This window comes from Flavobacterium rhamnosiphilum (genome assembly GCF_004349195.1).
Lineage (GTDB): Bacteria > Bacteroidota > Bacteroidia > Flavobacteriales > Flavobacteriaceae > Flavobacterium > Flavobacterium rhamnosiphilum.
The window spans coordinates 288356-330398 of the sequence record NZ_SMLG01000004.1 but is presented as its reverse complement, the minus strand read 5'-3'; the positions used below and the strand labels follow the sequence as shown (position 1 = coordinate 330398).

Below are 42043 nucleotides of genomic sequence, written 5' to 3'. Positions count from 1 at the left end.
TACTGATAGTCGTGGAACTTTCAAATACAACGAAGCATTATCCGATAGAAGAGCTAAATCTACCATAAAATGGTTAGTTAAAAACGGGGTTAACAAAAACAGATTAATCGGTAAAGGTTATGGTGAAAATCAACTCGTAAACAAATGCTCCGATGGAGTCGAATGTACCGAAGAAGAACATCAACTCAACAGACGTAGCGAGTTTCTCATTACTGAACTATAAATATATCTTCAATATAAAAAGTAGGTAACTTAAAAATAAACTAAACCTCGGAAATAAAACTTTCGAGGTTTTTTACTTTTAAATATAAAGTATTATGGCTGTCCGTTACTTGTACCTAGCTACATCTTATGAATAAAATTTAGCTGTTTTGTCATTTCGACGAAGGAGAAATCACATAACGAGAGCAACTAATGAGATTTCTCCTTCGTCGAAATGACAAACTGTACAGTTGTTTATTACAGTAATTACAAAAGCAAAATGGTATAACTTACACAATAAAAGAAGTCCAATGAAATAATTCTCATTGGACTTCTCTATAAACAATCGCTTAAGATTATTCAAAACATTTATAAACTACTGATACGTATAAATATAAAAAGGCTGTCTCTTGGGGAGAAGACAGCCTTCTAGTTTTAAAAACAAACTCAACTTATATTTTTGCGAAAATATTTGTGTAATACTTTTTACCAGTTGCAGGATTCTCTTTTATTGCAATTCCAAAATGAGTGTGATCACCTTCGATGTTTGCTTTGTGACTAGGACTTGCTAACCAAGCGTCCAAAACTGACTGAGGGGTATTGAAGTTGTAAGCAATATTTTCACTTACAGTTTTAGCACCTAAAATTTTAATGATATTTTCAGATCGAGCTACAAAATCATTATGATTAACTACATTATTTGCAATCATGTAATTGTCATGTTCTTCTGATTTGTAAGACATGTGATTAATTTTTTCCAAAGGGTTTAGTCCAACACTAATTCTGTGTTTATTTATTAAATCCATTGTTTCTAATTCGATAGAATTATAAGAATAGCTAACTACTTTTTGTGCAGCAGCTTCTGTAGCTTGAGTTTCAGAATCATCGGATGAACAGGAATTCATAGTGCAAATCACAGTAAGGAGCAATAATGCACGAAGTATTTGTATCTTCATAATATAGTAGTTTAAGTTTAAAGTAGATTGTGGGGCAAACTCCTTTAATAAATAAATAATATGTTCTTGTTTCTTATTCAAACATACATTTTTTATCGTTAAACTACCAAAAATAATCGACGAAATACACTATAAAAATAATTAAATATGTATTTTTCTTACAATAATGTAATAATTGATCAATTTCCCAAGTGAAATTTTCTTGACTAGAATATAAAAATAATATCAACTCAACAGATTTCGATAATTTACAGCAATTGCTTTTTAATTAATGTTTAAAGCTTAAAGAAACAGTCGTTTATGGCTGTTTCTCTAAGCTTTTCATTATATAGATAATTATTTTAAAAGTTTAATAACTATTCTAAAAATACAAGTAATTTACTTTAGGCAAAGTAGCATCGAAATTCTAAAAAAATCTAATTATATTCTTGCAAAGATATTTGTATAATATTTTTTCCCGGCTGAATCCACTCGTATTGAAATTCCAAAATGAGTAAAATCACCTTCAATATTTGCCTTATGGCCAGAACTAACCAACCAGCCATCAAAAACAGCCTGAGCTGTACTGTAATTAAAAGCGACATTCTCTCCTACATTTTTAGCTCTTAAAACATTCATAATATCTTGGGAACGTGCATCAAAACCAGCATGATTTAATACATTATTGACAATCATATAGTTGTCATGCTCTTGCGCTTTATTAGATATATAGTCTGTTTTTAATAACGTTTTTAACCCAATACGAACTCTATAAGCATTTATCAAATTCAAAGTTTCTGTTTCGATAGCGTTATAGGAATATGTGCTAGCATTCGTTGTAGGCGGTACCACATTTGAAACTGGTGGTGTCGGTGTTGGAGAAGTAACTGTTGTCGGTTCTACAGGAACAGCTTCAGTAGAACAGGAATTCATTGTGAATAGCACAATAATGAACAATCGTGCTCTAAAAAAATTTAATTTCAAAATAATAGTAGTTTAAGTTTAAAATATGTCGTCTGCAAACTTACATGATATAATACCTAACTACAACACAAAAAACCGTTAAAACACACATTATTAACTATTTACAAAGCTATTTCTTACTTTACGGAGATAGTCGTTCAATTTTCCAAGAAAAATCATCTTGACTACTATATCGAATTCTGTCATGCAATCTATTGGGTCTTCCTTGCCAAAACTCTACCTCTAAGGGAGTTACCAAAAATCCTCCCCAATATTTCGGTCTTGGAATTACCATGCCATCAAAATCCTTTTCTAACTCTTTTAGATTTTCTTCTAAATATTCTCGAGAAGGTACCACTTCACTTTGGTTTGATACTATCGCTCCTAATTTACTTCCGTCAGGTCTGGATTCAAAATAATTATCTGAAATGGCTTCAGTAGTTTTATGGGCAATCCCTTTTATAATAACCTGACGTTCCATAGTGTGCCAAAAAAAAGAAAGACATATTTTAGGATTTTCGGCAATAGCCCTACCCTTTTCTGAATTATAATTGGTATAAAAAATAAATCCTTCCTCATTAAATTTTTTCAACAAAACAACTCTGGCCTTTGGGAATCCATCTAAGCCTATTGTAGATACCGTCATAGCATTAACTTCGCTGTCGCCACCAAAATCCTCTACTTCATGAAACCATCTGTTAAACAAGTTAATTGGATCTTCAGGAATATTTGATTCTAATAATTCACTCTTTTCGTAAGATTTTCTGTAATTACCTAAGTCTTTCATATTTTAATTTTTCGATTGCCAGATTTTTCGATTGCTAGATTTCCAACAATCTAAAAATCTAAGAATCAATTTTACATTCTAAATAAATTAATCCTCTATTTTTAAAACTCAAAGCTTTTTCCATCATCGGCCAAGAGCACTTCTGGAAAAACAGTTTCGGCTTCTTCTTTAAAAAGTTCAATATTTTCATATCGAGTTGAATAATGTCCTAAAATTAATTGCTTTGCATTAGATTTCAAAGCAATTGTAGCCGCTTCTTTTGCCGTGGAATGCAATGTTTTTTTAGCTAGATTTTCTTCTGATTGCAGGAAAGTTGATTCATGGTATAAAACATCTATATTTTCAATAATTGGAATCATAGATTCATTGTATGCAGTATCAGAGCAAAAAGCATAATTTTTTGCCGGAATGGGATCAAATGTTAATTTGTCATTTTCAATTACTCGTCCGTCTTCTAAAGTAATGTTTTTTCCGTTTTTTATTTTTTGATAATAACAGGTATCGATTTCATAATTTTGAACCGCATCCAAATTAAGTTTTCGCTCTCCTGTTTTTTCTTGGAATAAAAACCCATTCGTATAAACACGGTGTTTTAAAGGAATGGTTTTTACCAAAACCTTTTCATCTTCAAAAATCACTTCACTATCGTTGGATTCTAATTCATGAAAAAACAAACCATAATTGGTCCAAGAATTAGACAATCTCAATTGTAACTTGATGATTTCTTGGATTCCCTTTGGACCATAAATATGTAAATCAGTTGTTCTGTTCAGTAAAGTAAAAGTAGATACTAAGCCTATTAATCCAAAAAAATGATCCCCATGTAAATGAGAAATGAAGATATGATTTATCTTAGAAAATCGGATTTTATTTTTTCGCAATTGCACTTGGGTTCCTTCTGCGCAATCAATCAGGAAAATTCTGTTTTTTATTTCTAAAATCTGGGAAGTAGGATTCGTAAAAGTTCGGGGTGTAGCTGCATAGCAACCAAGGATTGTTAGTTTCAAGTTTAATGTATTCGGTTATTTGTTTAACTGTTTAATCGGTTATTGCATTTTTTGGTTAAATAAATTAAACGGTTAAACAAATAACCGAATACACTAATTTAAAAACCTAAATCTCTTTCAATTTCTTCCATTTCAATAATATCGTGGGCTTCTAATAAAGAAGGGACAACAATTAATTTGTCAGGAACTGCATTATAATCAAAATCCGATGTAACTATAACAAATGATTTTTTAGCTTTTTTATGTAGTTTGGATAAAGGCATAAATAGTTTTATGTTACCCGCAGATAAATCTTTGTACAACAAAAGATCAATAATTAAATTATGTTTTTCAAATGTTTTATATTGATGCGTAACCTTCATTAAAAAAGAGGTAAAATCACCTTGCGTGTCTCTAATACTTATTGTATGTCCTTTTTGATCTACTTTCATTTTTCTAATTTCTGAGTCTACTCAAAGCAGACAAGTTTATAAATAACTAATTTACAAAGTTTTATATTAAATTATTGAATTTTTGATGCCAAAAGATAAATAACAGCCATTCTAATCGCAACACCATTTTCGACTTGGTTTAAAATCACCGATTGATGTGAATCAGCCACCTCACTGGTAATTTCGACACCACGGTTGATCGGTCCCGGATGCATAATTATAATTTCTTTATTTAGGGAATCCAAAAGTGTTTTATCGACTCCATATTGTTGAGCGTATTCTCTTGTTGACGGGAAATAATTCACATCCATTCTCTCATTTTGCACGCGTAACATATTCGCCACATCACACCATTCAAGCGCTTTTCTTAAATCAGGCTCTACCGTTACACCAAGCGATTCAATATATCTGGGAATAAGTGTTTTAGGCCCGCAGACTTTCACCTCTGCTCCCTGCATTTGTAACGCATAAATATTCGATAAGGCAACTCTGGAATGCAAAACATCACCTACAATTACTACTTTCTTTCCAGCCACTTCGCCAAGTTTTTCTCTAATTGAATAACTGTCTAACAAGGCTTGAGTAGGATGCTCGTGGGCACCATCTCCTGCATTTACAATACTGGCTTTTACGTTTTTAGAAAGAAAATAAGCAGCGCCAGGATTAGCATGTCGCATCACCACCATATCCACTTTCATCGAAAGTATATTATTAACGGTATCTATAAGTGTTTCTCCTTTTTTGACTGAAGATTGTGCCGCCGAAAAGCTAATTACATCAGCCGATAAACGTTTCTGTGCTAATTCAAAAGAGAGTTTTGTTCTTGTACTATTTTCGAAAAAAATATTGGCAATAGTAATATCTCGTAAGGAAGGTACCTTCTTAATTGGTCTATTGATAACTTCTTTAAAATGATCGGCTGTTTCAAAAATTAGGTCAATATCATTCTTGTTGATGTATTTTATTCCTAATAAATGATTTACGCTTAATTCTTTCATTTTTTTTACGATTATTAGTTTTTAATGTTAGACTTTGAAACAAATTATGATCTAACTTGTAATTAAATATACTCCATCTTCACCTTCATTTTCTTTCCAACTCACCTTAACTTTTTCGTTATTTATAGCATCTACCTGTCTTCCGCGATAATCGGGTTGTATTGGTAAATTACGGCTAAAACGTCTGTCTATCAAAACCAATAGTTCTATTTCTGACGGTCTTCCGAAAGATTGAATTGCTGTTAACGCAGATCTTATGCTTCGTCCCGTAAATAAAACATCATCAATGAAAATGACTTTTTTGTTTTCAACGATAAAATTAATCTTGGTTTTATTTGCTTCTAATGGCTTATCAGTTCTTCGGAAATCATCTCTAAAAAAGGTAATATCCAAATAGCCTAATTGAATTTCAGGTGTTTGGTATTCTTTTTCTAATATTTCTTTCAAACGTTCTGCTAAAAAAATGCCCCTTGGTTGAATACCAACTAAAATGGTGTCTGAAAAATCTAAGTGTTTTTCAATTAATTGACAGGCCAAACGATGTAATATGACAGTAACTTCTTTTGCAGTAAGTAATACTTTTTGGCTCATTGTAAAGTGTTATGTTTGGTTTTGCAAATATACGAATTCCGATTTATGATTTTATAATTATAAAGCGAGAAAATGATAATACTAATGCTCTATAATAAAATCCAAATATATATTATTTTTATTAAAATTAATTTTACAAAAAACAATAAAAATTATGTAATAAATAACTGTTTTGATTCTGTAATTTTACATTTTAATATACAATTTAAAAAAAGAAATCATGCAAAAAAAACTAACCAGAATAGTAATGCTTTTAGTAGTATTAGTATCATTTACAAGTTGTTCAATTATAGAAGGTATATTTAAAGCGGGAGTTGGTGTTGGTATTTTTATTGTGGTTGCAGTATTAGCCATCATCGCATTTATTGTGAGTAAAATTTTCAGCAGAAAGTAGATAAGAATAATTTTAATTATTTTAGTGAATATCCATTAAACAAAAAATCTCCCGTAATTACGGGAGATTTTTTTTAGTATTCAACAGTATTACTTTTAAACAGTATACATCTTAGCTCTTAATTCTTGCACTTTTTCATCATCAAGATAATCATCAAACGTCATGTAACGGTCAATCGCTCCATTTGGCGTCAATTCGATCACTCTATTACCAACCGTTTGGGCAAACTCATGATCATGAGTGGTAAAAATCACAGAGCCTTTATAGTTTTTTAATGAATTATTAAAAGCCGTAATCGACTCTTTAAAAAGCAGAGTCATAAATGAAATAATAAATTTATCTTAATTAATAATTCGGTATATTTGTAAGTATTACATTAACTTATAGTCTATTATGAAAAACCTCTACCTATTAATTCTACTTTTAAGTTTAAAAACAATTGCTCAAATCCCTACAATTGATAACACATTCAATACAAATGACAATGGTAATTACGAACAATATATAGGAAAAAATAGCGCATTACTCCCTGATGGAAAATTACTGTCCGTCTATAATAATTCTCCAAATGAAAAAATTATCAGATTAAACCAAGATGGAAGAATTGACAATACATTTAATTATACCGACAAAACCTTTGTTCAAAAAATTTATGTGAAATCAGATGGAAAATTTTTAGTAACTATATCCAACAACAATGATGTTGCAGGAAGTACTTCTATAAAAAGTTATAATGATAATGGAACTTTGAATGCCAATTTTACTATTCCAAAATTTGACAACATAAATACTAGCGGATCAGTTGATTATGTAATCATCAATGAACTTATTTATCAAAGTGACGGGAAAATTATTGTTGTGGGTGATTTTACCAAAGTTAATAACATAAGTTGTAATAACATTGTTAGATTAAATAGTAATGGCACTATAGACACTTCTTTTACCATAGGGATTATTTTTCCAAAAGATTATGGAGATTATTTAACTGCTATTGCTTTACAAAGTGACGGGAAATATTTAGTTGCCGGGAATTTCAGTATTTACAATTCAATCACTAAAACCTATACTTACAGATTAATACGCATCAATAATGATGGGACTTTAGATAATACATTTAGTATTTATTCTACAGGAGGTCTATCTAATACAATAGATGGTTTTGATTGGGACATTAGCAAAATTATTGTTCAACCTGATAACAAAATTATTGTTAGTCAAGGTAATTTTCGAGCTAACGGTTATATAGTTTCTAGAAATTTCACAAGGTTAAACTCAAATGGCACTAGAGATATTAGTTTCAAATCCACTGAAAATAATAACGATATTGGTATAAATGTTTTCTGTATGCAAAATGATGGAAAAATTATTTTTCCAGCATATGATAAAATGAAAAGATTAAACAGTGATGGAACTAAAGATAATACTTTTATAGATGTTAATACAAATTACACTAATTATCCTTCTAAAGTTTATATGCAAAATGATAAAATCATTATAAATAGCCACTACAAAAGCCCTAGTGGTTTAACAAGAAATGGGATAACACGTTTAAATAGTGACGGAAGTTTAGATTTGACTTTTAACCCGCAATCTGGAACAAATTTACTATCGACCTTTCCTGACAGATATTATTATAACGAAAGTAATACAAAAGTGCTATTAGATGGTAAATTACTACTTTTTGGTTGTTTTACAGCTTATAATGACTCTCCTTTTAATCATATTTGTAGATTAAACCAAGATGGACAATTCGATTCAAGTTTCCATCTAGATCCAGCTATTAGTTTTACTTTTAATACAAATTATCAAGCTGATTATGAATCAATAATTAAACAACAAAATGATGGTAAAATTCTATTCACAAATTCACCATCCATAACTGTTCTTGTAAATGGAGTAAATAAAAATTTAGTGCGAATTAATGAAAATGGTTCATTAGATGCTACTTTTAATTTTGCCTCTGGAAACAATCTAATCGATTATAAAATACAAAATGATGGAAAAATAATAGCTATTGGAACTGGTCCACTTTTTACTGAGAACACGAAATTTAAAGTAATTAGATTGAATCTAAATGGTTCAGTAGATTCTTCATTTACATCAATGTTATTTAGTGAAAATTTAATTTCTATAGAAATACAGAATGATAATAAAATTTTGGTAATTCATCCTACAATATGGAATTACACAACGAATACTACCATTTCATTGCAAAGATTAAACCAAGACGGAACTTTAGACACTTCATTTATTCCGGCTAAAGAATATATAAATTATTCAAAATTACAACCAGACGGTAAAATAATCATTTCGTATTACAACAATACCGTTACAAACAAATCAACTTATCTTGCAAGGTTAAACACTGACGGCACTAAAGACGTCTCATTTACCGAAAATTACGGTTATGGCAACTCTAGTTATTCTAGCAATGAATCATTCTCTAAAATTTTTATTACATCCCAAGGAAAAATAATAATATCACCAATTAAGAATTACCTAAATGATGTTACTATAAATAAAAAATACGTTATTTTAAGTAATAGTGGCATTGTAGAAAATTATTTTGGTGATAATGACGGGCTTTATAATTCAATTAGCCAGCAAAATTGTGATTATTTGATAGTATCCGGTTATTTCGATAAAATTGATGGTGTCAAAAAAAACAATATGGTTAGATATAGTTTATCAAATAGTGTAACACCTCTTGCGCCTACTGGTAATTTAAGTCAAACATTTACATCTGGACAAACTATATCAAATCTTGTGGTAAATGGACAAAACATACAATGGTACAATACACCAAACCTATGTGCTTCCAATAATACAACCAATAAAATAAAAAATGTAAACGTTGTATTACCAACTAATACTTTACTTGTTGATGGAGCAACCTATTTTGCCACACAAACAATAAATGGTATTGAAAGTAATTATAGGCTTCCAATAACTGTTACAAAAACTCTTGGTACAAACGATTATGCTTTTGAAAACTTAAACATTTTCCCAATTCCTATTCAAGATTTTTTAACAATATCAAATAATTCAGCGATAGATAGTGTTGAAATTTATAATTTATTAGGACAAATTTTATTCAATGAAAAATATAATTCAAATGCCGTTAAAATTGATTTTTCAAGTTTTAATTCAGGAGTTTATTTAGCAAAAGTATATTCTGATAATAATATAAAATCTATAAAAGTTGTAAAAAAATAAGAATAAACAATTCCTTTTTTGCATAAAAATAAAAAAACCGTTTCGAAATCGAAACGGTTTAACTTTTTTTAAGAATACATCTTAACCCGCAATTCTTGTACTTTTTCATCATCAAGATAATCGTCAAACGTCATGTAACGGTCAATCGCACCATTTGGTGTCAATTCAATCACTCTATTACCAACCGTTTGGGCAAATTCATGATCATGAGTGGTAAAAATAACAGAACCTTTGTAGTTTTTTAATGAATTATTAAAAGCCGTAATCGACTCTAAATCTAAGTGATTTGTTGGTTCATCAAGCATTAAAACATTCGCTCTTTCCATCATCATTCGAGACAACATACAACGCACTTTTTCTCCACCGGACAAAACGTTACAGGTTTTCAAGGCTTCTTCTCCAGAAAAAATCATTTTCCCAAGGAAGCTACGAATGTTTACTTCGTCACGTTCTTCTTCGGTTTTTACCCATTGACGCAACCAATCTACTAGCGAATAATCATTTTCGAAAAACGAATGGTTATCTCCAGGCAAATAGGCTTGGTTGGTCGTAACTCCCCAATCGTAAGTACCTGAATCGGCTTTTTGGTTTCCGTTTAGAATTTCGTAGAAAGCAGTAGTTGCACGAGAATCTTTAGAAAAAAGCACAATTTTATCGCCTTTGGCCATATTCAAATCTACCCCTTTAAAAAGTAAATCTCCATCTACAGAAGCGCTTAAATCCTGTACATTCAAAATCTGATCTCCAGCTTCACGCTCTTGATCAAAAATAATCGCAGGATAACGACGACTTGATGGTTTTATCTCCGAAATATTCAACTTGCTAATCATTTTTTTACGGGAAGTAGCTTGTTTTGATTTGGCTACATTCGCACTAAAACGACGAATAAATTCTTCTAATTCTTGTTTCTTTTCTTCCGCTTTCTTATTTTGTTGTGCACGTTGTTTCGCCGCTAATTGACTTGATTCATACCAAAAAGTATAATTCCCTGAATAGTGGTTTATTTTACTGAAATCAATATCTGAAATATGGGTACAAACTGAATCCAAGAAGTGTCTATCGTGAGAAACTACAATTACTGTATTTTCATAATTTGCCAAGAAATTTTCTAACCAAGCGATGGTTTCAAAATCCAGATCATTGGTAGGCTCATCCATAATAAGTAAATCAGGATTTCCAAACAACGCTTGCGCCAAAAGGACACGAACTTTTATTTTACCCTCCAAATCACCCATCAACGTATAATGATTGTCTTCTGTAATCCCAAGATTGGACAACATTGATGCAGCATCAGAATCAGCATTCCAACCATTCATTTCTTCAAATTGCACTTGCAACTCGCCTATTCTGTCTGCATTTGAATCATTGTAATCTAAGTACAAAGCATCCATTTCTTTTTTGATCACATACAAGGTTTTATTCCCCATCATCACGGTCTCAAGAACGGTACTCTCATCAAACATATTGTGGTTTTGGTTCAAAACCGACATACGTTTTCCTGGTTCCAAATGAATATGTCCTGATGTAGGATCCATTTCACCTGCAATTATTTTAAGAAAAGTAGATTTTCCAGCGCCATTGGCTCCGATAACTCCATAGATATTACCGTGTGTGAAGGTAGTATTTACTTCGTCAAACAAAATTCGTTTGCCAAACTGAACTGATAAATTATTAACTGTTAACATGAATGCCTCTTTATTAAAATTTTGTGCAAAAGTACAAAAAAATGTTGATTTTTTTGTACTCAAAAAATTAAGAATTAGTTTATCTTCACATTCAAATCAATTATTTCATCATAATGCGAAAAAAGTAACCCATTAATCTTAATTTTTAATTAATGAAAAAAAAATTTAGTTTTCTATTTATCCTTTTATATAGTTTTTGTTTTTCACAAACTGAAAAATTATTTTATTATATTGAAAAAGATAGTCTTTTAGGGGTAAAAAATCAAAATGGGAAGATTATTGTTCCTGCCGATGTAACTTGGAGTACTATTGCATACAATGACACAGCTGAAATAAAGTCAAACATATTTTTATTAAGTTTAAAAAACAAAGGCGATTTGTATTTTGATAGAAAGGGACATTTTTTATTTGAAACTGCTTTGGCAGCATTGGGATATAGTGATTTTCATGAAGGGTATATTCTTTATGAAGAAGGTCGAAAATCTGGATTAGCCAACAGGTTAGGAAATAAAATAATTCCGGCTCAATATGATTATATTTCACCTATGAATTTTGGATTCGCAGAATATTGCAATGGATGCTATCGGGACACCTCCGAAGATGAAGAGCATGCACCTTTAGTTGGAGGTGTTTGGGGTTTTGTAGACAGGAATGGTGAGGAAATAAAAACAACCTCAAAACGAAATCATCCTAAAGACATAGAAACAAAAGAACATACGTTTATACCTTATCAATTCAGATACAATAAAAAAGAACAAAAAATTTTAGCTTTTTTTGAAAAAAGGAAAAATCAAATTATCAAGATTAACGGTTTGAATTGTTCTGATCAAACATTATTTTTTGAAATTGTCGAAAAACCATCAGAATTCAACCCTTTTTATAAAATAAAAACTTATGAATTATGCGATAAATTTCCAAATGGAGCCGATGAAACCTATTCTGATTTTAAAAATTTCAAAGTTTCAGATGATGGGAAAAATTACTATGTAATCTACACTGATTTAGTCAATCATGAAAAATATTCTGAATATATTGAAAGAAAAATCCTTGTAGATGACTGGATAAAATCTAACCAAAAATAAAAAAACCTGGCACAAAATGCCAGGTTTATAATATTATTTTCTTTAAAAGAAACTAATATTTATTCAAAATAAAATAAATCAAAATATAAATAACCAAACTCAATTTTAACAAACTTATTCTATTTTTGAACTTTCATTATTTGATTAATTTTTTCAAACTGGTATAAACTGCCAATTCCACATCGGCGTGCGCTTTAGAATTACATTGTTCCAATAAATCACTCATTACTGATGAATTTAAAGATTGTTTTTTTACTATACCTACTAAAAGTTGTTGTGATATAGCACTTAAGCTTTTTGAAAGTGGTAAAAGCGGCTGAATCAATGGTGCATTGGCACTCAAATCAATCAATTTCGCATTCATATCCACCCATTTTTTTAGAAAATCAGTAACTAAAACTTGATTCTCTAAACTTTTGTTTTTTAAATAGCTATTTACAGCTGCATCAAATGCTAAAGCATCACTTGCATCAGGAGTGCATGCATCAGCAAACAAGGTAAATGGTGAATACATTTGATATTCAGTTCCTCCTTTGTTACGAGAATATTTTTTAAGCGGCTCACAAACATTCGAAAAATCTTCAAGTGCCTGATATTTCTGATTATTACTGATATTTCGCAACAAAACATCTTTATTTTTAATATGTGTAAGTCCTAAATCTTCTAATCTAAAAGAGACTGTTTTAAGCCTTTTGCGCAAACTATTAATGTCAGTAACTTTTTCGTCAGACCATAATCTTTCTGCTATGGCAGCAGTTCTAGGCCAAATTCTGGAATCTAAAGTTGTTGATGTAGCAAGTTCCGACCACATTGTGGCTTCGCCTCCCAAAATTCTCGCTTTTTCTTGCTCAGTCAGTACCACATCTTTAGGCATTGGATCAACAGTATAGTGATCTTCAACACCATACACTAAATCAACATAATACCCATTAGACAAAACCGTTTTATATCCTCCTTTTACCGCGTCTACAAGAGATTTCCCAGCAGGAACTCCTTCATTTACTCCTTTCCAAGAATGAATTATAGCGTCTTTAGACATATTTTTTGTCATTATTTCTTCCCAACCCATTAATTCTTTATGATGCTTTTTTAGCATCGGGATCAATTGCATGGTAAAATAAGTTTGTAATTCATGATTATTTGCCAACTTTTTTCTCTTCATGAATTCTTGAATTTTAGGATTAGAATCCCAATCTTTTCCTTCGTTTTCATCCCCTCCAATATGAAAATAGCTCCCCGAAAATAAAGGACAAACCTCATCAAATATTTCACTCAATAATTGATACGTTTTAGGGTTTGAAGGATCTAATGTTGGCGAAAAAATTCCGGCATTTCTTTCTAAAGAATAAGATGTTATCCCAGATACTTGCGTTTTGCTTTCAATAGAGTCTGAATTTAAATTCACTACTTTACTGCCTATTTCCGGATAAGCCATGAGTATTGCCGTTCCATGACCCGGAACATCAATTTCAGGCACTACTAAAATACCTCGTTCATCAGCATATTTTACAATATTTTTTATTTCTTCTTGGGTATAATAATTCCCATCTGAAGCCATTTCTGTTAATTTTGGATGCTTTTTAAGTTCAATTCTCCAACCTTGATCGTCTACTAAATGCCAGTGAAAAACATTCATTTTTACTGCAGCCATCGCGTCAAGATTTCTTTTGATAACATCTATTGGCTGAAAATGCCTTGCAACATCAATCATTATTCCTCTCCAAGTAAATCTTGGGAAATCCGTAATCATGGCTGTTGGAAAATAATAAGAAGTGCTATTATTTTGTAACATTTGTAATAGCGTTTCTAAGGCATGAAGTGCTCCAAGATCTGTTGTAGCATTAATTATTATTTTATTAGACTGAATCTCTAATTGATAACTTTCATCTTCATACAATCCTATTTTTCCGTTTTTAACGCAATTTATTTGTAATTCTGCCGTAGGAACTTCATTAATTTTTGTCACAAAACCCTGTTGCAAAAACAATCCTGTTCTACCATCTAATCTTCGTAAAAAATTTGTCGCACCTACAAGAATTCTTGAATTGGGATTGCCCGTAATATTTACTTTGAAATTTTTGTTTAGCACAAAAGTACCTTGAGTCAAGTTTATACTTTGAGGCCAAGGCATAAGATCTAATTGTTCTTTTTTTATTTGAGCGTTCGCAATGATGCCAGTGAATAACAGGATTAAAATGTATTTCATATTTTTTTTGGGTAATTACAAAGTAGAGAAAAGTATTTGAACACGGTTAGGAACAAATTTTATATGCAGATTTTTCTTTTAATAATTATTAAAAGAAAAATCTGCATACTATTTTATTTAGTAGTCGAAACGCTTGAAAGCTTCGATAGCTTCGTACTCCGCAAGACCTAAATTATCATACAATTTTGCTGTATTCTTATTACGGTCTTCGGCTCTTACCCAGAATTCTCTGGAGTCGTTTCCTTGAAACATCACTCTGTCTTTTTGGGATTGGTGGTATAAAATAGCGTGTCTTTTTAGTAAAACCTCATCTGGACTTAACGGCACAGCCATATCAATTTCGTGAATATCCCACTCATGCCAAGCACCTCTATACAACCACAACCAACAATCATTCATGTAAGGCTCCGGTTTCAATTCTTTCATGGCAGCGAAAATGGCGTTAAGACAAACTTCGTGCGTACCGTGAGGATCAGCAAGATCTCCAGCGGCAAAAACTTGATGGGGCTTAATTTTTGCAATTATATCTTTTACGATGGCTATATCATCAGCGCCTAATGGATTTTTCTTTATTTGTCCTGTTTCATAAAAAGGCATGTCTAAAAAATGGGTGTTTTCATCTTTTAATCCAATATATCTTGTTGCAGCATAGGATTCGCGTCGTCTGATAAGCCCTTTTAATTTTCTAACTTCAACAGAATCAATTTGGTTTTCTGTTTTGTTATTTAGAAAATTGATAACCGCTTTAAAATTAATTTTAGTAGCATCGGCGCCTACAAAATCGTTGCAAACTTCGGCAAATTTTAATGCTTCATCATCTGTAACAGCTATATTCCCTGAAGTTTGATACACTACATGAACATCATGTCCTTGTTTTATCAATTTTGAAAAAGTTCCTCCCATAGAAATTACATCATCATCTGGATGAGGGCTAAAAAGGATCACTCTTTTCTTGGATGGATTAGCGCGTTCCGGTCTATAAGTATCGTCAGTATTAGGCTTTCCACCCGGCCATCCCGTAATGGTATGCTGCAATACATTGAACATATTAATATTTAAATCATAAGCGGAACCTTCTAAAGCCAAAAGATCTGACATTCCGTTATTATTGTAATCCCTGTCCGTTAGTTTTAAAATAGACTGATTTGTTTTTTGGCATAGCCAAACAATCGCTTTACTTTTTAATTCTTGATTCCAAATACACTCTCCAACCAGCCAAGGCGTTTCGAATCGTGTCAATTCAGAAGCTGCCGATTGATCTAAAACAAAAGTGGTATTCGTGTGATTTTGTAAAAAAGTAGCAGGGACTTCAGAGCTGATATCTCCCTGAATCGTTCTTTTTATAATGTCTGCTTTATTTTGGCCCCAAGCCATCAAAACAATTCTTTTAGACCGCAGAATTGTAGACACACCCATGGTAATCGCTCTTTTTGGTACATTATCGATCCCATTAAAATCAGACGAAGCATCGACTCTGGTGATATGGTCCAAAGTAATAATACGCGTTCCTGAATTGATGTGAGAACCTGGCTCATTAAACCCAACGTGACCGGTGCGTCCTATCCCTAATAATTGAAAATCAAGACCGCCAGAATTCCTAATATTCATTTCATAATCAACACAATACTGATTCAAATCTTCGATAGCTACCGTTCCATCAGGAATGTTTACATTTTCAGGTTTTATATCAATATGATTGAACAGATGCTGATGCATGAAATAATGGTAACTCTGATTGTTCTCTTTTGTCATTGGATAATATTCATCCAAATTAAAAGTGATTACATTACTAAAACTAAGTCCTTCCTCTTTATGCATACGTACTAATTCTTCGTACACTTTTATAGGGGAAGAACCAGTAGCCAAACCAAGAACACATGGTTTATTTTTTTCTTGCTTAGATTTGATTAATTGCGCTATTTCTTGAGCAACAATTTTTGAAGCTTCTACCGAATTTTTGAAAATTTCGTTATGAATTTTTTCAAATCTAGTGTCCTCAAATTTACCCACACTTTTATAGCTAATGTCTGGTTTAATTTCTAAAGCATTTTTCATTTTTATTTTTTTTATTCGATTTACTTATTCTAATTGGCAATTGTCTGAATCTCTCTTGCCTTTGACTCTATTTTACTTAATCTCGATATAAAACTACCTAAAACGTTTTTTCTGAAAAAATAAAATATACCAACAGTCAAAAAATTTAAACAAACGACATGATTTATTCAATAATGCGTTTTAGAAAAATAGAACTTGTTTTTATAATCTCAATTGTAAATTCTTTAAATAGAGACGTATCCTTTAAAAAAGAATTTTGATATAAAAAATGGCGTAAATAATAGGAATTACTTACACCATTTTTATTTTCAATCTACAGTTGTCTTTTTAGAAGTTAGATCCGGTAGTATCCCACCAAAGTCTAGTTCCTCCGTTGTCAGGACCGCCTAGTTTTGCTAAACCTGTATCAACACCACCTTTATTGTTGGTTCTTTCAGATTGAACAAAATTGATTCTTCTCACACCCAATTCTGTAGAAATTTTCCCTCCACTATTATTAACAAGTACAGGTAAAAGTTTTGGGTAACCTGTTCTTCTATAATCAGACCAAGCTTCTTGTCCTTCTGGGAAACCTGAAATCCATTTTTGAGTAATGATTTTTTGTAATTTTATTTCATTTGTAGCAGCAGCATCCCAAGCAATAGTAACATTATTTACCGGAGCTCCATTATTTTCCGGAAAACTAGGATCAACATAAGCTATTGGTAATTTAACATTGTCCGCAATATAAGCTGCAGCACCAGAAGTACCTCTTTGATCAAATGAAGATTGAATACCTTGCTCATATAATGATTTTGCATCACCGCCCATATTCCATCCTCTTAATGCTCCTTCAGCTCTTAAAAAATAAGCCTCAGCAGTTGTCATTAAAACAATATTTTTGGATCTTACAACAGCACCAATTCCAGAAAAATCTTGATGATCTCCTTTTCCTCCAATATTAATACCAGTACGGACTCCTTTGTATTGTCCAGGGAATTGAACTGATTTATCAAAGTAGGTAGCTATTCTAGGGTCGTTATAACCTTTTAATATAGACTCCATATCGGCAGACATACGAATATCTAACCATCCATCACTAATTGTAGCAATAGAATTTGTAGAAACTGGTGAAACAATTTGAAATAAATCACTGTTTTCAGTCATAACTCCAAATTTATGAGCAACAGCTTTTTCAGCTTCTATTTTTGCCAAAGCAGGTTTAACCTTAACAATACGCATTGCTAATCTTAATCTTAGCGTATTAGCAAACTTAACCCAGGCTTTAAAATCTCCCTTGTATCCTGTTAAGTCTGTAGCACCAAACGATGATTTTCCGTCATCTCCTGCATCAACTCTTTTTGTTAACTCTGTAACTGCAAAATCAAGTTCTTTTAGCATTTGATCATAAACTTCCTCTTGAGAGTCATAGGCTATTGTCGATGAACCAGTACCAAATTGTGAGTAGATAATTGGACCAAAAGTATCCGTCAATCTGTGCATTCCTTCTACTTTCAAAATTAAAGACAGCGCATAAAACTGATCGTACTTTCCTTTTGATTTGTTTGCAATATCCCAACAATTAAACATAACATTTGGATAAGCAATATCCCATATAGCAACATTCCATCCATCTGTTAAATCATAAGTAGTATTGTTTAAACCTCCTCTAAATCCAGTTGGAGTAGCCATATAACCAGACCAAATATCACTATTAAGATTTTGTTGTAATTGATATTGATCTTCTCTCTGACTACCTAAAACTTGAATGTTATTAAAAATAGGTGCAAAACCTCCTTTAATATGATTAAAATCCTGTTCTAATTCTTTAGGAGTAAAACCATTTGGATTCGTATTAATTTCCTGAAAATTATCTGTACAACTTACCGCAACAAGAAATGACATACAGATAGCTGTTCTTTTTATATTATTTAGTTTCATTTTTTAAATTTTAGAAAGTTACATTTAAATTAAGACCGATACTTCTAGTAGATGGCAAACCATACATATCTACACCTTGCAATCCTTCTCCTGTACTTAATCCGATATTTGGATCAAAAGGAGCGTCTTTATGAATAAAGAATAAGTTTCTGGCAATTAATGAAATACTTGCTGTTTGAAAAATTGGAAGTTTTTTAGGGTTAAAAGTATATCCTATAGCAACCTCTCTTACACTTACGTTTGTAGCATCATAAACATATTCTCCTGTAATTCCATCTCTAGCACCAACTGATTTATAATATTGCTTTGCATCCATTGTTGTTACTGCTGTACCATCAGGCTTAACAGCGTTTATAGCAACTCCACCAGCATTTCTAGCATCTCCAGTAACTTTTGACACTCCAAAATAGTCATTTTGAGCCTCAGTTACACTCATTACATTACCTCCAAAACGACCATCAATTAAAACATTTGCGAAGAAAGATCCAAATTTGAATGAGTTAGCAAATCCTAACATAAAATCTGGATTTGAGTTACCAACTTCTACAAAATCTTTTGATTTTTGAATATTACCATTAGAATCTAATAAAATTCTTCCTTGATCGTCTTTTACAATAGTTTTACCTTCAATAACCCCAAATGGTTTTCCTTCTATTAACGCATATTGATAGCTATTAACTCCAGGATTTGTCAAATTCACTCTTCCTCCTAACTCTTTAGGAATTTCTTTAACTTTATTCTTGTTTTGCGAAAAATTAATTGATGAATCCCAAGAGAATTTATCTCCTCTAAAAACACCCGCGGTCAATACAACCTCAAAACCTTTATTCTCAATACTTCCAGCATTAATTCCATAAAATGTAACACCTTCTTTATTCCCAACAGGTGCAACTACTTGTAAGTATTGATCTTTTGTTTCTGAATTATAATACGATACTTCAATCCCTAATCTGTTGTTAAACATTCTCCACTCTGTACCAAATTCATATTCTGATTTTAATTCTGGTTTTAAAGTAGTTCCCTCTTTTGGTCCAGCTAGAGCTTGATAATTTGGCGCATTTTGTCTATAATATTTTACTGGAGTAGTTACAAAAGAAGAAATATCATTACCTACTTGAGCATAAGTAGCACGAACCTTTCCAAAGTTTATAAATTCAGGTAATGTAGTCATTTCACTAATAATAGCAGTTAAACCAACAGATGGATAAAAGTACCCTGAGCTTTCTGTATTAACAAGTGTTGATGACCAATCTTTTCTAGCAGCAACATCTAAAAACAACATTTCTTTATAACCAAACGTTGTAGCAGCAAAAACAGATTGAATTTCTTTTCTAGAACCAATTGTTTGATAATTACCTGCATTATCATTAAAATTTTGAAGTGTAAACCAGTTAGTAATTTCTAATCCACCGCCTATTCCTGAATCCAAAATTGTTTTTTGATTCGTTAGCGTATTCGTAATGCTTGTACCAATATTAGCATTAAAAGTAAAGTCTTCACTAATGTTAGTATTGATTGTAGCAATCAAATCGCCATAACGTTGTGTACTTAGGTCACTTTCATTAATATATCTGCCATTTGCATTAGAAAGAGTTCCTTGTGTTGTTGCAAATATTTTTTTATCAAAAGTACTTTCAATTCTATTATAACTATATCTTGAAGCAATTGTTAACCAGCTATTAGCTTTGTAAGATGCAGATAATGAACCATTAAAAAAATTATTCTTGTCTTCAGATTTATTTCGATTAATTGCCCAATATGGATTTTGCATAATATCTCTATTTGTCATCCAATTTTGAGCCATTAAATTTCTAATTGGATTAAAAACTTCAAAATTATTTTTATAATAATTAAAGTCATTTCCTCTTGGCATCAAATAAACACCTGTTAAAGGATTAAAGTAAAGACCATTAACTGGTTTATTAGCAATACTTTGCGAAGTGTAAGATGCATTGGCGCCAATAGTTAACTTGTTATCAAAAAACTTAGCTGTTTGACGAATACCAAAGTTATTTTTCTTTATGCTGTTTCCAGGCATAATTCCTGAGCCCGATGTATTAGCATAAGAAAGAGATGTAGAAGAATTCTCAGAACCTGTAGAATAACCTAGAGAAGTAATTTGTGTAGTTCCTGTATTAAAGAAATTCTTTACATGATCTTTTGTTTTTCCAGCTGCTCCCCAAGTTTCATCTTCTCCTGCCTTAGCAATATAATCCGTTTGGAATTTTGGCAAATAAGCCGCTGTTTCAAAAGTAGTTACTGAAGAAGCAGTAATATTTGCTTTTCCCTCTTTCGCTTTTTTAGACGAAAGTAAAATTACTCCATTAGCCCCTTGAGAACCATACAATACAGAAGCTGCAGCACCTTTAAGAACCGTCATTCCTTCGTAATCATCAGGATTAATTAAAGATACAACATCTCCACCGTCACGGTTACCTCCACCTAAACTTCCAAATAACTCATTAGGTTGACCAGCACTGGAGTTCAACATCGGAATACCATCAATAACATACAGCGGTTGGTTATTGGTCACAGAAGAGTTCCCACGAATAACAACTTTAGTAGAACCACCTGTACCTCCAGAACTTTTAGTTACAGCAACACCCGCAATTTTACCTGCAATGGTATTGATAATGTTAGCATCTTTAACACGGGTTAATTCTTCTCCTTTTAATTCTTGTGCAGAATACGTAAGTGATTTTCTGGTTTTCTTGATACCAAGAGAGGTAACTACTACTTCGGTAAGAGCAGTAGAGGAAGCTTCTTTCAACTGTACTTTGATACTGTTATCATCACCAACCAGTACATTTTGAGTTTCATATCCCATATAAGAGATTATCAAAGTTTTTCCTTTTTGTGCTTCAATAGAAAAATTACCGTCAAAATCGGTGATGGTTCCTTTTGATTCTCCTTTTACGGCAATAGACGCTCCAGGCATTGGTGCCCCGACAGCATCGGTTACTGAGCCTTTGACAGTTTTCACCTGGGCAAGGGTAACTTGCGTAGTGAAAACAATCATAAAGATTAAGATAATTTGTTTCATGTTTATTTATTTTTGTTAGTTATGATGTAAACTTATTTGTTAAGATATTCTTAAAAAAAAAAATTATACAAACAGCTAAAAATTTTAAACAATCAACATAATTGTTTCAATGATGCGTTATTTTCGAAAAAAATAGTGCCATTTTATTCCAAATTTTAAACCAACGACATGATTTCTTCAACAATATGTATTTTTAAAGTCGTTTATATGTTAAATTCATATTATTCCGGATTTTTTTGCAAAAAAAACTCATTTATATTTTCAAATTGTTTAAAGTTGCAGAATAAAGGCACCTGATTTATGGTTTATTAAAGGTGATTTAATTCTTTTAAAAAAGTGAATCCAATCAAAAAAATAAAATTCGACATCAAACTTCAACATCATATTTGGTTTTGGGGGGTGTTTTTTTTAGTGAATTTTCTACGCTGGGGAGCTTATTTTAATGATTATATGTATTCTTTAAAATCAAATTTGCTTGAATTTTCACTGCATATCCCATTGGTATACTTCAATACATTTGTCCTGATACCTCGTTACATCATGGCTTCAAAATATTACAAATATACCCTAGCCTTATTATTGTGTTTGGCTATCGTTTATTTTTTAAGAACCGAATTAACATACTATTTTATTACCCAAAATGTCTTTCCTGAAGCCAACAGAGAATACAGCCCCTTTGAAATCAATCATATTGTAGCAGTAGTCATCGGCGAAATTTATGTTTTAGCCATTGCGTCCTCAGCCTTTTTCACTTTGACTTGGTTAAAAGAAAGAGAGCGAAATTTAGTTATGCGAAATAATCAATCTAAAATGAAATTAAAATATCTGAAAAATCAAATTCAGCCTCATTTTTTCTTCAATACGTTAAACAATCTTTATGCTTTATCCTTAGAATCTTCTGATAGAGTTCCTGATGTAATCATAAAACTTTCAAAATTGATGGAGTATGTATTGTATGATGTCAAAGGAACCAAATTTGTCCCATTGATGAAGGAAATAGAATATATCCAAAATTATATAGAAATAGAAAAACTTCGTTTTGAAAACGTGGAAGTAGCTATTAATTTGGAATCAAACATTGAGGATATCAAAGTTCCTCCTTTACTGCTTATTTCGCTAATAGAAAATGCGTTTAAACACGGAGGGATAAACAATAAAAAACTGAAAATTAAAATCAATTGTAAAGTTATTGATGACGCCATATTACAATTCGAAATATTAAATAATTTTGTACTTTCACCAACTATAAAAAGTAAAAAAGGAATTGGTTTAACAAATACTAAAAAGAGATTGAAATTAATTTTTCAAAGCAATTTTAAACTGGAACAAAAAGTAAAGTTCAATTATTATATCATCCGTTTGCAAATACCTATTGAAAATGAAGATTAAATGTGTTTTGATTGATGATGAACCGTTAGCTACAAAAGTCCTGTTAAATTATTTCACTAATTTTTCGGACTTTGAAATTATTGGGACATTTTACAACCCTATAGAAGCACTGGAATTTATAAATAACAACACTATTGATGTTGTATTTTTAGATATACATATGCCTGTAATGACTGGATTTGAATTGATTAAATTAATTGAATATAAAACTAAAATCGTCATTACCACCGCTTTTAGGGAGTTTGCAGCCGAAAGTTATGAATTGGACGTTTTAGACTATCTGGTAAAACCCATACCGTTACCCCGATTTATTAAATGCATTCATAAAATTGAAGCCGAGTTCAATTTAAAAAACAACATCAAAGTTGAAAGCCATCGAATTGAACCCTACATTTTTATCAAAGTAGATAAAAAAATGATTAAAATCACGCTCGATGAAATCCTGTTTATTGAAGGAATGAAAGAATACATAAAAGTTGTAACTACTGACAAAACCTATATTACACATAAATCATTAACCTCATTATCCGAAGAATTGCCTTTGGATCGATTTATGAGAATTCATAAATCCTACACTATAGCGATTGACAAAGTAAAATCTATAGAGGGAAATCGAATTCAAATACTTTCCTATACCTTACCCATTGGGCGAAATTACAGTAAAGAGGTAAAAAGTAAAATTTTAGAATAACTTGTATCTTCAATTTTTGAAACCAAATAAAACACATTGTTGAACAAATAGTGTTGTTTGTTTAAATTTAACAATATTTGTTATAAATTATTTTTTTCTAAAATACGTAACAAATATATTTACGGTCTTGCAGCAAAAAAAGAAATAATTAAATTAAAAAAAAACCAAAAAAAATTATGAGTTCAGAAAATTTGCAAACCAAATGGGGACAATTTATTCCTTTAGCCACCGTATTCTTCTTTTGGGGATTTGTTGCAGCAAGCAACGACATTTTAATCCCCGTTTTCAAAACCGCTTTTAACTTATCACAAGGAGAAAGTCAATTAGTATCTCTTGCTTTTTACATTGCTTACACTGTAGGTTCATTGATATATATGGGAATTTCCTATTTAATGAAAGAAGATTTAGTAAACAAAATAGGATATAAAAATGGTTTATCATTAGGATTGGCTATTTCTGCTTTGGGTACATTATTGTTTTATCCAGCAGCAAACACAGGTTCTTTTCCATTAATGTTATCTGGCTTATTTATAGTGGCTCTAGGGTTTTCTTTACAGCAAACTGTTGCCAATCCATTAGCTATTGCATTGGGACCTATTACAACTGGTTCTCAACGTTTGACTATGGCTGGTGGAATTAATAATCTTGGAACTACTATTGGTCCATTAATTGTGAGTTTTGCTATATTTGGTTCTAATACAGGTGGTACATCAGCAATGAGTATAGAAAGTGTCAAAATCCCTTATTTAGTATTAGGATTGGCTTTCTTACTTGTAGCCATATTATTAAAATTTTCTTCTTTACCAGACAAACCAGCATTGGTAGTTGAAGATGAGAATAACGAAAGTGGAATTTCAAGAAAATCAGCTTTACAATATCCACAATTAGTTATGGGAATGATTGCTATATTTTTATATGTAGGGGTTGAAGTTTCAACTGCCAGTAACCTTCCTGCTTATATGGAAAGTAAACTAGGATTTTTGACCCAAGATGTAGCTCCTTATATCTCCTTATATTGGGCTAGTTTAATGATTGGTCGTTGGACTGGAGCTGTTGAAGCCTTTACAAGCGACATGAGTTTACAAAAAATACTTCGTTTTATTGCACCTTATTTGGCATTTGGGGTTTTCTTAGCCGTTAATGCAATAGCAAAACACGATCTGACTCCTTTCTATATCTACGGATTAGTTATTTTAGTATTAATTGCAGCTGATATTGCCAGTAAAGGAAATCCGGCAAGAATGTTACTTATCTTTTCAGTCTTAGGAATTATTGCTCTTTTAATAGGAATGACTACAAACGGAATGGTAAGTGTGTATGCATTTACAAGTGTTGGTTTATTTTGTAGTACACTTTGGCCTTGTATCTTTACTTTAGCGGTTAGCGGATTAGGAAAAAATACCAGCCAAGGAAGTAGCTTCTTGATTATGATGATTATGGGTGGAGGAGTTATCAGTTGGTTACAAGGATTTGTTTCTGAAAGCATCGGAATCCAAAGCAGTTATATAATTGGTGTTCTTTGTTTTGCTTATTTGGCTTTTTACGCTTGGAAAGTAAGTGGAATTCTTAAAATACAAGGAATCAGTTTTGATAAAAAAATATCCGGAGGACATTAAGATTTTTAATTGCTGATTAATGATTTTAGATTAACGATTGTTATACTATCTAATACAAAGCATTCTTAAATTACTAAATACCGAAACAAAAAAACTCCCATTTTGCTAAGCATAATGGGAGTTTTTATTTATACCGAAATCTCAAATCAGAAATCGTTACCCGAGGCTGAAAGGCGAACAGGCGAAGCAATCTGCAATCTCAAATCTATTTATTTCCTTTCTCGAAATCAGCAACAAACTGTGCCAATCCAATATCAGTCAATGGGTGTTTCAACAAACCATAAATGGCAGATAATGGTCCAGTCATAACATCAGCACCAATTTTTGCACAGTTTACAATGTGCATCGTGTGACGAACTGAAGCTGCAAGAATTTGAGTTTCATAACCGTAGTTATCATAAATCAATCTGATTTCTTCAATCAAAGCCAAACCGTCAGTAGATACATCATCCAAACGGCCAATGAATGGAGAAACATAAGTAGCACCTGCTTTTGCAGCTAATAAAGCCTGACCAGCCGAGAATACTAAAGTCACATTCGTTTTAATTCCTTTATCAGAGAAATATTTAGCAGCCATAACACCTTCTTTAGTCATAGGCAATTTTACCACAATTTGCTCATGTAAATCAGCTAATTCTTCTCCTTCTTTAATCATTCCATCGTAATCCAAAGCATTCACTTCGGCACTTACATCACCATCAACAAGGTTACAAATATCAACATAATGTTTCAAAATGCTATTTTTACCCGTAATTCCCTCTTTTGCCATCAACGTTGGATTTGTAGTAACGCCATCCAAAACGCCTAATGCCTGTGCTTCCTTAATTTGAGCTAAATTAGCCGTGTCAATAAAAAACTTCATAATATATCTATTTAATTGTGTATTTTTATAAGGCAAAAGTAAGTATTTTGTAGTGAACAAAAAACCCCGATAACATTTTAATGCATCGGGGTTTACTTATTTAAATAAAAAAAGAAAAACACCTTTGCAAATTTCCTTTTAGATTTTTTTTATTTTAATGCTCTAGTAAAAATAATTTTATTGTTATTATCTAAATAAACTTTTCTGTGAATTATAGTGTCTGGATTTAATTTTACTACCTCAACTTTATAATAAATATCTTTGCCTTTAAGTTTAGATAATTTTTCTAAATCTTTGCTATAACGGTCTGAATATCTACTAACTCCCTCTAAATAAGATTTATTAAATTCCATTCTTCTTAAATATATCTTTAATTCAGTCGTTGACATATCATCTAATGAACTAATTCTATATTTTCCTAAATTATATTCTTTCTGAAATTCATCAAGCTCCTTATTGGCGATATCTAATTTCTCCTTGTCAAAATCAATAATTTCTTGGTATACCTCTCTGTCCGACATTTCGATACAATTATAGTTAATATCCTTTTTTTCTATTTCAAATAGATTACGTTCAATATCATTTTTAACAATTTTTAATTGCTCATTATTTTTGGAGCAAGAAAAAATAGTTATTGATACTACGATAACTAGAATAAACCTTTTCATATTTGACTTTTTTAATTAATTTAAATGTAAGATTTTTAATGCCATAAACAAATTATTAAATAATATTTACCAATCTTTTTTTGAATTTGTTACTTCATTTGAATTGATATAATCCAGTAATGATTTATTTAATTGGTTGAAATACTCAGGGATTGCTTTTTCTGCTATTTTATAACGTCCTCTAACATCTCCATTTTTTTTATACAATTCATTGTTAATGTCTTCTGTAATATGATAATTCCCCCAACCTCCACTACTATATTTGCTGGGTTCTGTATAATCTTGTATTTCAAGAACATCAAATTTATACTTGCCGTCTTTAACGCTTATTTCAAAGGTGTATTTATTTTCTGATACAAAGGTAGTTCCAAGTACAGAGAAAGTTGTTAGCCCTGAAGTTACACCGTTAATTTTTACATACTCATCTTTAATTTCAGAAGCAATAACGGATTCAGGATTTTTATATGTTGTCTTTATCCAATTTATTACCTTTTGGTATATTTCAGATTTAGTTTTATTAGGTATATCAGTAATAATGTAATCAGTTAATCCTAACTTATCAAACTTAAATTCTCTGTCTTGTGCGTTTGAAATAAACCCAATAGCCAATGCAACTATTAATAATAATTTTCTCATTTTATTTGTTTTAAATTTTCTCAAATATAACAAAATTGTAGGCATTTATGCGTACATATAAAAAATAAATCTTGTGACTTTTGGGATATGGATATTTCAGAAGAAATTTTTATTGCAAATCTTGGTGTTCACATAAGGCAATTGCGTGAAAAGAAAAATATGTCCCAACAAGATTTGGCAAATGATTGTGCTATTCCTAAATCACAAGTCGCTAGAATAGAAAGAGCCAAAGTAAATACAACTGTACGTACCCTAATAAAAATTGCTAATGCTTTAGAAATAGAACCTAAAGAATTGTTGAATTTTTCTATAAAACAGTAACTTTTTCTTTACTGATTTTACAATAAATTATTTTTATAAGTACGCATCTTTTATTGGCTTTTAAAGATTTAAAACAATAGTATGCAAAGGATTTAAGTTTAAAATTACAACTTATAATGATTCATAAGCATTTTTTCATATACTTTATCCGGTAAAATTCTCTTCAAGACAATCGAGAACTTTTGCATAAAAACACCCACTTTATAATGAATTTTAGGTTCAGAAGTTTGGATAATTTTATACACCGCTTCTGCCATTTCATTAGGATTACTGCCACTATCGACATGCTCATCCATTGTTTTCAATGTATTTCCATACGGACTTTCGTAAGCAGAACCATTTATGACTGGAGCATGAAAACGTCCCGAAGCAATATTAGTCGCAAAATCACCCGGAGCTACATTTGTAATATGAACGCCAAAGGATTTCACTTCCATGCGCAACGCTTCAGTTATGATTTCAAGAGCACCTTTAGAAGCTGAATAAATACTTCGGTATGGCAAACCCATATACCCCGCAATAGACGTAATATTGATAATCAATCCCGATTGTTGTGTACGCATTTGTGGCAACACCGCTTTCATCACTTCAATTGGACCGAAGAAATTAGTCTCAAAATTATTTTTGATTTCATGCATTGGAATTTCTTCCAGCGGTCCTGTAATTCCAACACCGGCATTATTGATTACAACATCCAATCTTCCTGAAATAGCAATTACTTTGGCTACAGCCGTATGAATTGAATCCGTATCCCGGACATCTAAAGCGACCAATGGAAAAACCGAATTTAAAACTCGTTCCGGATTTCTGCTTGTTCCATAAACAACAAACCCTTTTTGATGTAAAAACTCACCAATAGATTTTCCTATTCCCGAGGAACCTCCTGTAATTAGAACTACTTTATTCATGATTATAGTTATGGATTATGGGTTATGAGTTAATGGATTATGGACTCCAACTCCTAACCTCTTACTTAGAATTGTCCAAAAATAAAAAAATCCTCCCGAAGGAAGACTACTTTTGTAAGAAATAAAAAAAATGGCAAGCGACCTACATCGCACCGCTCAACCACGTACCCTTGCTATGTTCCCATCCTGGGGGAGTCTGCAGGAGCTGGTCGTGTAGGACTTGCCAGTGCAAATATACAAACTTTTTATATTTTTGCAAGTGCTTTGCACCTAATAAAATAACGTTGTATATTGGGGTATTCAAATTTTACACTATGAAAAATTATAACATACTATCTATCATTTTATTAGGAACCTTACTGGTTAATTGTGGAGATACAAAAAAAGGTGAAAATTCTTTATTTACCTTTGATAATTCTAAATTCAAGGAGCAATACCAGCCTCAAGAAGCGCTTTCTTTGGAGATTTTGAACTCCAATTCAAAAACTATAGACAGTATTATTTACTATGTAAATGATAAAAAAATTGGTTCAAAAAAGGGAGTTGACAAATTAACTTTTGAATTAAAGGATCAAAAATTAGGCTACCAAAACCTAAAGGCTTTAGTTTATTATGAGGGACAAAACTCAGAAGCTACCACAAGAGTGGAATTAGTTTCTAATATTCAGCCAAAATTATTAAAATATACCATCGTAAATACCTATCCACACGATATTCAAGCGTACACTCAAGGATTAGAATTTTATCGTGACACGCTTTATGAAGGAACCGGAAACGGTTCAGGTCCATCAGGAAAGAGAGGAATCTCCAGCTTAAGAAAAACAAATTATAAAACGGGGGAAGTCTATAAGAAAGTAGAACTGGCAGATAAATATTTTGGGGAAGGAATTACGATTCTAAATAATAAGGTCTATCAATTGACTTGGAAAAATAATGAAGGATACGTTTATAATGCAGATACTTTCAAAAAAGAAAAGACTTTTACCTATTTTAAACAAATCGAAGGTTGGGGATTGACCAATGACGGAAAATATCTGTACCAATCGGACGGTACAGAAAAAATTTGGATTATTGACCCAACAAACCTCAAAGAAGTAGATTACTTAAATGTATATTCTTTTGAATCAAAAATAAAAGCAGTCAATGAACTGGAATGGATTGACGGAAAAATTTATGGAAATGTCTATCAAAAAGATGCCATTGCAATCATAAACCCTAAAAATGGCGCTGTTGAAGCAATAATAAATCTTGTAGATTTGACTAAAAAGATTACTAAATTAGAAGATACAGACGTTTTAAACGGAATCGCCTACAATCCAAAAACAAAAACCATTTTTATAACCGGTAAAAACTGGGATAAAATGTTTGAAATCAAAGTTTCAGAATAATTTTTATACAAATGACAACGCTAATTATAAATATCAAAGAATTACTTCAGGTTCGGGAAACTTCGATTGCTAAAGTTTCCGGTGCTGAAATGGCGATTCTTCCAACGATCAAAAATGCCTTTTTAGTAATTAAGGACAATTTAATTGCTGATTTTGGTTCTATGGAGAATTTACCTCCAATACATGCCGACAAAACGATTGATGCAACCGGAAAAATGGTTTTACCTTCTTGGTGTGACAGTCATACGCATATTGTTTATGCCGGCAATCGCGAGCAGGAATTTGTAGATCGAATCAATGGCATGACCTATGAAGAAATTGCCAATCGTGGCGGTGGAATCTTAAATTCAGCTAAAAAATTGAATGAAACGACCGAAGAGGAAATCTACAACCAATCCAAAGCTCGGCTGGAAGAAGTCATGCGTTTAGGAACCGGAGCCGTTGAAATCAAATCGGGATATGGATTGACATTCGATGGAGAACTAAAAATGCTACGCGTGATTCAACGATTAGCTCAAAACTATCCAATAACTATAAAAGCAACCTTTCTTGGAGCTCATGCTTTTCCATTGGAATATGCAACAAATCACAAAGGTTATATAGATTTAATCATTAACGAAATGCTCCCTGAAATTGCAAAACATAAACTGGCAGACTTCATCGATGCATTTTGTGAAACCGGTTATTTTACTGTTGATGAAACCCAACAAATCATGGAAGCTGGAATTAAATTTGGCTTAAAGCCAAAAATCCATGTCAATCAGTTCAACTCCATTGGAGGAATTCAAGCTGGAGTAAAATACAATGCCCTTTCTGTAGACCATTTAGAAGTTATGAAACCGGAAGATATTGAAGCTTTAAAAAACACCGAAACAATGCCTGTCGCTTTGCCTTCGTGTTCCTATTTTTTAAGTATTCCGTATACACCAGCACGAGAAATGATAGCGGCCGGACTTCCTCTCGCTCTCGCAACTGATTACAATCCTGGTTCTACTCCATCGGGAAACATGAATTTTGTAGTGGCAACCGCTTGCATCAAAATGAAAATGACTCCCGAAGAAGCCATAAATGCCGCCACAATAAACGGAGCCTACGCAATGGGAATTTCAGAAACCCACGGAAGCATAACTGTTGGCAAAAAAGCAAATCTAATACTAACAAAACCTATTCCATCCTACTATCAATTACCATATGCTTTTGGCAGTAATCTAATTGACACTGTATTGATCGAAGGTGAAATTTTTGCATAAAAAAAGAGGAACATTACGTTCCTCTTTTTTATTTTGTACTATTGCTTGCTCTTATCTTAAAACAAAACTTGTTTTAGAAACCAATATATCTCTATCAAAAATATTGATAAAATACGTTCCTTTAGCAAAATCTTTTCCTTTTAAATCCTCAGAAACTTGAATTGTTTTGTTTTCATATTTAACATTCGTTAAAAAACTGTATGTTAAAGTATTTTCTCCAAAAGTCTCCGTTTTTTTATCGCCTAAAACATTGTTTTTACTGTCAATTACTTGAACATAATATGTTTTATCACCAGATTTAGCAATTTGATTTTCAGCAATTGTAAAATTAACTCTAAGAACGTCAGCTCTGCTCGCTTTATCAGTTTCGATTTGTTTACCAGAACTTCTTAATTTAAAAGCAGATCCTCTAGTGTTTAAAACCGTCAATTTTGAACCAATTTCAACCGCTTTTGCCAATTCTTCATTTTGACCAGTCAATGCTTCTACATTCTTTTTAGTCTCTCCTAATACCACAACCGTACTATCACGTTGCGTAGTAAGTGTTGTATTTGCCTTTTTCAACCCATCATTTTCAGCCATTAAAACCTTCATGTTTCCTTGCAAAGCATTGAATTGGTTTTTGTATTTTGACAATGAAGCTACATCGCCTTTAGATTTACTCAAATCAGACATTAAGTTTACCACTTTATCTCTTTCTTGAATCAATTCATCAGACATTGATGTGTTTTCTGCAATTGCAGCATCATACGTTGACTTTAATTCTTGTAAGTCTTTCATAACTGATTCTTTTTCAGTCATTGTGGTTTTCAATTCTGTTTTTACGATCTCTGTGTCAGAAGTCATTTTAAAAATATAAACTAAACTTCCCACTAATAAAATAGCTAATACTGCTACAACCGCTTTAAGACTTGAACTGCTTTTTTGATTTTCCATCTTTCTAATTTAATTTAATTTATTTTACAAATTTAACAATATATAACCACGTAATAACGTAAGTTAACGTAATTATATTATTTTTGGGAAAAAAATATTTTTTTTGATGGAAAAAATCATCCCATTTACTATTAAAGATCTTGCAAAAATTACGAACCACAGAAGTGGCGAAATAAAATTTGGAGAAAAAATGATAACCGTTCCAAAAGAGACCGATCCTGTTGATTTTCTAAAAACTTGCGAGGCAAAATATGTCTTGTTTGGAATTCCGGAAGACATAGGTATAAGGGCTAATTTCGGCAGGCCTGGCGCTGCATCAGCTTGGGATAGCGCCATTAAAAGCATCGCTAATATTCAGCATAATCGGTTTTGTAAAGGAAACCAACTTATTGTATTAGGCCAGTTGAATGTTAGTGCCGAAATGAGAGAAGTAGAACATTTGGATTTTAATGATATTGATGATCGATCCAAGTTAAGTCAATTAGTAGAAAAAATTGACAAAGATGTTTCCCATATAATCTTCAACATTGTAAAACTGGGTAAAATTCCTATAGTCATAGGCGGTGGCCATAATAATTCTTATGGAAACATAAAAGGATCTGCACTCGCAAAAGGCAAACCTATTAATGCTATAAATTTTGATGCCCATTCTGATTTTAGAATTTTAGAAGGACGTCACAGCGGTAATGGTTTTTCATATGCTTATGAAGAAGGTTTTTTAAAAAAATATTTTATTTTTGGTTTACACGAAAATTACACTTCCAAGAGTGTATTGGACATCATTAAAAAAATAGAAGACCGCGTACGCTACAACACCTATGATAGCTTAAACATTAGAAAAGAAAAAGAGTTTAATCAAGAAATGGATCTAGCTTTAGAGTTTGTAAATGATGATTTTTTCGGAATCGAGATTGATTTAGATTCAATTCCAAACATTGCCAGCAGTGCCATGACATTGAGTGGTTTCTCAGTCGAACAACTTCGCCAGTTTATATCCTTTTTTGCAAAAAATAAAAATGCAGGGTATTTACATATTTGTGAAGGTGCACCTGATTTAGGCGAAGAAAAAAACAACCATTTAATAGGAAAGCTTATTGGGTATTTAGTAACTGATTTTATTAAATCTAATACGATGTAGCCTTTTTTATTGATGAATTTCTGGATTTAAATTCCGGAAATTCTAATCCTAGAATACCATATAAACAATCATCAAAAATAATAATACTATCTTTGCGACGCTATCTATGTACTTAATACAAGATATTTAATACCAAAAATATGTTATTCGAAGATTTATCGCTCTCAAAAAGTATACAAAAAGCCGTATTTGAACAAGGCTACCTTAACCCCACTCCTATTCAAGAACAATCTATCCCTATTGTATTAGCGGGAAGAGATTTAATAGGTTGCGCACAAACCGGAACTGGAAAAACAGCCGCATTTGCTATTCCAATCATACATCAATTACACCGAATTGTGGGTTCTTCAAAAAAAGCCAAACAAATTCGTGCTTTAGTAGTTACTCCAACCCGAGAATTAGCAGTCCAAATTGGGCAAAGTTTTGATACTTACGGTAAGTACACAAATCTGACACAACTTACTATTTTTGGAGGCGTTTCACAAAATCCGCAAGTGGATACCTTAAGAAATGGTGTGGATATTTTGGTCGCAACACCGGGAAGATTGCTTGATTTACACAAACAGGGTTTTATTGATTTAGATCACTTGCACACTTTGGTTCTTGACGAAGCAGATCAAATGCTTGATATGGGATTTGTAAATGATGTAAAGAAAATTGTAAAGCTTACGCCAAAAAACAGACAAACATTATTTTTCTCAGCTACAATGCCAATGGCTATCAGGGAATTAGCAGAAATGTTTCTAACTGATCCAGCAACAGTAACCGTATCGCCAGTTTCGTCTACCGCCGAAAATGTAGAACAACGCGTTTATTTTGTTGAAAAAACAGAAAAAAGAAATTTACTGTATCATTTAATTAAAAACGAAAATCTATCCGATGTTTTGGTTTTTTCAAGAACCAAACACGGTGCTGATAATGTTGTAAAAGCATTACGAAAAAATAATATTGCCGCAGAAGCCATTCACGGTGACAAATCACAAAATGCAAGACAACGCGTTTTGGACGCTTTCAAAAACAAAGAAGTTGGTGTTCTTGTAGCGACTGATATTGCAGCGAGAGGAATTGATATTGACCAATTGCCTTTTGTAATTAATTTTGATTTACCTAATATTCCTGAAACCTATGTTCACCGTATTGGTAGAACCGGTCGTGCGGGAAATGGAGGTATTGCAATTTCTTTTTGCAGTAAAGACGAACATACCTATTGGAAAGACATTCAAAAACTAATAAAAGTGGATGTAAAAACCGTAAATGACCATCCTTATCCTTGGCATTCCGGAAGCCCGGAAACGGCTCCTGAATCTCAACAAAAAAATTCAAACCGTAGTGGTGGAGCTCACAAATCGAGAAAATCAGAAGTTTCCAAACAAAATAAAAAACGCTGGTATTAATTAGATACCAGTCTTTAATTTTTATCTGTAAGAAATGCCTTTTGTCAACAAAACAAAAGGCATTTTTAATACATAACCTCCTTATTTTGAGTTAATTATATGTTAGTTGTTTTTAAATAAATAAAGATTTTATTAAATTTGTTATCATTTATTTTATTCACTTGATATCATTATTCTAAATAATTTAAAAATACAAAATCATGGGAACTTTAGTTAAAAGAAACAGCTCATTTCCAACAGTGAATACCCTTTTTGATGATTTTTTTTCAAAGGATGTATTTGATTGGTCTGATAAAAATTTTTCTACTATAGGCAGTAACTTACCTTCAGTAAACTTAAAAGAAACAGATAATAAATTAGAAGTTGATCTGGCTGCCCCAGGCATGAAAAAAGAAGATTTCAAAGTTGAAATTGACAACAACATGCTTATGATATCTTCAGAGAGAAAAGAGGAAAAAGAGGAAACAAGAAAAAAAGATAATTACGTTAGAAAAGAATTTAATTATCAATCATTTTGCAGAACTTTTACTTTACCTGAATACATTGATGAAAGTAAAGTTGAAGCCAGCTATAAAGATGGAATTTTGCATATAGACATTGCCAAAAAAGAAAATGGCAAGAAAAAAGCGCATCAAACTATAGCCATCAAATAAATACTATTTAATATAAATCATTAAAATCGTTAAGCCTTTAGAATCAGTAACTGGTTTTGAAAGCTTAACGATTTTGATTTTAATGCAAAATCTATTAAAATCAAATTTTTTCAAAACAAGATTACATAAAAATAAATCAAGCAATACTTTTAGGTTTTGATGTTAGAATACTGATGATTTCAAATAATTTAATCGAATCAAAAGGTTTTATGATGATATCATTGATTCCGGCTGAAAGAGCTTCTTCGGTTATTTCTGCTTTATCAAATGCCGTTAATGCTACGATTGGTATGTCTATACCTTTTAGACGAATCTTTCTGGTAGTTTCAAAACCATTGATCAAAGGCATATTAATATCCATCAATATTACATCAAAATTCTCTTTTTCCAGTATTTCCAATGCAGCGTAACCATTGTCAACAACACTGCATTTATAGTTGTTCTTTTCTATAGTTTTTCTAGTAACCAATTGATTAATATGATTATCCTCCACTACTAAAACATTGATTGTTTGAACAGAAGTAATATCAACTTGAATGTTTTTGATGATCTCATTTGTCTTCTCAGGATTAAATTCAAATGCAATTACAAATTTGAATGACGTTCCTTTTCCTATCGCACTTTCGAGCGAAATATCGCTATTAAACAATCCTAGCAGTTGCTTTACAATGGAAAGCCCTAAACCGGTTCCTTGATAATCAGTCTCTTTTCTTCCAACCTGGACGAATTTATCAAAAATCTTATCTTGGTCAGCAGCTGCAATTCCTATTCCATTGTCTTGAATTTTAAATTCTAAAAAATGAGATTTTCCTTCTACTCTCATCAAGTTTACACTTATGATTACTTCTCCTTTTTTTGTAAATTTCAATGCATTACTGACCAAATTCATAATGATTTGAGAAAGCCTTAACTTATCACCTATTAAGTATTCCGGAATAGTAGGATCAACATTCACTTGAACAACATTATCATTCGTTTTAGCGATAAAAGATAATGAACTTTTAATCATATTAATTTCGTCAGAAATATTAAAACTCAAATTTTCAAGAATAATTCTATTGTCTTCAATTTTATTAATTTGCAGAATATCATTCACTAATGATAATAAATATCTGGCTGAAAATTTAAGAGAACTTAAATGTGGACTATGCTCTAATTCTTTATGTTCATCAAGTAACATATTAGTAATTCCTACTACACCGTATAAAGGAGTCCTTAATTCATGACTGATTGTAGAGACAAATTGTGATTTTAATACGGAAGCTTCTTCTGCTTTTTCTTTGGCAATTATTAATTCCTTATTGGTTTCAGAAAGCTCAGCATTCGTTTTCTTCTTATAATTATTATTTTTGAATAAAGAATAGAGCAATAGCAACAATACTAAAAATATAACAATAAATAGTAGTACTATAGTTTTAGATTTTTCTAAACTTTGAAGTTGAGCCTTTTTTTCAATTTCAATTTTGTCTATTTCCCTTTTATACTCGTCTAATTCTAAATTTATTCCTGCTACAGTTGCTTTATCAAGTTTTTCTTTATTGTAGAGTTCATCAGTAATTACATTATAACGTTCGAGATTTTCATATGCTTTTTTATGATCTCCTTTTTTCAATAAATATTTAGAGTATTCTAGATGCGCAAAGGACAAGTCTGACTTTTCATTTCCTGCTTTTCCAAATTTTATAGCACTTAAAAAAAATGATGTCGCTTTATTATGGTTTTCTTTGTATGCATAATACATTCCATTTAGCATATTTAAAGCTACAACGGTTGTTTCATCACCATATTTTTTATTGTATTTATTGATGAATTCCAAACTTGGCAAACCTTTTTCAAAACGACCAATATCAAAATAAGCCCAAGCAATATTAAGTTTGGTCATAAAAACCTGATTAGTGTCTGCTAATTTTTGACTGTACTTAAGGGAGTTTTCATAAAATTTTATTCCTTCTACATATTGTTTTTTCTCAAAACAATAGATATTACCTAAATTGTTATTTATCCTTTTTCTTAAAATGTCATTATTCGTCTTATCAGCATAGGATAGACTCTTGTTATAGAAAAATATGGCTTTATCAAATTCGGCCATCTCAGCATAATTCGCTGCAATTGTAATATAGCAAATAGCAGTAGCATATAAATCATTAGCGTCAATAGCGGAACGAAGTGCTACTTTAGAAATATCCAAAGATTTTTCAAAATTAGCATCTTTTAAGTATTGAGATGCTTGATCCGTTAATTTAGTGATTTCTTTCTTTGAATATATTTTTGTCTGTGCAATTGAATTATTACCAAAATAATTTAATACAAACAATAGTAACAAAACAATCCGTAAATGATACATAAACAATTAGAGTTTATCAAATATACATTTTTTAATAAAAAAAGGAGCCATATACACACATTATATATTAAAATAAACAGAATAAATAGATATTCAAAAAAGAGCACTACTAGCCGTAAAATTAAAAAATGTTTCCAATTTAATTTTTAAACATAAAAAAACCTGCTCAACTAATTGAGCAGGTTAAATATATCATTTACCAGAAAAACTTAAAATTACAGCTATTCTGAAATTACAGCTTCATTTTCATCATCACCTTCCCATTGACCAACAACGGATGTAGCCAAGGCATTCCCTAAAACATTTGTTGCACTACGAAACATATCGCAAAAATGATCTATTGGTAAAATTAATGCGATTCCTTCAATTGGAATGTCAAACATACCGCAGGTTGCAGCAACCACTACTAAACTTGCTCTTGGAACACCTGCAATACCTTTGCTGGTAAGCATTAAAACTAAAAGCATGGTCATTTGTGTTCCTAAATCTAAATCGATTCCGTAGGCTTGAGCAATAAAAATACTGGCAAAAGTCATGTACATCATACTTCCATCCAGGTTGAAAGAATACCCAAGTGGTAACATGAAAGAAACAATTCTGTCTTTTACTCCAAAACGTTCTAATTCTTCCGTTAATTTTGGAAAAACTGCTTCGCTACTGGTTGTTCCAAAAGCAATAATCAAAGGGCTCACAATTCTTTTAAGTAAAACGGTCATTCTACTTTTTAGAAAAATATAACCTACTACTATTAATACCAGCCAAAGTGATGAAATTCCCACTAAGAATGAACCAAAAAATTTGAAATATGTAATCGCTAATTCCTGAAAATCTCTTACGGCGAATACTCCGGCAATCGCACCAAAAACACCTATTGGAGCAAACTTCATTACGTAGTTAACCATTTTAAGAACAATATGAGAGGTTTTATCTAAAGCATTTGTAACAGGCTTTACATAATCTCCCAATGCTGCTGCCGCTAAACCAAAGAAAATAGAAAAAATTACAATTTGTAAAATTTCATTGGTAGCCATTGCTTCAAAAATACTTTTTGGTACAATATGCTCTATAAAGTTTTCAAAGGATATATTTTGAGTTTTTGCAGTAACTTCTGAGACAGAGGCTAAATCAACATTTGATAAATTAAGTCCAACTCCCGGTTCAAGTATGTTTACAAAAAACATTCCCAATAATAACGATACGAATGAAGCCGTAAAAAACCAACCCATTGCTTTACCGCCTATTCTTCCTACTGCTTTAATATCACCCAGTTTTGCAATTCCTACAACAAGCGTTGTAAAAACTAATGGCGAGATAATCATTTGAACTAATCTAATGAAAATTGTTGCGAGGATTTTAATTTTTGCACTAAAGCCTTGAGCTGCTTCTGGAGAAATTGAATTATGAATTATAATTCCCAGAATGGCGCCCAAAACCATAGCTATTAATATTTGTCCTGTTAATCCTGAAAAAAAAGATGGTTTTTTAGTTGTTTTGGTATTCATTAAATTGATTGTTAGGTTTTAGTCTTAGCCCTGATTATTTCACTTCACTTTTATTTTCATAAGAGTTCCGTGAACTTTAAAACAGCATCCTTTTCCTGTTTACAGTAAAGAAAGATAAAGTATAAAGCAGGAAAAGCTTCAAAAATTAATATTAATAGGTTTTGTTTATTAAATAAAAATCAGCAAGTACAATGGCAGCCATTGCCTCAACTATAGGCACTGCACGCGGCACTACACAAGGATCATGACGCCCTTTTCCAGTCATCTCGGTAATATTACCTTTGTTATCCAATGATTCTTGTTTTTGCATAATTGTAGCTACAGGCTTGAAAGCCACACGGAAATAAATATCCATTCCATTACTAATTCCGCCTTGGATTCCTCCTGAAAGATTCGTTTTAGTAGTTCCGTCAGGATTGTATAAATCATTGTGCTCGCTTCCTTTCATCTTAGCTCCGCAAAAACCACTTCCAAATTCAAATCCTTTTACGGCATTAATAGAAAGCATGGCTTTGCCCAATTCAGCATGAAGTTTGTCAAATACCGGCTCTCCTAAACCAATAGGCACATTTTGAATCACACAAGTTACGGTTCCACCAACAGTGTCCCCTTGTTTGCGAATATCACGAATATATTCCTCCATAATTACCGCTGATGCTTCATCAGGACAACGAACAGGATTATTTTCAGTTTTTGAAAAATCTAATTCTTGGTATGGTTTTTCTAAAAAAATAGGACCTACTGAAGAAACGTAAGCGTTGATTTTTATTTCTGGTAACATTTGTTTGGCTACCGCTCCAGCCACCACTCTGCTGGCGGTTTCACGTGCAGAACTTCGTCCACCTCCACGGTAATCACGAACACCATATTTTTTCTCATACACATAATCGGCATGACTGGGTCTGTAATTATCTTTTATATGAGAGTAATCGTCTGATTTTTGATTGGTATTCGGGATAATGAAACCTATGGGAGTTCCAGTTGTTTTACCTTCAAATATTCCGGAAAGAAATTGTACATCATCCGGCTCTTTACGTTGGGTAACTATAGCCGATTGACCCGGCTTTCTTCTTGACATTTCAAATTGAATTGCATCTAAATCTATAGTTATTCCAGGAGGGCAACCATCTATTATACCGCCTAATGCTTCACCATGTGATTCTCCAAAAGTTGTTATTCTAAATAGTGTTCCGTAGCTATTTCCTGCCATTATAATTAGTTTTGAACAAAAGTACCATTTTAGTTTAAAGTTTAAAAGCTTATCCCGAGATTTCGGGATAAAGTTTTAAGAAACATTTCACATTTATTGATATTAATTTAATCTTGTCTTAGATTTCTTAACCTTTAATTTCATTTCTATTGCTAATAATTCTATTAATTTGGTAAACTTCAAATTCAAATACATTGAAAAAAAGAAAAGTCGAGTTAGTGGTGATTTCTGATGTGCACCTTGGAACTTTTGGTAGTCATGCTAAAGAACTTTATAATTATTTATCTTCTATAAAGCCTAAAACGTTAGTCTTGAATGGTGATATTATAGATGTATGGCAGTTCCGAAAATCCTACTTTCCAAAAGCACATTTAAAAGTCATACAAAAAATTATAAGTTTTGCATCCAAAGGGACTAAGGTTTACTACATCACAGGAAATCATGACGAAATGCTCCGAAAATTTAGCGACATGAATATGGGTAATTTTGCATTAGTGGACAAATTAGTATTAGACCTTGATGACAAAAAAGCTTGGATATTTCATGGCGATGTCTTTGATGCTTCTGTACAACACTCAAAATGGATTGCCAAACTTGGCGGTTTAGGATATGATTATTTAATACTTTCAAACCGTTTTGTCAATTGGTGTTTGTCAAAATTAGGAAGAGAACCGTATTCTTTTTCTAAAAAAATAAAAGCAAGCGTCAAAAAAGCAGTAAAACACATTTCTGATTTTGAGAAAACAGCCACCGAATTAGCTATAGAAAACAACTATGACTATGTTATTTGTGGGCATATCCATGAACCGAAAATGATTCATAAAGAAAACAAAAATGGTGCAACTTTGTATTTAAATTCCGGGGATTGGGTGGAGAATTTGACTGCATTGGAATACAATAAAAAGCGTTGGAAATTATATAGTTATTCCGAAACAAACTATGTTGAAGAAGAAAATCTTTTTGAAATGGAAGATATTTTAAGCAATCAAATAGTGCCTTCAGCGCTTTTCTCGAAACAAAATATCCTAATGTAATGCCAATATAAAAAAGGTATCAAAATTCTAAAAAAACGTAAATTATATAACTTTTCTTTAAAATTTTATAAAATTCATATCCTACTAAATCATACATTTGTAGCTATAAAAACTTACTTATGAAAAAAATTATTTTATCGGCAATAATGTTAATTGGATTAGCATTTACCGCACAAGCACAAGACATTTCGAAAAACGCATTGGGATTACGTTTAGGTGGTAATAATGGTTTTGGTGGAGAACTTTCTTACCAAAGAGCATTAGGAAGCAACAATAGACTTGAACTTGATTTAGGTTGGAGAAACAGAAGTAACTACAACAATAATGGTTTTGATGACAATGCAGTAAAATTAGCAGCTTTGTACCAATGGGTATGGAACATTGATGGTGGTTTCAACTGGTATGCTGGTGTAGGTGGTGGTGTAGGAAGCTACAGTTATGATGACAATGACAACAATTCATTTAATGAAACGTTTGTATTTGCTGCTGGAGATATTGGTATTGAATACAATTTTGACATTCCTTTGTTAATTTCATTAGATTTCAGACCTGAGTTTGGAGGAAATGGATATTACGAAAACAATTACGG

35 protein-coding genes, 1 other RNA gene and 1 pseudogene (1 of these 37 only partly in view) are annotated in these 42043 nt (G+C 31.8%); 15 read left to right on the top strand and 22 right to left on the bottom strand.

Annotation, left to right across the window (positions count from 1 at the left end):
• On the top strand, positions 1 to 223 hold a 223-nt coding region (locus E0I26_RS07940; protein ID WP_131915948.1), incomplete at its 5' end, for an OmpA family protein.
• Positions 224 to 653: 430 nt separating this feature from the next.
• Here E0I26_RS07940 and E0I26_RS07935 read toward each other — a convergent pair.
• The 7 genes from E0I26_RS07935 to pyrR form a co-directional block, all read right to left on the bottom strand.
• Positions 654 to 1157 (bottom strand): CAP domain-containing protein, encoded by a 504-nt coding sequence (locus E0I26_RS07935; protein WP_131915947.1) that lies wholly within the window; start codon positions 1155 to 1157, stop codon positions 654 to 656.
• 420 nt (positions 1158 to 1577) lie between these two features.
• On the bottom strand, positions 1578 to 2081 hold the full coding sequence (locus E0I26_RS07930; protein ID WP_235831739.1) for a CAP domain-containing protein: 504 nt from the start codon (positions 2079 to 2081) through the stop codon (positions 1578 to 1580).
• 160 nt (positions 2082 to 2241) lie between these two features.
• A complete protein-coding gene (pdxH, locus tag E0I26_RS07925; protein WP_131915946.1) occupies positions 2242 to 2886 on the bottom strand; it encodes a pyridoxamine 5'-phosphate oxidase in 645 nt (214 codons plus the stop codon).
• Between the two features lie 101 nt (positions 2887 to 2987).
• Complete coding sequence (locus E0I26_RS07920; RefSeq protein WP_131915945.1) at positions 2988 to 3893, bottom strand: ribonuclease Z; 906 nt, start codon at positions 3891 to 3893, stop codon at positions 2988 to 2990.
• A 98-nt stretch (positions 3894 to 3991) separates the two neighbouring features.
• Positions 3992 to 4324, bottom strand: a complete 333-nt coding sequence (locus tag E0I26_RS07915; RefSeq protein WP_131915944.1) for a ribonuclease Z — start codon at positions 4322 to 4324, stop codon at positions 3992 to 3994.
• A 71-nt stretch (positions 4325 to 4395) separates the two neighbouring features.
• On the bottom strand, positions 4396 to 5322 hold the full coding sequence (locus E0I26_RS07910; RefSeq protein WP_131915943.1) for an aspartate carbamoyltransferase catalytic subunit: 927 nt from the start codon (positions 5320 to 5322) through the stop codon (positions 4396 to 4398).
• Between the two features lie 51 nt (positions 5323 to 5373).
• On the bottom strand, positions 5374 to 5913 hold the full coding sequence (gene pyrR, locus E0I26_RS07905; protein WP_131915942.1) for a bifunctional pyr operon transcriptional regulator/uracil phosphoribosyltransferase PyrR: 540 nt from the start codon (positions 5911 to 5913) through the stop codon (positions 5374 to 5376).
• 220 nt (positions 5914 to 6133) lie between these two features.
• Between pyrR and E0I26_RS16480 the strand changes: the two genes are divergently transcribed.
• Positions 6134 to 6307, top strand: coding sequence for a hypothetical protein (locus E0I26_RS16480; RefSeq protein ID WP_165929424.1), 174 nt, complete (start codon positions 6134 to 6136; stop codon positions 6305 to 6307).
• 95 nt (positions 6308 to 6402) lie between these two features.
• On the opposite strand, the pseudogene E0I26_RS07900 reads toward E0I26_RS16480, so the two are convergent.
• A pseudogene (locus tag E0I26_RS07900) lies at positions 6403 to 6609 on the bottom strand (ABC-F family ATPase); the annotation flags it as partial.
• A gap of 91 nt (positions 6610 to 6700) precedes the next feature.
• On the opposite strand from E0I26_RS07900, the gene E0I26_RS07895 reads away from it, so the two are divergent.
• The gene (locus E0I26_RS07895) at positions 6701 to 9523 is read left to right on the top strand and encodes a T9SS type A sorting domain-containing protein (protein ID WP_131915941.1); all 2823 of its coding nucleotides are present in this window, start codon (positions 6701 to 6703) and stop codon (positions 9521 to 9523) included.
• 68 nt (positions 9524 to 9591) lie between these two features.
• Here the strand turns inward: E0I26_RS07895 and E0I26_RS07890 are convergent, their stop codons facing one another.
• Positions 9592 to 11208: an ABC-F family ATP-binding cassette domain-containing protein gene (locus E0I26_RS07890; RefSeq protein ID WP_131915940.1), complete on the bottom strand. Its 1617-nt coding sequence runs from the start codon at positions 11206 to 11208 to the stop codon at positions 9592 to 9594.
• 152 nt (positions 11209 to 11360) lie between these two features.
• On the opposite strand from E0I26_RS07890, the gene E0I26_RS07885 reads away from it, so the two are divergent.
• Complete coding sequence (locus E0I26_RS07885) at positions 11361 to 12290, top strand: WG repeat-containing protein (RefSeq protein ID WP_131915939.1); 930 nt, start codon at positions 11361 to 11363, stop codon at positions 12288 to 12290.
• 136 nt (positions 12291 to 12426) lie between these two features.
• Here the strand turns inward: E0I26_RS07885 and E0I26_RS07880 are convergent, their stop codons facing one another.
• The 4 genes from E0I26_RS07880 to E0I26_RS07865 form a co-directional block, all read right to left on the bottom strand.
• Complete coding sequence (locus E0I26_RS07880; protein WP_131915938.1) at positions 12427 to 14496, bottom strand: beta-N-acetylhexosaminidase; 2070 nt, start codon at positions 14494 to 14496, stop codon at positions 12427 to 12429.
• Positions 14497 to 14613: 117 nt separating this feature from the next.
• Positions 14614 to 16551, bottom strand: coding sequence for a glucosamine-6-phosphate deaminase (gene nagB / locus E0I26_RS07875; RefSeq protein WP_131915937.1), 1938 nt, complete (start codon positions 16549 to 16551; stop codon positions 14614 to 14616).
• A 327-nt stretch (positions 16552 to 16878) separates the two neighbouring features.
• A complete protein-coding gene (locus tag E0I26_RS07870; protein WP_131915936.1) occupies positions 16879 to 18471 on the bottom strand; it encodes a RagB/SusD family nutrient uptake outer membrane protein in 1593 nt (530 codons plus the stop codon).
• A gap of 10 nt (positions 18472 to 18481) precedes the next feature.
• Positions 18482 to 21514, bottom strand: coding sequence for a SusC/RagA family TonB-linked outer membrane protein (locus tag E0I26_RS07865; RefSeq protein WP_131915935.1), 3033 nt, complete (start codon positions 21512 to 21514; stop codon positions 18482 to 18484).
• Positions 21515 to 21850: 336 nt separating this feature from the next.
• On the opposite strand from E0I26_RS07865, the gene E0I26_RS07860 reads away from it, so the two are divergent.
• From E0I26_RS07860 to E0I26_RS07850, 3 genes are all read left to right on the top strand, one after another.
• Positions 21851 to 22903: a sensor histidine kinase gene (locus tag E0I26_RS07860; protein WP_131915934.1), complete on the top strand. Its 1053-nt coding sequence runs from the start codon at positions 21851 to 21853 to the stop codon at positions 22901 to 22903.
• The gene (locus E0I26_RS07855) at positions 22893 to 23594 is read left to right on the top strand and encodes a LytR/AlgR family response regulator transcription factor (RefSeq protein ID WP_131915933.1); all 702 of its coding nucleotides are present in this window, start codon (positions 22893 to 22895) and stop codon (positions 23592 to 23594) included. The genes E0I26_RS07860 and E0I26_RS07855 overlap by 11 nt, the downstream gene beginning before the upstream one ends.
• A 176-nt stretch (positions 23595 to 23770) precedes the next feature.
• Positions 23771 to 25210, top strand: a complete 1440-nt coding sequence (locus tag E0I26_RS07850) for an MFS transporter (protein ID WP_131915932.1) — start codon at positions 23771 to 23773, stop codon at positions 25208 to 25210.
• A gap of 205 nt (positions 25211 to 25415) precedes the next feature.
• On the opposite strand, the gene fsa is transcribed toward E0I26_RS07850, so the two are convergent.
• The 3 genes from fsa to E0I26_RS07835 all read right to left on the bottom strand — a co-directional run bounded on the left by fsa (position 25416) and on the right by E0I26_RS07835 (position 27376).
• Complete coding sequence (gene fsa, locus E0I26_RS07845) at positions 25416 to 26072, bottom strand: fructose-6-phosphate aldolase (protein ID WP_131915931.1); 657 nt, start codon at positions 26070 to 26072, stop codon at positions 25416 to 25418.
• 149 nt (positions 26073 to 26221) lie between these two features.
• Positions 26222 to 26740, bottom strand: a complete 519-nt coding sequence (locus E0I26_RS07840; protein WP_131915930.1) for a hypothetical protein — start codon at positions 26738 to 26740, stop codon at positions 26222 to 26224.
• 66 nt (positions 26741 to 26806) lie between these two features.
• Positions 26807 to 27376, bottom strand: a complete 570-nt coding sequence (locus E0I26_RS07835; RefSeq protein ID WP_165929423.1) for a DUF4468 domain-containing protein — start codon at positions 27374 to 27376, stop codon at positions 26807 to 26809.
• A gap of 87 nt (positions 27377 to 27463) precedes the next feature.
• Here E0I26_RS07835 and E0I26_RS07830 point away from each other — a divergent pair, with 87 nt between their 5' ends.
• Positions 27464 to 27697 (top strand): helix-turn-helix domain-containing protein, encoded by a 234-nt coding sequence (locus tag E0I26_RS07830; RefSeq protein ID WP_131915928.1) that lies wholly within the window; start codon positions 27464 to 27466, stop codon positions 27695 to 27697.
• A 104-nt stretch (positions 27698 to 27801) separates the two neighbouring features.
• Here the strand turns inward: E0I26_RS07830 and E0I26_RS07825 are convergent, their stop codons facing one another.
• Together E0I26_RS07825 and ffs are read right to left on the bottom strand one after the other, a co-directional pair.
• Positions 27802 to 28605 carry an SDR family oxidoreductase gene (locus E0I26_RS07825; RefSeq protein WP_131915927.1) on the bottom strand — a complete coding sequence of 268 codons (804 nt, stop codon included), beginning with the start codon at positions 28603 to 28605 and terminating at the stop codon, positions 27802 to 27804.
• 128 nt (positions 28606 to 28733) lie between these two features.
• Positions 28734 to 28831, bottom strand: an RNA gene (gene ffs, locus E0I26_RS07820) — signal recognition particle sRNA small type.
• A gap of 88 nt (positions 28832 to 28919) precedes the next feature.
• Here ffs and E0I26_RS07815 point away from each other — a divergent pair.
• Together E0I26_RS07815 and hutI are read left to right on the top strand one after the other, a co-directional pair.
• Positions 28920 to 29993: a glutaminyl-peptide cyclotransferase gene (locus E0I26_RS07815; protein ID WP_131915926.1), complete on the top strand. Its 1074-nt coding sequence runs from the start codon at positions 28920 to 28922 to the stop codon at positions 29991 to 29993.
• An 11-nt stretch (positions 29994 to 30004) separates the two neighbouring features.
• On the top strand, positions 30005 to 31243 hold the full coding sequence (gene hutI / locus E0I26_RS07810) for an imidazolonepropionase (RefSeq protein ID WP_131915925.1): 1239 nt from the start codon (positions 30005 to 30007) through the stop codon (positions 31241 to 31243).
• A 51-nt stretch (positions 31244 to 31294) separates the two neighbouring features.
• Here the strand turns inward: hutI and E0I26_RS07805 are convergent, their stop codons facing one another.
• Positions 31295 to 32179, bottom strand: coding sequence for a hypothetical protein (locus tag E0I26_RS07805; RefSeq protein ID WP_131915924.1), 885 nt, complete (start codon positions 32177 to 32179; stop codon positions 31295 to 31297).
• A 106-nt stretch (positions 32180 to 32285) separates the two neighbouring features.
• On the opposite strand from E0I26_RS07805, the gene E0I26_RS07800 reads away from it, so the two are divergent.
• The 3 genes from E0I26_RS07800 to E0I26_RS07790 all read left to right on the top strand — a co-directional run bounded on the left by E0I26_RS07800 (position 32286) and on the right by E0I26_RS07790 (position 35364).
• Positions 32286 to 33317, top strand: a complete 1032-nt coding sequence (locus E0I26_RS07800) for a formimidoylglutamase (RefSeq protein ID WP_131915923.1) — start codon at positions 32286 to 32288, stop codon at positions 33315 to 33317.
• Positions 33318 to 33457: 140 nt separating this feature from the next.
• Entirely contained in the window at positions 33458 to 34711 is a 1254-nt protein-coding gene (locus E0I26_RS07795; protein WP_131915922.1) for a DEAD/DEAH box helicase, read from the top strand.
• Positions 34712 to 34911: 200 nt separating this feature from the next.
• Positions 34912 to 35364, top strand: coding sequence for an Hsp20/alpha crystallin family protein (locus tag E0I26_RS07790; RefSeq protein ID WP_131915921.1), 453 nt, complete (start codon positions 34912 to 34914; stop codon positions 35362 to 35364).
• Positions 35365 to 35500: 136 nt separating this feature from the next.
• Here E0I26_RS07790 and E0I26_RS07785 read toward each other — a convergent pair whose 3' ends face one another.
• The 3 genes from E0I26_RS07785 to aroC all read right to left on the bottom strand — a co-directional run bounded on the left by E0I26_RS07785 (position 35501) and on the right by aroC (position 40420).
• On the bottom strand, positions 35501 to 37708 hold the full coding sequence (locus E0I26_RS07785; RefSeq protein ID WP_131915920.1) for a response regulator: 2208 nt from the start codon (positions 37706 to 37708) through the stop codon (positions 35501 to 35503).
• Positions 37709 to 37929: 221 nt separating this feature from the next.
• Positions 37930 to 39210 (bottom strand): dicarboxylate/amino acid:cation symporter, encoded by a 1281-nt coding sequence (locus tag E0I26_RS07780; RefSeq protein WP_131915919.1) that lies wholly within the window; start codon positions 39208 to 39210, stop codon positions 37930 to 37932.
• Positions 39211 to 39361: 151 nt separating this feature from the next.
• A complete protein-coding gene (gene aroC, locus E0I26_RS07775) occupies positions 39362 to 40420 on the bottom strand; it encodes a chorismate synthase (protein ID WP_131915918.1) in 1059 nt (352 codons plus the stop codon).
• A 194-nt stretch (positions 40421 to 40614) separates the two neighbouring features.
• Here aroC and E0I26_RS07770 point away from each other — a divergent pair, with 194 nt between their 5' ends.
• Entirely contained in the window at positions 40615 to 41454 is an 840-nt protein-coding gene (locus E0I26_RS07770) for a UDP-2,3-diacylglucosamine diphosphatase (protein WP_131915917.1), read from the top strand.
• Between the two features lie 119 nt (positions 41455 to 41573).
• Positions 41574 to 42043, top strand: the 5' portion of a protein-coding gene (locus E0I26_RS07765; RefSeq protein WP_131915916.1) for a hypothetical protein. Its footprint extends 37 nt past the window's final position; 470 of the gene's 507 nt are visible here — the first part of the coding sequence; the start codon lies at positions 41574 to 41576; its stop codon lies off the right edge, out of view.

Excerpts from the sequence above, each read along its gene's own strand:
- E0I26_RS07935 (WP_131915947.1), bottom strand. The coding sequence starts at position 1,157 with ATGAAGATACAAATACTTCGTGCATTATTGCTCCTTACTGTGATTTGC.
- pdxH (WP_131915946.1), bottom strand. The coding sequence starts at position 2,886 with ATGAAAGACTTAGGTAATTACAGAAAATCTTACGAAAAGAGTGAATTA.
- E0I26_RS07915 (WP_131915944.1), bottom strand. The coding sequence starts at position 4,324 with ATGAAAGTAGATCAAAAAGGACATACAATAAGTATTAGAGACACGCAA.
- E0I26_RS07910 (WP_131915943.1), bottom strand. The coding sequence starts at position 5,322 with ATGAAAGAATTAAGCGTAAATCATTTATTAGGAATAAAATACATCAAC.
- pyrR (WP_131915942.1), bottom strand. The coding sequence starts at position 5,913 with ATGAGCCAAAAAGTATTACTTACTGCAAAAGAAGTTACTGTCATATTA.
- E0I26_RS16480 (WP_165929424.1), top strand. The coding sequence starts at position 6,134 with ATGCAAAAAAAACTAACCAGAATAGTAATGCTTTTAGTAGTATTAGTA.
- E0I26_RS07895 (WP_131915941.1), top strand. The coding sequence starts at position 6,701 with ATGAAAAACCTCTACCTATTAATTCTACTTTTAAGTTTAAAAACAATT.
- E0I26_RS07890 (WP_131915940.1), bottom strand. The coding sequence starts at position 11,208 with ATGTTAACAGTTAATAATTTATCAGTTCAGTTTGGCAAACGAATTTTG.
- E0I26_RS07885 (WP_131915939.1), top strand. The coding sequence starts at position 11,361 with ATGAAAAAAAAATTTAGTTTTCTATTTATCCTTTTATATAGTTTTTGT.
- E0I26_RS07880 (WP_131915938.1), bottom strand. The coding sequence starts at position 14,496 with ATGAAATACATTTTAATCCTGTTATTCACTGGCATCATTGCGAACGCT.
- nagB (WP_131915937.1), bottom strand. The coding sequence starts at position 16,551 with ATGAAAAATGCTTTAGAAATTAAACCAGACATTAGCTATAAAAGTGTG.
- E0I26_RS07870 (WP_131915936.1), bottom strand. The coding sequence starts at position 18,471 with ATGAAACTAAATAATATAAAAAGAACAGCTATCTGTATGTCATTTCTT.
- E0I26_RS07865 (WP_131915935.1), bottom strand. The coding sequence starts at position 21,514 with ATGAAACAAATTATCTTAATCTTTATGATTGTTTTCACTACGCAAGTT.
- E0I26_RS07855 (WP_131915933.1), top strand. The coding sequence starts at position 22,893 with ATGAAGATTAAATGTGTTTTGATTGATGATGAACCGTTAGCTACAAAA.
- E0I26_RS07850 (WP_131915932.1), top strand. The coding sequence starts at position 23,771 with ATGAGTTCAGAAAATTTGCAAACCAAATGGGGACAATTTATTCCTTTA.
- fsa (WP_131915931.1), bottom strand. The coding sequence starts at position 26,072 with ATGAAGTTTTTTATTGACACGGCTAATTTAGCTCAAATTAAGGAAGCA.
- E0I26_RS07840 (WP_131915930.1), bottom strand. The coding sequence starts at position 26,740 with ATGAAAAGGTTTATTCTAGTTATCGTAGTATCAATAACTATTTTTTCT.
- E0I26_RS07835 (WP_165929423.1), bottom strand. The coding sequence starts at position 27,376 with ATGAGAAAATTATTATTAATAGTTGCATTGGCTATTGGGTTTATTTCA.
- E0I26_RS07830 (WP_131915928.1), top strand. The coding sequence starts at position 27,464 with ATGGATATTTCAGAAGAAATTTTTATTGCAAATCTTGGTGTTCACATA.
- E0I26_RS07825 (WP_131915927.1), bottom strand. The coding sequence starts at position 28,605 with ATGAATAAAGTAGTTCTAATTACAGGAGGTTCCTCGGGAATAGGAAAA.
- E0I26_RS07815 (WP_131915926.1), top strand. The coding sequence starts at position 28,920 with ATGAAAAATTATAACATACTATCTATCATTTTATTAGGAACCTTACTG.
- hutI (WP_131915925.1), top strand. The coding sequence starts at position 30,005 with ATGACAACGCTAATTATAAATATCAAAGAATTACTTCAGGTTCGGGAA.
- E0I26_RS07805 (WP_131915924.1), bottom strand. The coding sequence starts at position 32,179 with ATGGAAAATCAAAAAAGCAGTTCAAGTCTTAAAGCGGTTGTAGCAGTA.
- E0I26_RS07800 (WP_131915923.1), top strand. The coding sequence starts at position 32,286 with ATGGAAAAAATCATCCCATTTACTATTAAAGATCTTGCAAAAATTACG.
- E0I26_RS07795 (WP_131915922.1), top strand. The coding sequence starts at position 33,458 with ATGTTATTCGAAGATTTATCGCTCTCAAAAAGTATACAAAAAGCCGTA.
- E0I26_RS07790 (WP_131915921.1), top strand. The coding sequence starts at position 34,912 with ATGGGAACTTTAGTTAAAAGAAACAGCTCATTTCCAACAGTGAATACC.
- E0I26_RS07785 (WP_131915920.1), bottom strand. The coding sequence starts at position 37,708 with ATGTATCATTTACGGATTGTTTTGTTACTATTGTTTGTATTAAATTAT.
- E0I26_RS07780 (WP_131915919.1), bottom strand. The coding sequence starts at position 39,210 with ATGAATACCAAAACAACTAAAAAACCATCTTTTTTTTCAGGATTAACA.
- aroC (WP_131915918.1), bottom strand. The coding sequence starts at position 40,420 with ATGGCAGGAAATAGCTACGGAACACTATTTAGAATAACAACTTTTGGA.